Source organism: Epilithonimonas sp. KH_059 (assembly GCF_057838485.1).
The window spans coordinates 346,029-403,699 of record NZ_CM174468.1 but is presented as its reverse complement, the minus strand read 5'-3'; the positions used below and the strand labels follow the sequence as shown (position 1 = coordinate 403,699).

Here is a 57,671-nt window from a genome sequence, read left to right as displayed (position 1 = left end):
TGTCATCACAACCGTCCTATTTAAACGAAGTTGGGGAAAGCCGACTTATTGCGATAAGACTCAATACACGGACAAACCTGAGCGATTCTTAAGCGTTCTCATTTGATAATGTAAAAACAAGAAGAGATAATCGGAAATAAACCGATTATCTAATTGTATTTTAACAAGATTAGGACTATATACTGGTTTCATTTTTTTAATTAGCGCCCTTAACATGATTCGCTTTAAGTATCGGTCAGAATTGATTTTTTTTACTTCTTTTTTGATGAAGGAATCATCAATTAAACAGATCAACTGTCCAAAAATAGGGTTCTCCCTGCTTCATTCCTTCAACGCGTAATTTAACTATGTAGGAATTTCTAAAACTTGGAAAAAATCCTCTAACTTTATCGAATCCAATACTCAAGAAATACCTTGTATTTATGAATAACAATCCAATTTACGATGCCATTGTGGTAGGAGGCAGCAGCGCTGGACTCTCCGCTTCTTTAGCCTTAGGAAGAGCTCGCAGAAAAGTGCTCCTTATTGACAGCGGCATGCCTTGCAATCGCATGGCACCCCAATCTCATAATTTTTTCACGCGTGACGGTACTCCTCCTTTAGAGCTTCTCTCGATTGCTCGGGATCAATTGAAACTTTACAAAACCATAGAGTGTGTAGAGGATTTAGTGACCGGAGTCGAGAAGACAAAAGAGGGCTTTTTCGTCAAAGCGGAATCGGGTAAAACCTGGAGCGCAAAGAAAATGATCTTTGCTACTGGGATAAAGGATATTATGCCGCCCATTGTTGGATTTAAAGAGGCGTGGGGAGTTTCGATTATCCATTGTCCTTACTGCCACGGATACGAAAACCGGGATCAGAAAACGGGCATTCTTGCCACGGGCGAAAGCGCTTATGAAATGGGGAAATTAATTTCCAATTGGACCGGCGATCTTACGATTTACACCAATGGGGAAGAAAAGCTTTCAGAAGAGTACAGCAGTGCCCTAACGAAAAAAGGAATAAAGATTGTAGATCGCAAAATTAAAGAGCTGGTGCAAGAGAATGGAAAGCTTAAAGCGGTTTTGTTTGAGGACGACTCGAGTCAGCAGCTGAGCGTTATGTATGCGCATCCTGAATTTGAGCAGCATTGTAAGCTTCCCATAGACCTAGGCTGTGAACTCACGGAGCAGGGGCATATCAAGGTGGAGATTTCTATGAAAACATGCGTGGACGGCGTTTATGCGTGTGGCGACAATGCAAGCTTTGTACGTTCCATTGCGAACGCAGTCTACAACGGAAGCATGGCCGGAGGTGCACTCAACTCAGAATTAATTGAACAAGGTTTTAAGTAAGAAAGAAGCAGAAAGTGATTGAAAAAAACTAAGCCACTCATTTCTCGCAAACTGCGTTTCTTATCCTTATCTTTGTATAGAGTTGAATTTGAACAGGTTTTTTTAGTGAAAAGTTTACCCGATTTATTTGAGAAGGGAAGACCCCTTAAAAAAGAACGCAAATGAAATTCAAAAATTAATACAACCCGAAATCCTTTGCCGAGACTTAACTATGGACTATTCAGTACTCTTACAAAAGGCAGCTCAGTTTTCGCAAGACTTCTTAGAGCAATATGACCTAACAAAGCTTCGTTTTCATAACGAAATCCATCTAAAAGAGGTGGTGGAAGCCAGCCGAAAGATGGCAATGCATTATTCGCTGTCTGAAAGAGACACTGCGATTGTGGGGCTTGCCTCGTACTTTCATGACCTTGGCTATTGCCAAGTGGGCAAGCAAGGTCACGAGCTTCGAGGAACAGAGATCGCACAAAAATTTTTAGAAGGCGAATCCGCCGACCCAGAGTTTATTTCAGAGGTCAAGAATTGCATTCTTGCCACAAAAATGCCTCAAGAGCCTAAGAACCTTTTAGAAGAAATTGTATGCGATGCGGATCTATTCCACTTTGGTAAAGATTGGTTTGAATACAGAAACAAACTGCTTCAGCAAGAAGCAAAAGCCTGTGGGGCTGAGTTTTCCAAGGAAGACTGGCGCGCCTCAACCATTGCCCTAATGGAAAAACACCGTTACCATACAGACTACGCAAAACAAAACTTGGAACCTAAAAAGATGGAAAATCTTCAAATGCTAAAAGACAAGGAGAAAACCGATTTACAAGACAAAGAGAAAAAAGCCAAGAGACCGGATCGAGGCATTGAAACCATGTTTCGAATCACCTCGACAAACAATCAGCGTCTAAGTGACATGGCGGACAATAAGTCAAACATTTTGATTACCGTAAACTCGATCATCCTTTCGGTGGTCATTGCCATGCTTCTTCGAAAACTTGACAACAACGCGCACCTTATTATCCCTACAGTCATTTTACTAAGCATTAGTTTAGCTACCATGGTTCTAGCTATTTTAGCCACACGTCCTTCGATTCCAAAAGGCTATTTCACAAAAGAGGATTTGGCCGCTAAAAAAGTCAACTTGCTCTTTTTTGGAAATTTTCACCGAATGGATTTAGAAAGCTACAGCCAGGGAATGAATGAAGTGATGGAAGACAGGGACTTTTTATACAACACCCTAATTCGAGATGTGTATTCTCAAGGGGTTGTACTTGGACGAAAATTCAGACTTCTAAGACTTGCCTACAATGTGTTTATGTTTGGGCTTGTTCTCTCTGTACTGGTCTTTTTAATCGTTGTTATTATTAATCGATAATTTGAAATGAAATCCATGGCAGACCCAATTTCGCCTTACTTTATGGACCGCGATTTAAGTTGGCTCCATTTTAATGGAAGAATCTTAGAAGAAGCGAGCCTTGAGAGCGTCCCGCTCCTTGCTAAAATTAATTTTTTAGCCATATTCTCTTCCAATTTGGATGAGTTTTACCGCGTAAGAATGCCTGTTCTTTCGGCACTCAAAAAACTGATGAAAGTTCCAGATCCCCTTTTTGGAACCATTGAAACTGGGGTTTATGCGCAGGCCACAGCCCTTATTGAATCGCAACAGGAGAAGTATGGAGAAATCATTCGAACGCTTGTTTTACCTAAGTTAAGCGAAAATGGAATTGTCCTCTTATACAACCAGCCTTTCCCACAAGAAATTAAGCAGGAAGCGCGCGATTATTTCTATACAAGGATAGCAGCCTTTTTGCAGGTTAAATCCATGGAGCAATCTAGTCTCTATATTGAAAATAACAAACTCTATAGCGCAATTTCGTTTGAAAAAGACTCTGAAGTATTGATTGTAAACATCCCTTCGGATTCTTTAGATCGTTTTCATGTCATTGAAAAACCGGACTGTAAATACATTGTTTTCATAGACGACATACTAAGAGAGAATATCGCTGCCTTGTTTCCAGGCAAAACCCTCACAGGGTTCTATACCTTTAAAGTGACGCGAAATGCCGATTTAAATTTAGAAGATGAATTTGAAGGAGATCTTCGGGTTAAGATTGAAGAGCAGATTGCCAAAAGAGATTATGGCCTTGCCACAAGACTCTTGTATCAACCCGATATGCCTAAAGAAATTAGAGATTCACTCTTATCGCATTTGGGCCTCAGGAAGCGAAGCGCAATGAAGGGTGGGTTCAACCATAATCTCAAAGATTTTTTTCAGTTTCCCCTTTCGAATCCGGAGTGGAACTATACGTCCCAACCTCCCTTATCGCATCCGGAATTAAAAGAAGAGTCTGTCTTTGAAAGGCTAGAGAAAAAAGATTTGATGGTAAGTACTCCCTATCAGTCTTACGATCCCATTCTAAGATTCTTTAATGAAGCTTCATTAGATCCTAAGACGCAGGAAATATGGATTTCTATCTACCGCGTTGCAAAAAACTCTCAGATTTTAAATGCCCTCATTAGTGCAGCCAAGAACGGAAAAAAAGTAACGGTTTTTGTCGAGCTAAAAGCTCGCTTTGATGAAGGCAATAACATTCGATGGGCTAAAAAACTAAGGAAAGCAGGCGTAAATGTTCTTTATAGTTTACCTAACCTTAAAGTACATGCTAAAATTGCCCTGGTTCAACGAAAAACCGAAGGAAATGAGCCTACGTATTTAGGACTGCTCTCGACTGGAAATTTAAATGAAGTGACTGCGGGAGTCTATGCGGACCATATGATTCTAACGGCAAACCCTGAGCTTTTACTAGAACTAAGAGATGTCTTTGAAATGCTGTCTCAAAGAGACGAGCAGCAAAGAAAACCCTACGAGTTTAAACATCTGCTCGTGGCCCAATTTAATATGCTTGGAGAATTCACGAGCCTTATTGAGAAGGAAATTGAGGCGGCAAAACTGGGACAAGAGGCCAAGATTCTTATAAAACTTAACAACTTAGAAGACAAGGGCCTAATTCGTAAGCTCTATGAAGCGAGTGAAGCAGGCGTAAAAATTACATTAATCGTAAGAAGCATTTGTCGTTTGGTTCCAGGCGTTCCAGGGATGAGTTCTAATATCACCGTGAGACGTTTGGTGGATCGTTACCTAGAGCATAGTCGAGTCTTTGTCTTTCATCAAGGGGGAAAGGATCTCATGTATATGGGTTCGGCCGATTGGATGCGCCGAAACCTTTACAATCGAATTGAGGTTTGTTATCCGGTCCTAGATCCGGATCTAAAGAAGGAGATCTTTACCTTCCTCGATTATCAACTTCGAGACGATGAGTTCGCTGTAGAACTGGATGAAAATTTACACAACGTCCCTTTGCAAACTTCAGTAGGCGTTCGCGCTCAAAAGGCAATTTACGACTATTTAAATTCTAAAAGCACAGGTTTATGAAAAGCAAACTATTTACGCCTGTAAGGGCCCTTCTTTTCGCACTTATTTCGCTTAATGCCTGCGCGCAAGATAACACGACGAAATACCAAAGTCCAAAGAATTACGATTTAACCCAGCCAAAGGTAGAACCTTTATGGGATGCGCTCCATGAAATTTCAGCCATTGGATTTTGGGGAGACACTCTTGTGGCCGTAGAGGATGAAAATGGCATTCTTTATAAGTTTACACCCTTTTCAAAAACCCTTACTGAGACTTATTTTGGCGCTAGCGCAGATTACGAAGGTCTTGCCGTGGCAAAAGATTTTGTCGTGGTGCTTCGAAGTGACGGGACCCTTTTTTCGATCCCTAAAAAGGAACTTTCTAAAGACAAGACTTCCCTTGCGAGGGAGTGGAGTGGTCAGCTCCCAAAAGGAGAGTATGAGTCCCTTGCTTACAATGCAAAAGACTCCCTTCTTTATGCAGTTTGCAAATCCTGCTCCGTGGATAAGAAAAGCGATAAAACCTCAGGATATAGACTTTCACTTTCGAGTGAAGGCGAAATCAAGAAGCTCGATGAATTTAAAATTGAGCATACTTTGATTGATTCTCTCTCCTCCTTGAAAGGAAAGAAATTTAGACCCTCCGCCTTAGGACAAAACCCGAAAACGGGGGAGTGGTATTTACTTTCATCTGTGAACCAGATGCTCGTGGTTTTAGATGACAAAATGAGTCCAAAGGCAGCTTATTCTCTGGATCCAAAACTTTATAACCAGCCCGAAGGCCTTGCATTCGATAAAGATGGCGCCTTATTTATTAGTAACGAAGGGGGAAGCAAAACAAGTAGACCCAGTCTCTTAAAGTTTAATTTAATTCCTTAGCCATGCGACGTTATTTTACTCTTACCCTTTTGCCTTCTGTTTTTTGCGCGCTCTTTGCGCAAAGTGAAATCCAAAGTAGGGTCCTTCTCATTGGAGATGCGGGAGAACTGAATTATAAGCAGCAAACGGTGATTCCTAAAGCGGCTGAATTAATCTTAAAAGACAAAACCACGGTTTTCTTTTTAGGGGATAATATTTATCCTCGAGGCATGGGACTCGAGGGAACTGAGGACAAAAAAAGAGGAGAAGATATTCTTCGCTCTCAGTTTGGACCCATGCGCGCAAAAGGAGCGCCTGTGTATTTTGTACCCGGCAACCACGATTGGGACAAGATGGGAAAGCAGGGGCTTGCAAAAATCAAGGCGCAAGGCGAGTTCTTAGCCTCTCAAAACGATCCCAATCTAAAGTTAGTCCCTTCGAAGGGCTGTCCAGATCCGATTGAGATTCCGATTTCAGATCAGGTAGTAGTCATTGCTTACGATAGCGAATGGTGGCTTTTTCCCTTTTCCAAAGAGAATCCAGGAGCGGACTGTCTTTGCACCACAAAAGAGGAAGTGGTCGACCAATTAGAGAGCCTTCTGTATAAGAACAAAGACAAGACCATCCTTCTTACTTCCCACCATCCGTTTCTTTCGAACGGAGTTCACGGAGGGAACTTCGAGCTCAAAGACCACGTCTTTCCCTTGACGGCGATAAGCAAAAATTTATACATTCCACTACCCGTGGTGGGCTCCCTTTATCCTTTACTTCGACAATCCGCCTTTTTAAATGCGGAAGACTTAGCGCATCCCGATTATAAGAATTTAATTGAAAGTGTTAGTGGGGTGTTTCAAGGATTTTCAAATGTGATTTATGCGGCGGGACATGAGCATGGGCTGCAACTCATTAAGGATCCTAAACTCAATTATCAAATTGTGAGCGGATCAGGCTCAAAGAGTACCTTTATTAAAAAGAATCCAAATTCACTATTTGCCAGCAAAATGCAAGGTTTCGTGAGTGTGGATTTTATGGACGATCGATCCTCTGTCATCACCTATTATACCTATCACGAGGGAACCGTTGAAAAAGCCTTTTCCTATAGCGTTCCTTTTGTAGAAGAGAAACCCTATGAAATGGGCACCGCGGACCTCACATTTCAAAAAGACAGTGTGACTGTTAGTGCCAACGTAGAGTTTGAAAAAGTAGGAAAGTTTCACCGTAAGCTCTTCGGAGAAAACTACCGAAAAGAATGGGCAGCTCCAACGGAGCTTCCCGTGATTCGTGTCTCGGAAGTGGCGGGAGGACTTACGCCTTTAAAAAGAGGAGGGGGCATGCAAACGATTTCTCTTCGTTTAGAGGATCCAACAGGAAAACAGTGGGTTCTTCGAAGTGTCAATAAAAACTCAGAATCTTTAATTCCTTCCACACTTCACGATACGTTTGCAGAAGACCTTTTAGACGATGCCGTCAGTGCACAGCATCCTTATTCCGCGCTTATGATGCCGCCTTTGGCTAGCGCCCTTGGAGTACCTTCCACAAATCCAGTGATCGGAATTGTAGCGGAAGATTCTGCCCTAGGCGTTCACAATTTAGATTTTGCGGGAACCCTAGCGCTTTTAGAAGAGCGTGAGCCCCTGGGCAAATCAGACAATACGCCCAAAATGATTGAGAAAATCTACAACGATAACGACGATACGTTTGGTGCCAAAACCTTTGTTCGTTCTAGAATGCTTGATCTATTGGTAGGAGACTGGGATCGGCATGGAGACCAGTTTCGCTGGTTTGATCAGTTGCCTGGAAAAGACAAAGATTATGAGGTGGTTCCAAGAGACCGAGATCAAGTACTGCGTTTAATGGATGGGTTTTTCCCACGACTAGCCTCTCGTTCTTGGTTTGCGATGCCTGCCAACCGAGGCTTCGCCCCTGAGATTCGAGCGGTTAATTTTGCAATGCTCAAATCGGATTTCTTAAACGCTCACCCGAAAATGCAATTTACGGAGGCCGAGTGGAAAGAACTGAGTCGTGAATTTGTAGAAAAAATTTCCGATTCTGTTTTAGAGCAAAGTGTACGATCGCTCCCAAAATCTTCCTATGACATTCGAGGAAAAAGTCTTTTAGAAGATTTGAAAAAAAGAAGAGACCAAATACCTCAGAGTATGGAGACCTACTACCGTTTTATCAATTCCATTGTAGACATTCGTTTGACCAACAAAGACGAAAACGTGATTGTAAAAGAGAAAAGTGGGGGGCTTCAGGTGACCATCAACAAAATAAATAAAGAAGGTGAAATTAAAAAGGAGCTCATGAACAAATGGTACGATCCTTCTCTCACCCAAGAAATTCGTCTTTATTTAGAAGCAGGAGCGGATCGAGTCAAACTCGAGCCAAGAGATTCTAAAATAAAATTGCGCGTCATCTCAGGGAAAGACAAGAAAAACTTTGTCGTGACGGAATCTAAGCGATCCATTGATCTGTATGAGTACCAGTCCGAAGCGACGTATACGGATTTGCATTCAAAACTTTCTCATCACAAAGGAAAGGACAGCACGATGGTGGGTTTTGTTCCCGTAAATCTTCGCAATTCCACCATGCCACTTGTGAGCGCGGGATACAATTTAGACGATGGAATCATGCTTGGCGGAGGATTCAAATACACGCACCAGCGTGGATTTAGAAAAACGCCATATACCCATACGCAGCAAGTGCTCGTAAAAGCAGCCCTTGCCACAGGTTCCTTCAAGGTGGATTATAAAGGACGCTGGAAAGAGCTGATCGGCAAAGCCGATCTCAGAATTGATGCCAGCGCGTATGTACCCAACAACACGCAAAACTTTTTTGGCCTTGGAAATGAGTCGATCTATGACAAAGAAAACCACGAATTGCGCTACTACAGAGCTCGCTATAATCTCATAGAATTAAGTCCAAGCCTTTCTTGGGAAAAACCCAATTCTGAATTTAGAATAGGACCTGCCCTTGAATATTATAGTTTAAATAAAGAGGACAACGAAGATCGTTTCCTTTACAGTGGACTGGTCAATACCTATGACAAAAACACACTAGACCAAGACAAACTTTTTGTGGGTCTTATCGCACAATACGAAAGGGACTCACGAAACAGCAAAATTCTTCCTTCTGCTGGAGGCTATTTAAACTTGAAAGCACGAGGGTTTACAGGCCTAAATCAAGAGTCTCGATCGTTTGGACAACTGACGGGTGAATTTGCATTTTACAAGGCCGTAGCAAAAAATTCCATTATTTTTGCAAACCGAATTGGGGGAGGTCTTACCCTAGGCAGTCCTACCTTTTATCAGGCACTTTATTTAGGAGGCCACGACAATTTATGGGGCTATAGAAATTACAGGTTTGCGGGTGAGCACATGCTTTATAACAATTTAGAAGCCCGTATTAAACTCTTAGACATTGGAAGCTACTTGCTTCCAGGACAACTAGGACTCATCGGCTTTTATGACGTTGGAAAAATGTGGGCCAAAGGGTTTAACAGCTCAAGAATTCACCAAGGCGTGGGCGGAGGTCTCTACTACTCTCCGGCTCAACTTGTAGTCGTTCAATTCGTCGGGGGATACTCTAGAGAAGGGTGGAGTCCTTATATAACCCTAGGGCTAAGGTTTTAAATCCCACCAAGAGAAAAGAAACGTATATTTTAGAATCGAAAATTTAATGATAAAGCAGGATACGATTAAAATTGAGACATTTGACAAAGATCTTGAAGGGCTTCGAGTAGAACTCTCCTTTGAGCCTTTTTTAAAATATCTAACCGAGCGAGTCAAAACGGAATCTCCCACGAAAGCCGCTCAATTAAATCGACTTATCGAAAGCCTAGAAAAGGCATTGCGACTGAAAGGAACTCTTTCGGTCGAGAGTTTTCCTGATTTTGAAAAAGAATTTGAACTGATTCAGGAATTTTTAGTTCCCCCCATTGCAAATGAAGAAGAAATTCTTTTAGGCTTCGGAATCCCCGTAAAGCGTCAGTCCTTTTACGGAACGCCCGCTTTCTTCTCTATCATGCAGGGTGGACTGTGCACCACAGATTTAACTCAGGAATCACTCCTTACGGACCGAGACATAAGAAGAGTGCCGTACCTAACGCTCTTCAAAAAACATTACGGATTTAAATTCGTAAAGAAACAAACTTTTGTACGTTCGATTTTGGATCCAAAATCGGGACTGAGCCGGTATTATGAGATCTCCGTGGACGATCAATTTATTGAAGTTGAAAATCTTGGAGAAAAATTAGACCTTTCCAACCTGAATATAAGCCAGCTATCAGACACCTTAAATTACGAGGAATTAGAGGCCCTAATTCCACTCTCTAGTTTTAAGTTTAAGGGGTTTTCCATTATATCGGTCACAGACATTACCAGTGCCTATGCCATTGAGCGAATCAAAGAACTCATCATGGGCTCGCAAGTTAGTTTTCAAGACGAGCGACTTATTAAGTCTTTAAAAACCATTGTAGGGGACAAGGACATTGAATTTGAACTCATTCCTTATCTAAAACTAAATAAGAAACTGGTCTTAAATCTATCTCAACAGCGATACGAAAGTCCGATTTTAGAGATGTTTAGAAGGCGAAAAATCAGTTTTGATACGCTAGGGGAAAAGATTGAAAAACTTGTAAAGAATCGAGTTCGTATTTTGGTAAACACGGGGGTCTTATCTACGGAGGAGGAATTTGGGTTCATTACCCGAGGACTTAAGGCCCTCAAAGTTCATTCTTATGCCCTTACTCCAATCTACCATCATACCAAGCTAGTGGGCGTATTTGAAATCTATACGAAAAAGAAAAATCACTTTTTAGACGAAAACGTGCTTCCGAAACTCGACGGTGTGAGTCCCTTATTAGCGCAGATTCTAGAAAATGCGACGGTGGACTTTGAACTCAGCATTGATCAAATTATTAAAGATAAGTTTACGTCCCTTCAACCGGCCGTGCAATGGAAATTTAATGAAAAGGCGCTGGAATACTTACAAAGTATAGAAGCGGACAAACCCGCTCCCGCCATTGGAAGTATTAGTTTCGAAGAGGTCTATCCGCTCTACGGAGCCATTGATATCAAAAATTCAACCTTGGAGAGAAACCGCGCCTTTGCTACGGATACGGAGTTCCAATTAGAGTATCTCAAGACGGTGCTTCAAAAGTTAAGTGAAAAGCTGGGTATCGGGATCCTCGAGGAAATGATCTTTACGTGCAACAAGCTAATTGAGCGCTTGAAACTAGAGTCCATGGACAGAATTCAATCGCGTGTAATGGATTTTCTAGAAAGAGAAGTAAACGATGTTTTAGCGCATTTCAAAGAACTAAGTCCAGAGGCTTTTAAACTCATTTCAGAGTATGAAGCAGCGGTGGATCCTCACACGGGAAAAGCCTTTATGAACCGCAGAGAATTGGAACAGTCCATTCAGCTGATTAATTCTTCAATTAATGGGTACTTGGAATTTTTCAATCTAGAGATTCAGAATTCGTATCCGAGTTATTTTGAGAAATTTAGAACCGACGGAGTCGAGTACGACATCTATATTGGACAGTCCATAGCGCCGCACAAACCCTTTAATCCTCTTTACTTAAAGAACATTCGTTTGTGGCAACTTACCTCCATGGCTGCCATTGCGGGCATTACCAAGAATCTATTGCCGCAGATGAAAGTTCCCCTTGAGACTACGCAACTCATCTTCGTGAATGGGAATACCATTGACATAAGCTTTAGAACGGACGAAAGACGTTTTGATGTCGAAGGAAGTTATAACATCCGCTATGAGATTATTAAAAAACGGATTGACAAAATAACCCTTAAAAACAGCCTAGAAAGACTCACTCAACCTGGGAAGATTGCTTTTGTTTTTATGGGCACGAAAGAAATGGAAGAGTACAAAGGGTATATCCAATTCCTTCAAAACAAAGGACTCTTACTAGACGATTTAGAAGTATTAGAGCTTGAAGAACTACATGATGTCAATGGACTTAAAGGCCTTCGTGTAGGGGTTAATTTCGATCAAATGACGGATTTTAGCCTTTCTCTTTAAACCTAAAGTAGTACAAAGCAAAGAGTCAGATTCTTTACCCAATGGCCATCTTTGCAGAGGCGGTCCATAAAAACTCAGGTATTGGTTTTTGCAATTCCCAGGTAATGGACATGGGGTATGAACCTTCGTGCTTCAAGAAATCTCCAAGACCTACGAAAACGTATCCGCTCGTGAGCCCAAACTCATCTTTATTCGATTCTCTTATAAAGAGAAGAATTTTTTTATCTAGTTCTTGTTGGTTTATGTAAGATTGCCCTTTGGGAGTGGATTCTGACACTGTATTTTGAGATTGCCAGTGGAACTTCGTTTCATTGATCGCATAATCCTCATACATAGTTGTAGGGGAGAAGTCTCTTTCCGACTTCTGTAAATTAATGAAAAGGACCTCGGTGTTAAGGGCTTTGTTAAGGGCTACTCCTTCACGATTCGAACTTCTCTTCTCTACATTGCTTATTCTAAAAGCGGCAAGAATTTGATCTCTTGTATAGCGGGCATGGAGCTCGAGAGGAAGCTCGTAATTTAAGTTTTCACAAGGGTACTCCTCAAAATCGATAAGAGATATCCTTAGCTCTAAGTAGGCTTTCATTTCCTCAACGTAGTCTTTGTTTTGTCCTATAACCTTCAAAGAATCGGCTAGATTTGTGGGCGCTTTATCCGCTTCCCAAAAATCAAAATGCAGCATGGTTAATCTTAATCGATCCAGCTCACTGAGCTGTGTTTCGTCGATTTCAAAGTTCTTTTGAACTAAATCTAAAAGGAATCGGAAATAAGAAATTGAATTAGTTGCTGCCCATTTTTTACCGAGCAGACGTACATAATTATTTTCAAAACTAGGGTCGTACTCTTTTTTGATGCCAGCGGCCGCTTGTAGAGCGGTCCAGGAGAATCGTAGATAGAGCCTTTGAAAAGGGAGATGGTATAGGGTTAAAAAGTTGGATAGGGTTAAGGGAAGGTTCGTTTGATTTACGTACTGTTCCAGTCTTCGAACAAGGTCTTTTTTTCTAAGGGAAGTGGCTTTTTTAATATTGGCTAAGATGACTTCTTTTGCTTTTTTCTCTAGAACAATTGAGCAGCCTAAAGGGAGGTGCATAAAATCGTTTTCAATCTCTTTTTGGACTGAGGTAGTCGTTTTGCCAATCAGCGCTCGGAATTTGGATTCAAAATCGTAGTTCTCGTTCGCGTTGCCTACGAAATCAAGGACTGTGAGAGATTCTTTTCCGTCGTAGAGTCTGAGTCCTCTTCCTAATTGTTGAAGGAAGATCGTTAAACTTTCTGTAGGTCTTAAAAAGAGAACGGTATCCACCTGTGGAATATCCACGCCTTCGTTAAACATATCGACCACGAAGAGATAGTTGATTTCTTTGGTTTTGAACGCATTAAGAATTTCGATTCGGTCCTGTGAATTGCTAGAGGTGAGAACCCCTGCCTTCAGTCCCGCAATCTCAAATTTTTGCTGCATGAATTTGGCATGTTCTACACTAATACAAAAGCCTAGAGCCGTTAAATCTTGTAGATCCTTACAATACTTGTTAAGGTTGTCAATGATGTCTCGAACCCTTTGGTCGTTTGAGGTATAGATTTTCGTTAACTCTACAGGATCGTATTTTCCTCGTACCCATTTAATATGCTCAAGATCGACAGAATCGGAAAGTGCAAAATATTGAAATGGGGTTAGAAGCTTGTTGTTAAGCGCATCAGGCAATCGAATTTCTGCGGCAATTTGATTGTCAAAATTGGATAAGATGCTTTTTCCGTCAGCCCGCTCTGGCGTGGCGGTAAGACCTAAAAGGATTGTTGGTTGCATCCATTGCATGACTCTTTGATAGGTCGAGGCCTCCGCATGATGCACTTCATCAAACACGATGTAATCGTAATACGTCGAGGAGAGCTCATTGTGTTTGATTTTGTTGGTGAGTGATTGAATGGTTGCAAACACATTTTCATTGTAGATAGGCTGGTAGCCGTCTCCTAAAAGTTCTCCAAAATTCTGATCTTTCAAAATATTGCGAAACGTGTGCAGAGCTTGTCTTAAGATTTCGATTCGGTGGGCTATAAACAAAAGCCGAGCGTTTGGGTTTTCCGATTTGAAGCGTTTGAAATCAAAAGCAGAAATCATTGTTTTTCCGGTGCCTGTAGCTGCGACCACAAGATTGCGATATCTGCCATGAGTTTGCCTTTCAACTTGCAGTTTGCTTAGTATTTCTTTCTGATAGTGATACGGCTTTAGATCAAAAAAATTAAGAACTTGAGAATCGATTCGTCCGATTTTGTTATGACTTAGTGTCTCGGATAGTTTTTCAAAATGCTTAGTAGGATCATAGGTTTCAAATTCAGGATTCTGCCAGTAGGTTTCAAAGGTTTTTTGAAACTTATCGATAATGTGTGGGATTTCCTTTGTGGTAATCTTTACATTCCACTCAAGACCGTCGGTCAAGGCCGATCTGGAGAAATTGGAAGAACCAATGTACCCTGTATGGAAACCAGAGTCTCGATGAAATAAATAGGCTTTTGCATGGAGCCTTTCGTTTTGTGTATTGTACGAAACTTTGATTTCTGTATTAGGAAGTTGCGCAAGTTCTTGGATGGCTTTAGAATCCGTAGCGCCCATGTAGGTGGTCGTAATGACCCGTAGTTTGCCTCCGTTGGATGTGAATTCCTTGAAGGCCTCTTTCAAGATCACAATCGCTTTCCATTTAATGAATGAGACCAAAAGATCAACTCGATTCGAGGAGCGGATTTCTTTTTTTAGTTCCGTGTCTAAAGAGAGACCCGAGTTTCCGCCGGTAAAGAGTTCACTTTGGGTAAGTCGGGTCGTTGGGGTGATTTCTTTAAGGCGCAGATCTAGATTCGAATAATGAAAATCCATTTTATGGAAGACGGCCATTAGAATGCGTCCGTTCCCGTCAATTAAATCGGGCTCAAAATTGTATTGAGAAATCTCACAATTAAGAAACTGGATTAATCGGTTGCTTATCTCAATCTGCTTTTCTAAAATGAGGTCCTTTTTGGCTACCTGCTGAAAAGCTCTCGAAATCACTTCTTGCAAATGGAAAGAGAGAGTCCGGATGGCTTCTTCTTTGTCAAGTTGCACTTCATTGAGATAGTACGTATCCTTTTGCAGAGAGTTTAATTTTTCGCGTAATGAGGCTGTAATTAGCGCTTCGTAGATTCCAGTGTTCATAAGGAGATTAGTTTTTTTACAATCGGTATATCCGCTTCTGCCCAGTCATAGCGTTCAAGTGTCTCTAAGCTTACCCATTCTACTTGGGCGTGCTCTAAAGGCTCTAAAGCTCCCGATTTTAGTGAGCACAGAAAGGGATAAAGGGTAATTTCAAAAGTGGGATAACGATGCTCTACGCTCGGTAGGGCTTGACCCACTTCTATAGTAAGACCTAATTCCTCTTGAATCTCTCTTTTTAGACATTCTTGTTTCGATTCGCCCTGTTCAATCTTGCCTCCCGGAAATTCCCATTTTAAAGGCAAAGTCATTGTGGAGGATCGTTGACAGATAAGGATTTTGTGATCGTGCTGTATTATGGCACAAGTAACGTGAATCATTAGGAGGCTTGGTATTCGTTTTTAAATCGGAAAGCTAAATATAATGAATTGTTTGGAATGGAACTCTCTGAAGTTTAAAAAATAGGATTCATTCGCATCTCGATGGGAAGGGCTTACGAACTTGGAGCTATAAGTAGGTTCATTTTATATTCCAATTTTCTGCGGTTGGTAATTGATTTTCATCAAATGCCATATTTGTAGAGAAAACATAGAGTGGGAAGACAGGAATTTATTACTTTTAGAAATCTTTTGTTCAATACCTAAGGAACTATGAAAAAACTACTTTTACTTCTAGCGCTCAATCTCTTTAGTATGGCGATATGCCAAACCCATAGATTCCTGTATGAGCTGAATATCAAAAAAAATGGCTTCGAAGAAAAGACAAACATGGCCCTAGATATTGACAAGGATTTCGTAAAATTTTTCGATTATGAATTTGTGCTAAGGGATTCTATAAACAAGGCAACAGGAGAGAATACCGAGGCTTACTCTGAAATCGATCAACGTTTGTATCGAAAAGCCGGCAGCTTTGAAAATAGGAATATGTTTCGCCAAGGCTACGATTATTACTCGATTTCCTCAAAGGATAAAATGGATTGGAAGATAGAAAACGAGCATAAAAAAGTGGACAACTTTGAGCTTCAGAAAGCTACTCTTACTTTTGGAGAAAGACAGTGGACGGCTTGGTTCTCTCCTGAAATTCCTTTTCAGGAAGGCCCCTATAAATTTCGGGGACTTCCAGGACTCATCTTTGAGGTTTACGATTCTGAGGACATTTTCCACTATTCGATGGTGAAGAGTGAAAATCTTGAGCAGTCCTACGACACCCATAATTTCCTAGAAACGCACTATGGAAAGAAACCCATCTCAATCACTCAAAAACAGTGGCATACCTTGAAGCTAGATCATTTCAATAACATTGTGGAAGTGCTTAATCGACTCCGAGAAAACGGTGTTTCCATTGCTACGAAAGAAGAGCTTGCGACCAAAGAAGAGATAAATAAGAAAAGAAAATCCCTTCAGGATAATATCAAATCCTATTACCTGCCGATAGAAAAAGACAGGGCGATTCCTTACCCTAGGAAAGCCGGCCCCTAGGGGCTAAGACTTTTTCTCTTTCTTAAGTTCTGCGATTTCTTTCTTCAAACTGAAAAACATTTCTTTAATGGAGCTTGCATCCAAAGACGAAGAGCCTAGCTCTTCCGTGTTGATGCTAGCGGCATATTGCCAAATTTCTAAAATCTCGGAGTTTTTAATCTGATAGGGTTCGTAGAACTCATTGTCTGCCGCTACGCTAATGCCATTCGAGTCTCTTCCTTGATAACGCTTGTAGGTAATCCCCTCATTTCTTGTAATGAAAATATAGGTTTTCCCTTTCGTTAATTCTTTAATCGATTCCACGTATTGCCCCACGATGTAGGTTCCCTCATTAAAGGGAGGCATTGAATCTCCCTCAACAGGGAAGGCTCGAAAGTTTCCGTTTCTTAAGAAGGGGAGTGAGATGGTTTGCAAACTCTCAATGTACTCAGGATCGGAGTATCCATTTAAATAGCCCATCGAGGCTCGATGAGGAATGATTTCAATCTGCTTGTCTCCTCCGGAGTTAACCCGAATCGGAAGTACGATTCGGTTGTCCGGAAGAGAAAGAATCTTGTCAATGGGATATTTCTTCAAATCCACAGAAAGCAGCAAATCAATACTGATCTTATAGAATCGAGAGATCCGGATTAACAGTTCTAAAGGCGGTTCGGAGGCCGCATCCTCGTATTTGGCGTAACGTCCTCTTGTAATAAGAAGTTCGTCTGCGATGTTCTGCTGAGAGCGACTGAGTTGCCCTCTGAGATACCTGATGTTATCGGCAAAAATTGACATTGATATAAATTATATCAACAAATATACGAAAAATTGTTACAAATCGTGATAATTTTGACCCCATGAATCGAGCAATTGTACACATGGATTTGGACACGTTTTTCGTGTCCTGTGAAAGGCTTTCCAATTCAAAGCTTAACGGGGTTCCCGTTATTATTGGAGGGGGAGATCGGGGGGTCGTAGCTTCTTGTAGTTACGAGGCTCGGTACTTTGGGGTGCGCTCTGCTATGCCTATGAAAATGGCCTTGCGCCTTTGCCCAGAGGCAAAGGTGATAAAAGGCGATATGGAGTATTACTCTAAACTCTCGCACGAGGTTACGCAGGTGGTTCAAGAGAAGGTTCCTTTGATGGAAAAAGCCAGCATAGATGAATTTTACCTGGATCTCACGGGAATGGATCAGTTTTTTGGCTGTTACAAATGGTCACAACAGATTGCTCAATCTGTGACCCACGAGACAGGACTTCCTATTTCCTTTGCGCTCTCTACTAATAAGACCGTTTCTAAGATTGGGACAGGAGAGTCCAAACCTCTAGGCTGTTTGGAGATTCAGGAGCCTAGCATTCGCCCTTTTTTAAATCCACTTTCCGTACGAAAAATCCCCATGGTGGGAGACGTGACCTTTCAGCTTTTGTCTCGAATTGGCATTCGAACCATTCAAACGCTCTCAGAGATGCCCGTCAGAGTACTTCAGCAAATGATTGGAAAAAACGGGATTGAACTCTGGAAAAAAGCAAACGGAATCGATCTCTCTCCCGTGGTTCCTTACGCTGAGAGAAAATCCATCTCGAAGGAGCATACCTTCACGAGCGATACCATTGATTTAATAGAAATTCGGCGACTGATCTCGGCCATGGCAGAGTCGCTTAGCTACCAATTGCGAAAAGAAAAATGGCTTACCTCTACGGTCGTGGTGAAGATTCGGTATTCCAATTTTGACACGCAGACGCGTCAGGTCAAAATTCCTTATACCTCGCTTGACCATTCCATTAATCGGGTGGCTTTAGAGCTCTTTGAGAAGCTCTACACCCGACGTATGCGTTTACGCCTTATAGGACTTCGTTTAACCGATTTGGTGCACGGGACTTACCAAATGAATCTTTTTGAGGATTCAGAAGAGCTCATTAATCTCTACCAATCCATGGATGGGATTAAAAACCGCTTTGGAAAATCGGCCGTAGGAAGAGCCTCTGGATTCAAACTTAAATCCTAAATCGAAGGAGTATGTTTTTAAACTGTCATTCTTACCATAGCCTTCGCTACGGTACGCTTTCCATAGACCAGATTGTAGAAGAGGCCTTCTCGAAAGGTGTCTCTACCTTGGTTTTGACAGATATTAACACCGTCACAGGCATTTATGATTTCTACAAAGCTTGCAAGTCAAAAGGCATAAAGCCTCTAGCAGGAGTAGAGGTTCGAGAAAAAGACGATCTGTATTATCTTGTCATCGCAAAGCGTTTTGAAGGTCTTTCGGAGATAAATGAACTTCTCACTCGCCACCACTGTGAAAACGAGCCCCTGAGCCCCTGGGCTCCTGAGTTTAAGGATTTGTATGTCGTGTATCCCTTAGCGCATTTTCCAAAGACCTTAAGGCCTAATGAGTTTATAGGGGTAAACCCCTCTGAGATTAACTTTTTACTCCGTCCTGATCTACGCGCGTTTTTAGAGCGTATGGTGGTCCTTCATCCGGTCACGTTTCGCACGAAAAAAGAGTACAATCTTCACCGGATTCTTCGAGCCATTGAGCACAATGTGCTGCTTTCCAAATTAGAACCCCACCAGTTTTGTCAGCCGACAGACTGTTTTGTTTCGCCCCAAGAGTTAGAAGCTCAGTTTAGCCGTTATCCCCAAATCATAGAGAACACAAAACGAATTTTAACCCAGGCGAAATTTGAATTTGAATTCTCTCTGCCGAGAAATAAAAAATTCTTCACCCGCAGTCGAGAAAGCGACCAAACGCTTTTAACTCGACTCGCTTACCTAGGGTTCAAAAGGCGGTATGGAGTAAATCATCAGGAGGCAAAAGCGAGAATTGAGAGGGAACTCAAAGTCATTCACGAACTTAATTTTAGTGGCTATTTTTTAATCACTTGGGACATTATTCGCTACAGCAACTCCAAAGGCTTTATGCACGTAGGAAGAGGCTCGGGAGCGAACTCTATTGTGGCGTACTGCCTAGGCATTACAGACATTTGTCCCCTGGAGCTCAATTTGTATTTTGAACGGTTCTTGAACGAAAACCGCAAAAGTCCGCCTGATTTTGATATCGATTGGTCTTGGCAGGATCGAGATACAATCTTAGAGTATATTTTCCAGCGATACGGCAAAAACCATGTGGCTTTCTGTGGAACCAATGTGGAATTTAAATACCGCTCCATTTTTAGAGAAGTCGGAAAGGTTTTTGGTCTTCCCAAGGACGATTTGGATTTACTGGCCAAAAACCCCATGCTGACCCACGAGAAAAGTAAGGTGGTTAGCACGGTGCAAAAATACGGAATGCTCCTAGAGAAATTCCCCAACCAGCGCAGCATGCACAGTTGTGGAATTTTAATCTCAGAGGAGCCCTTAACCAATTACACCGCGCTTGAAATGCCTCCCAAAGGATTTCCAATTATTCAGTTTGACATGCATGTGGCAGAGGAAATTGGGTTTGAGAAATTCGATATTCTTTCTCAAAGAGGCCTTGGAACCATCCATGACACGGTGCAGATGGTAGAGAAGAACCAAGGAATTAGGGTGGACATTAAAGACACTCGACTCTCTAAGGACACTCCACAAACCAATGCTTTTTTAAGTCTCGGAAAAACCATTGGCTGCTTTTACATTGAGAGCCCTGCGATGCGGGGGCTTCTTCGAAGGCTTAAATGCGACAACTACAAAACGCTTGTAGCGGCTTCCTCAATTATTCGACCTGGAGTGGCTAAAAGTGGCATGATGCGAGAGTTTATCTTTCGCCATAACCATCCCGATCGCTTTGAATACTTTCACAAAGTCTTTGAAGAGCAGCTGGGAGACACCTACGGGATTATGGTCTATCAGGAAGACGTGATTAAAATTGCTCTTCATTTTGGCGGGCTCAGTGCTGCGGATGGCGACATCTTGCGCCGGGCGATGAGCGGCAAGGGCCGCTCTTTAGCGGCATTAAAGAAAGTGAAAGATCATTTCTTTGAGTCCTGCAAGAAAAAAGGACATCCCGAGCCGCTCTCGCAAGAGGTCTACCGCCAGATTGAATCCTTTGCGGGGTATAGCTTTTGCAAGGCGCACTCGGCTTCCTACGCAGTAGAGAGCTATCAGAGTCTCTATCTGAAAGTACATTACCCGATTGAGTTTATGGTCTGCGCCATTAACAACCAGGGAGGATTTTACCGAACGGAAGTCTATGTTCACGAATGCCGAATGGCCGGAGCTCACATTCACAATCCCTGCGTGAACAAAAGCCTCTATAAGACCACCCTTTATGGAAAAGAGGTCTACCTAGGCTTTATGCATCTTCAGAAACTAGAGGTGAAACTAGCGAGTCTTCTGATTTTAGAGAGGGAGAAGAACGGAGACTATCTTTCCTTAGAAGATTTTGTAAGACGGGTTCCCGTAGGAATTGAAACCTTGCAGATTCTTATTTTCATTGGCGCCTTTCGCTTTACAGGGAAGGCGAAAAATGAACTTTTGATTGAAGCTAGACTTTTGCTGATTCACTTTAAACCCGAATACAGAGGGCCGAGTCTTTTAGAAGAGCCGATAGAGCCTTACACGCTTCCTTCGTTAGAGAGAACGGATTTTGAAGATGCGTTTGATGAGATTGAACTCCTGGATTTCCCAGTGTCTTGTAGTATTTTTGATTTGCTTCAAAGCTCTTACCGTGGAAAAGTAAAAGCCAAGGATCTTTTGGATCACCACAAAACGGAGGTAAAGATGCTCGCGTATCTTATTTCCAGAAAGCATGTACCCACTAAGAAAGGCACGATGTATTTCGGTACCTGGATTGACTCGAACGGGGATTATTTTGATACGGCGCATTTTCCGGATACCCTGAGTCAATATCCCTTTTTAGGAGGTGGGGTCTATCTTCTACTGGGGCGAGTCGAGGTAGAGTATCACTTTCCCACCGTAACGGTTTTCAAGATGGCCAAGATGCCTTTTATTGCAGACCCTCGGTATGCGTACGACAAAGAAAAGTCGAGAGAGACCGAAAAACAATTGAAAGAAGATGTAAGTCCCACGTGGAGAAAACCTTATCCGAGTGAAAAAGACATTGGACTGCCTCGAACTCAAATGAAAAGCGAGTAGGGGCAAAGGCGAGTTAATCCCCATCTCAAAATCAAATATTTCTCTGAAACCAAGCCATGTAGCGAAAGTGTCGTTAATTTTTTGTACCTTTGCAGATAAATTACAAAGCGACGGTTACTTTATGCTTTTACCGAGGAGTAAATCTTAATAGCCACTTTTCAGTTTTCAAATTTTTAGCTGCAACTTTTTAATTTAAACTTTAAGAGAACTTAAAGTACAGTTTGTGCAAATGTGCAAACTATAAACAGCTCTCTACTTCAATGAAACAAAATACAATATAATATATGTCAGATTCTTTCTCTAAAAAGGAAAATTTAAAAAAGAAATTACAGAAACAAAAAGAAAAAGCACTCAAGCGTGAGGAGCGTAAAACTCAAAACAACAAAGGAAAAGAGCTTGACGACATGCTTCTTTATGTCGATGAGTTTGGTCAATTAACCTCTACACCGCCGAGCCAGCAAGAAAAAATCGAAGTATCTCTAGAGGATATTCAACTAGGAGCGGCTCCAATTGAAGCGGAAGATCCAATCAAAACAGGAATTGTTACTTTCTTAAGTGACAAGGGTTATGGTTTTATCACGGAAAATGATACGAAAGAAAACATTTTCTTCCACTTGAACAACGTGGAAGGAGAGCTTAAAAAAGGAAACAAAGTACGCTTTGAAAAAGAACGTTCACCAAAAGGATATTCTGCCTTAAACATCACGATTGTTAAGCAATAATTAAAAGGGTAGGGATCTACCGCTTTATAAAACTATATAAGCCTCATTCGAGGCTTTTTTTAGCTCCCTACTTGAAAAAAATCATCCATCCACCAGCAGAGCCTTCGAACCCCGTACTCTAAAACTAGCTTTTAGTTCACTTCTTGCTCCTTAATGTTTTCAGGTAAAATTGAATTTTCAAATTTTGGGTTCTCAAATTTGTAAATGCTTATTTCGCCTGATTCTTCATAGTAGGCATATTTGATTTCGGATAAGTACTCAATTCCCTGCTGCCGAAGAAGCATGTAGACTTCGTTTTCATCAATGTCGTCTAGCTTAAAATTCTCTTTCAAGAGCTGACCGTTTTCTACCAATTTGGTCACTTTGGGGTGAGTGAATTTTCTGACCGGTTCGTATTTGATTTCAATCGAAACGTAAATTTTTTGAAAAAGCGCAATGAGCGTAATGACCGAAAGGGAGACCGCTAAAGGAATGGAAGGATAAAAGGTGGCATCCCCCACAGAACTTCCCATTGCGACAATGAGTAGGATATCCGTACTCCCAATACCACCCACCACACGCTTTCCAATCCATCGAATCATTAAAATGGTATAGGTCATAATGACAAACACTCTCAAAATGATTTCGAGATAAATCTGGATTCCAAAATCTCCAAAAAACATTTTTTGAAGATCAAAAGTGTATTCGCTAGCTTCTATCATACTTTGTGTTTTTATTTAATTCAACGGGTAATTCTAACCCTTTGGGCTTAGGTTTTCTAAGGCATCCAATAGATCGATTCCTTCTCCGAGTACAGGTTTAAACAGATCTCCCTTCTTTTTAATTCTCTCAAGTGCGCTGTGAATCGTAAAATCGGTAGGGCTTAATCCTGATTTTACTTCGTTCCAATTGAGGGGCATAGACACAGGCGCATGGGGTTTAGGACGAACACTATAGACGCTAGCCAAAGTCTGTCCGAATCGGTTCTGCAAGTAGTCTAAATAGATTTTTTCTTTGCCTCGTTTTTTCAAATTTCTTTCTAGTGTGGTGAGCTCGGGGAGGAGCTGATTTACTTTCTGCATCAGGATATGGGCGAAGTTTTTCACTTGTTCAAACGAGTACTTTGCTTCCATGGGCAAATAGATGTGAATGCCCGAACTTCCTGAGGTTTTAGCGTAGCCTTTCACCTTCGAAAGATCAAGCACTTCTTTTACCGCCATGGCGGTTTCAATCACATGCTCGAACGTATTGTTCTCGGAGGGATCTAGATCCAGTGCTAACCACGTAGGGGTATGCAAATGATCCACAGTCGAATTCCAAGGATTTAAATCAATGCATCCTAAATTGTTTAGATAGGCTAAGTCTTCTTTTGTGTTGCCTATCAGATACAGATTGTCCTTATCGTTAGACTCAGATAAAATAGAGACCTTGTCCATCCATGTGGGCGCCTCCTTTCCCGCATCTTTATGGTAAAAGTTTAATTCTTCGATGCCATTTGGAAATCGGTTGAGCGATTGAGGCCTTTGGCTCAAATGGGGCAAAATATACTCCGCCACCGATTGGTAATACGAAATCAAATCTCCTTTGGTAATGCCACTTTCTGGAAAGTATATTTTCTTCTGATTGGTAAGTTTTACCTCGCGCTTTGCTTTCGTTCCTTTTAAAAGTTCACTTTCGTTAGCGCCAGAATCCTCAGATTCTTCTAAATCCTCAAGATCCTTGTCTGCTCGAATGCCTAAGAAAACCGGATGGCGGAAGATTCCCTTCTTCGTTTTTTCTGTGAATTTAATCTCGCAAATAAGTTCGGGGCGAAGCCAAGTAGGTTTGCCATTGGTTTTCGGTACTTCTTCAAAAGGACACTCGTCCGTTTCAAGCGGTCTAAATACTTCCCTTAAATTCTTTAACGTGTCGTCTTTAAACCCCGTACCTACGTGACCACAAAAGCAAAGCGTTCCCTTCTCATAAATCCCCATTATCAAGGAACCAAAATAGGAGCGTCCTGCTTTAGGCTCTGTATAGCCACAAAGGAGGACTTCCTGTGTTTTATGAAATTTGATTTTAAGCCAGTCTTCTGTACGAATGCCTTCTAGATACGGGCTGTCCATTTTCTTGGCCATCATTCCTTCGAGTCCCAGGGTCTCCACTTGCTTAAAAAAATCTTTGCCTTTTTCTTCTACATGATCGCAGTATTTAACCACCTCATTTTCAATCAGGGCTTCTTTTAAAAGTTCCTTTCTCTCGATAAGAGAAAGCTTCTGCGTAGAATGTCCGTTGAGCCAAAGCAAATCAAATACTTGATAGCTAAGGGCTAGGTTCGAGGTCTCAAATTTGTTTTGAAGCAGTTGAAACTCCGGTTTGCCCTCCGCATTGAAAGCTACAATCTCCCCGTCCAAAACCATAGGGAATTTTTGATCTTCTAAGGCCTTGACTATTTTTTCAAAAGACTCTGCGTAGGAGATTCCATTGCGCGAATAGAGTTTTATTTTGTCTTCTCGTAAATCGGCAATCCCACGGTATCCATCCCATTTGATTTCAAAAAGCCATTTTTTATCATCGAAGGCACGCTCACCTGTTTCTGCAAGCATGGGGGAAATATAACTAGAGAATCTTTCGCTAGCGGTAAAAACAGAACTAAAGTTCTTAACGGGCGTTTTTTTTTCAACGCTGCTCGATTTTCCTTTGCTCGCTCGATTCGCTTCTCGCTCGCTCACTTTCGAGTCCTTCGCTGTAAAATCTTCTGCATTATACCCCTCATTTGCAAACGTATCGTTATGCTTAATTAGGAGCCAAGCATTTCCTTCTTTTGAATTTTTAATTTTCACGAGGGCAAATTCGCCTTTCAATTTCTTTCCGTGCAAAACAACCTTTAAGGATCCGGATTGCAGTTCTTTAAGTAGAGAGGCCTCATTGGTTTTCCCTTTCTCCGCATGTAAAGGCTCATAGGTTCCAGAGTCCCAAATTTCTACTTCTCCCGCACCGTAGTTTCCTTTCGGAATTGATCCTTCGAAATCTTTGTAACTGTAAGGATGGTCTTCCGTTTGCATTGCTAGCCTTTTGTCCTGTGGATCTAAGGAAGGGCCTTTAGGTATGGCCCAACTCTTTAGAACGCCCTGCATTTCTAAGCGAAAATCATAATGTAAGCGCGAGGCAGAATGCCTTTGGACGACAAAAATAAGTGAGTCGTCCTTCTTTCCCTTGCCCCCTTTAGGTTCGGAGGTCTGAGAGAAATTTCGCTTTTTATGATATTCTTCTAAAGGCATTTTCTAGGAGGCTTTGCTGTCTTTGGATCCTTTCAAACTGGCTTTTAATTGCGCCATTAAATCCACCACTTTTCCGGTTTCTTCTTTCTTCTCGGTTACTACTTTCGCCGATTTTCCTTTTGCTTTCTTCTTGATGATTTTCATCAAATCCAAAGAGTAATTGTCCTTGAATTCAGAGGGGTCAAATTTAGCTGAAGTTTGTTTGATTAAAGAAATGGCCATCTTTAATTCGGCGGCTTTTGGAGCTTTGTCTTTTGGGATTTTGAGTTCTTTGTAGTCTCTTATTTCCTGAGCGAATCGAAGACGATTTACGATTAGTATATTGCCTTCATACACTCGGATCATACCAAAGATTTCCTTCTCCCGCATCACGAACGTTCCAACTCCCGCCATTTTGGTTTTTAAGAGGGCCTGGACCAAAAGGTTATAAACGTTCTCGGCATTTTTTTGAGGCTCCAAAAAATAGGGGACTTCAAAGAGTACAGAATCGATTTCCTGCTCTTTCACAAATTTTTCAATGGCAAACGTTTTTGTCTTCTCTGGATTTGCAGCTGCAAAATCTTCATCGTCTAAAACAACATAGGAATCCTTAATCAAAAATCCTTTTGTGATGTCTTTCCATTTTACTTCTTTTCCCGTCTTTTCGTTGATCCGCTTGAATTTAATGTTTGAATGATCCGTTTTGTCGAGCATATCTAAATCCAGCGTGCTGTCTTCTACTGCAGAATACATTTTTACGGGAATGTTTACAAGGCCAAATCCAATGGCTCCGTTCCAAATTGATTTCATACGTTGTGCTTTTTGTAAAGTTAATAAAATGCTTTGATACAGAATCCTGCGCTTAAAAAATGTAACTTTAAGAGGTCCTTTCTATCCGCATAAACCTTCTTATTCTCTATTTAAGTTCAACCCTTTTTGTTTTATCTACTTAAAATCCCCACCCTGAAAGGGATCCAAGTTTCTTTTTGCCGTTTCATTTCTTGCATTTAAATCGTAAAAAGGGTAGAGCTTTGTCTCTTCCTTAATACTTCCTACAATAAACGGGCCTTTTGATTTGTGAAAAATACCTATTTGTAGGTATTTTATTGAGAATGCGAAAACGATACATTTGAATGTTTTTAAAAGGCAGGGCTTTTCTTATTTCCTGACGTCAGGAAAGCGAAGTCCACATTTCTAATAAATTAAAATTTACACTATGTTAAAGATGCTATTTAATTTTGCATTGGCTTTCGTTGTATTGCAAAGTGCAGAACGTTGTGATTTTGCCGACTGGTTCGGGGAAGATTTTGCCGAGGGTGTGGAACAAGAAAAAGTGGACAACTCCACGTACACCTACAAATACAAGTGCGCAGTTGGAAGTCAAAATTCAGTTGAAATTCCAAACCGTCTTTCTGCCACTTGCAAGAAGAACTGGGAATTTTTTGCGAGAACCTACGGCTGTAATGAAGCCGATGATTTTGCAAAAGCCAACTCTCTAAAAGCCCAGTGTCCATGAGAAATTTAACGATTTTGATCTTCTCTTTCCTACTAGGAATGGGTCAAATCCAAGCGCAAGCCAGTCTATCCAAAGGAACTTTTTCTTTAGAGGGAGGAAATTACGTGCTCGATGCGGAATTGAAAGGCGGTAAACTTATTGTGTACGAACCGAATCGAACGACTCCTTATACGCTACTCGCGGGGAATAAATACCAGTACTACCACGAAAAATTCCAAAAGACCTATTACGTGGAGATCGTCGATCCAAATACTTTGCATTTCAGCTCTTCTAATACCCAGGACACCTCCGTATTAAAACGGATGAATGCAACCGCTATAGTCACTTCAGGTGATGAGCATGATAAGTACATGGCGATCGCAGATAAGTACCAAGCTTTGGCTGCAAATAAATCGGACGACGATCCCGAAGTGCAGGCTTATACATTTTGTGCAGCAAGCGCACTAAGCGGAGCGATGAAAACTGAAAAAGAATACCATGAATACGCACGACAGGCATCTGTCGCCCTAAAACAAATCCTAGTCAATCCAAATAAGAACCCTTGTTCGGATGCGATTCCCGATTTGGTATGGAAAAAAGCTGCCCTGTAGTGCAGTGAAAAAGAACTTAGTTTTTCAAACTAAATTTGGTGGTTTTGAAGCAGTCTGTGGTGGACTGCTTCTTTTTGTATAGAAGAGGATTCGCTATAAATTCGTAGCACTTTTCAAAGGCCGTCCGTCATTCTTTTTTCAGAAGGAGTAGGGTAATACTTTTCTTAAGCCATAGACAACTCCAGATGGGAGTTCGGTCATTAATTTGTTTATTTTACTTGAAGTAAAGGTATTCATAGTCCTAATTTATTAAACAAAACAAACCATTCGATGGTTTATTTTAAACGACACAGAGGTGTTAAAAATACCGTAAATGGAATAATAATAAACCTCTATTTTTTTTCTATCAGGTTCTTTCGCCCTGCATTACTAACAATGCTTGGTTTTCCGATACTTTTTTTTATAAAGTTCGTTTTCGGCCTGCTGCTTTCTTTAATTGATGATTCCATCATCAAAAAAAGAAGTAAAAAAATGCAATTCCGACCGCTACACTAAGCGATTTAAACCAAAGACCATCTGATAAGTACTTTCTGGAAATCTTGAATTAAATGTTTATCGAACGACAATGAATTTGAATAAATGATGTTTCATATCGGGATTGTCAGTTTCAACCTGACAATCCCGATATGAAACATCTAAAAATTGTCATAATTTATAATGCTATTTAGTATCATTGCAGTCAGGTTTTAACCTCCAAAAGAGGTAGAGTAATACTTTTTCTTAAGCCATAGGCTTACTCTCACGAGGGCGATTAGTACAGGAACTTCTACCAAGGGTCCAATGACTCCTACAAAAGCTTGCGGAGAATGAATTCCGAAGACGGCGATTGCGACTGCAATGGCTAATTCGAAATTGTTTCCCGTAGCCGTAAAGGCAATCGAGGCATTTTTATCATAGGGTAGTCCAAAGGATTTATTAATCCAAAAACTTAGGAAGAACATGAGTATAAAATAGAGAATTAAGGGGGTGGCTATCTTAAGTACGTCCATTGGCAATTCTACTATTTTGTCTCCTTTGAGGCTAAACATTAGCACGATGGTAAAAAGCAGTGCATACAAGGTTATGGGTGATATTTTTGGGATAAATTTCCGTTTGTACCATTCGATTCCTTTTGTCTTGACTAGGAGATAGCGGCTTACAAACCCTGCCACAAAAGGGATCCCTAGATAAATGAGTACACTTTCTGTCACCTCTCTCATCGAAACGCTCACCTCGAAAGTACCTAGGCCTAGTTTGCCGGGTAGGATATTAATAAACAACCAAACGAGGAAGCTGTAGGTGAATACTTGAAAAATACTGTTTAAGGCTATTAAAAGCGCCGCATATTCTCGATTGCCCTTTGCTAAATCATTCCAAACAATCACCATCGCAATGCATCTTGCAAGTCCAATGAGGATAAGACCAATCATATAGTCCGGTTCGTCTCTTAAAAAAAGGACTGCTAGGGCAAACATCAAAATAGGTCCCACAATCCAGTTAAGAAGTAGGGAAATGCTAATCGTTCTTTTATCCTTTAGTGCCATGGGCAAAAGAGAATAATCCACTTTAGCTAGGGGTGGATACATCATGAGGATTAATCCTAGGGCTAGGGGAAGGTTGGTGGTCCCGACCGATAATGAATCTGTGATTTCAGAAACGGCAGGAAAGAAGTGACCGATTCCAATCCCGACTCCCATGGCTAGAAAGATCCAGAGTGTAAGATAGCGGTCTAGAAATTTTAATTTGGGTTGCATTCGCTATTTGATTTTTGAAAAGACATAAAACATTTCAGTCGCGATCTGCAAACTTCTATCTGCGTAGACTTGCGATTGCTCTGGAGTTGAATCCGAAATTTTAGGATCTTCAAAGGGAATCCCAATCCTTTTCTCGGCGCCCGCAATAAAGGGACATGCTTCTTCTGCTTGTGAGCAGGTAAGGATCGCTGCGAAGGAGGAAGCAGGATTGAAAGCACTGTCGTACTTTTTAGAAAATCCAAGGATAGGCAAGGCATTCGCCTCGTATTTTATGGCGTAAACAGGGTTATCACCTTCCCCAATTTTAAAAGCATCGAAGCCTTGGTTTAAAAGGGTTTCTGCTACTTTCGGATAAAGGGCCGTTTCTTCTGTACCTCCGGAATAGCAGGCTACTTTTTCAATTTTGAAGTGTGCGGCCGCGGCTTGGGCCCAAACCTGCGCCAAATGGCTTCTTCGGGAATTGTGAGTGCAAATAAAATTTAAGTTTATTTGCAGTTTTGCATTTGTTTTTTCCTGAATAAAATCAATCAAAGGTTGCAATTTAGTTCTGCGCTCCGCGCTTCCGAGCTGCTCAAATTGCAGCTGCTGGATTGTCTTTTTTAAGTTTGTGTTCATAAGAATAGGGTGGATTAACAGCAGCCTGAATTAGGTGAGCAACTGGAGGCTGTATTTACAGTAAGTTCGGATAAATTTTTGCGTTCTTTTTCAGTCGGAATGCCACAGGCCTCCTCTGCAAGGCAAGCGGTTAATTTATTTTTTAAAATGAACGTATTGCCATCGAAATCCAAATCGTATTTTCCGATCGTCCCGTCTTGATATTCGACTTCAATCTCGGAATCTTCAATGCCTAGTTTTTCTTCAGACAAATTAATTATGCTTAGTAGCTTTCCCGGCTTCAAACGATGCTCAAAATCGTCTGCATTCCACAGCTGAAAGTTGACGGTCTTCTCGTTTCGAATGACTCCACCACAGTCAATGAAGTTTTTATGGATCTGACCTACTTCCGTCACATGAAAATGCTCAGGAACAAAGGTTCCGTTTTCTAATTTGAACTGCACGTTTTCTAAAGAGGGTAAAATTGATTTGATTTCAGATAGTTTCATAATAATTTAAATTTCTGTTTGAATAGGAGTGGAGATAATCGTAGGTTTCGTTTTTTAGTTTAAGGTAGATAAGGAGATGGATTTAATGCTAACAACACGCATCCACATCAACGTTTTGGTCGAAGAATCCATTAATTTGTGCCTGAAATTGTTCCCACGCTTTATTATCGATACAATAGCAGATTGATTTTCCCTCTACAGAACCTTTTATAATTCCTAGGGTTTTTAATTCTTTTAAATGCTGTGAGATAGTAGCCTGCGCTAAGCCCAGTTCATCAACCAAGTCATTGCAGATACAAGCTTTTTGATTGATGATATATTGTAGGATAGCGATCCTTCCTGGATGAGCCAAGACCTTGAGTAGAGTAGCGAGCTTGTTTTGTTCCTCTGTATAAAGATCTGTTTTTGTAATTCCCATATGTTGTATTTTGATATTGCAATATTACGATAATAAATTTAAGTACAATTATAAAAAGTAAGATTATTTCGTGTAGTGTCTAGATATTGCTCGATGATGTTAAGAATTTCCATCAAGCGAACATTGGAAGCAGCAGTGTCTTGGAACTAGTATCTGATAGGGATTTAAGTAGGGGGCCTTACGACCTTAAAATCTTTGACATTGCCTTCCCTTTAGCCAATTCATCGATTAACTTATCCAAATAGCGAATTTCTCTGGTTAGCTTTTCTTCTATTTCCTCCACGCGGTATCCACAAATCATCCCTGTGATTTTCGAGGCATTGGGATGTATTTTCGCCTGAGAAAAAAAATCTTCAAAATTGGTTTTATTCACAAGATGATTTTGAAGCGTTTTCTCATCAAAGCCTGTGAGCCAAAAGATAATCTCATTCACCTCGTCCTTGGTACGTCCTTTCTTCTCTGCTTTCAGTAAATAATGCGGATAGACCTCCGCAAAAGGCATTTTGTAAATCCTCTGTTTGTTTTTTTCGTGCATAAAACGCTATGTTAGTTGGTATATGTATTCTTCAATCTCCTTTTGTCTTGCGCTGGCGAACCCTTTGTCTTTACCTATCTGCACAAAGCCCGCTTTCTCTAGCACCCTTCGAGAACCTAGATTGTCAAAAGCAACCCTTCCAAATAGGGGTCTTTCTTTTTCAATAGTAAGAAAGATTTCTAAGGCTGTACTTGCTATTTTTTGTCCCCAAAATTCCCGGTCAATCTATAGGTGATTTCTCTCTCTCCTTCGATAGAAAAGGAGGCCATGCTTCCTACAATACTCTTATTGAGAAGGAGGGTTTGATTGTTTACACTAGGATCATTTAATAGCTTCATGTACTTCGTTAGGTAGGCCGCTTTATCGGATGCGTTCTCTGGCATAAATGCGGCCATATGGCCTCCCTCCTTATCCAATTGAAATTGAAATAAAGTTTCTAAATCGGATATTTTGGTAGCTCTGAGCTCGATCAAAGAATTTGTATTCATTCTGCTTTCCTAGCTTAATTTGCGCCTAAAAGTCCTTTGCTCTCCTACAAAATGCAACCTCTTATTGGTCGTAATGAGTAGAGTAGTAGACGGAGTTTAATGAATAAATTTACAGAATTTTAAAGAGAAGGAAGCAAAAACGAATAGCTTCTTTTTCTTTGCAGGTGCAAAAGTACGCTTTGCTAGTTCTAAAAGACAAATCCCATGGCTCGAACGTCTTGGTTCTTTCTTAGGGCAGCAAAATACAGGGTCTGCTCTGCACCTTGCTCAGTTGAGGGAATATTTTCCAAAGCAAAACGAGAGGGTTTTTCTTCAAAAGCAAAATTATAGACTTTGAGCTTCGTCTGATAGGTTTCAAAATTCGCAGTGATGGCGATAAGTTCAAGGCTATCGTATTTTGAAAGAGAGGGGAGAAGAAGGGAGGTTTCAAAAAGATCTTTTGAAATCTTTACAGATCCCTTAGGTCGAGGCATTTCTCCAAACTCAAATTCTTTTAGCCTTTTCTTACCTAACTCGGTTTGAAGACCTCGGTAAACGCGCCGATCTCCTTTCGCAGCGAGAGCATCTAGATCTTTGATAAGGGTCATTACCTTCGCAAATTTTTGATAAAGATATTTGTCCTGTGCAAGGACCATATAGTTCTTAAGCGCTTCTCTTAGCATTTTTCCAGACTTGGAACAATGACCAAATTCAGAACTGTTCTGGCGAACTGCTGCATAGCTTTCTTTCTCTTCGTAGGAGGTTTTATTGAAACCGCTTTTACGACGAACCACATTTACGCCATTGAGTTGGTAGTAAACCAAATCCCCAATCGCGCCCTGGATTTCAATAGAACTTTTGTATTTCGCCATAAATGAATTTGCAAAAGAATTCAAATGTATCAATATTTTTAATCCTGACCTAATTATAGTATAGTTAAATTATAGTTGTAGTATAACATACATATCAATATATTTTCTATATTTGTAGAGCAAAGAGACTCGAATTTTGCGGTTTCTTTTGTAATTAAAACCTTTCTGTGATGAATACACTCTTGCAAGCTCCAAAAGAAAACCTACTTAAATCCTTTGTTGGACTAACCCTTGTCGCTTCCGTGGCCATTTCGTGTGGTACCTCTTCTCGCGCCGTGAATCATAAGCCGGTAGAGCGTGAGATCCCTACGAAAACGGTAGAAAGGTCAAGTGGTCTAAGGCATTTAGAATCAAAATACGCCGGAAAGAATTCTTCTCAGGTAGAGGACCTTCTTAAAGATGCGCATAAATACCTGGGAGCTCCTTACAAATACGGAGGGGATACGTCCTCAGGCTTTGATTGTTCGGGATTCACTCTCGTCGTCTTTGAACAGAATGAATACAAATTGCCGAGACGCTCTTCGGATCAGGCTCTCACAGGAGATCCCATTGAGATCACGCAGGTGAAACCTGGCGATCTTTTGTTTTTTGCGACAGGTGGAGGCTCAAGAGTTTCCCACGTAGGCATCGTGCACGACATTGGTGGAGATGGAGAGGTGAAGTTTATCCATGCCTCTACTTCAAAAGGAGTTATTATTTCCTCTCTAAACGAGACGTATTGGAACAAAGCCTATTTGCATGCCCAAAAAGTGCTTTAGAAATCTAACCTTTTAAATACTTCCTACTTATTTCCATTGAAATTCGTTCTTTTTTCAAGAATTGAGGAGGCTGGGTTTTTTAATCACAGCTTCTTTCCCTATTTTTGTTCTCAATTAATTACTTAGTTTAAAATGAGTTTACAAGAAAGAATCGAATCGATCTGGGATAACCGCGATCTGTTGCAACAAGAAGAGAGTAAAACGCTAATTAGAGAAGTGATTTCTTTATTAGACAAAGGCGAACTTCGCGTCGCAGAACCTACGGAAAAAGGATGGCAGGTGAATGAATGGGTGAAAAAAGCAGTCGTAATGTATTTCCCGATTCAAACCATGGAAACAATTGAAGTAGGACCTTTTGAATTCCACGATAAAATTCCACTCAAAAAAAATTACGCAGAAAAAGGGGTAAGAGTCGTTCCTCATGCAATTGCTAGAGAAGGAGCTTATGTAGCTCCAGGAGTAATTATGATGCCTTCTTATATCAACATTGGAGCGTATGTAGATTCCGGAACCATGGTCGATACCTGGGCAACCGTAGGAAGCTGCGCACAGATTGGTAAAAACGTACACCTAAGTGGAGGCGTTGGAATTGGAGGCGTTCTTGAACCGCTTCAAGCGGCGCCTGTAATCATTGAAGACGATTGTTTCATTGGATCTCGCTGCATCGTAGTCGAAGGAGTTCACGTAGAGAGAGAAGCCGTTCTAGGAGCGAATGTCGTTCTGACTGCCTCTACCAAAATTATCGACGTAACCGACGACGATCCTGTTGAGTATAAAGGACGAATTCCTGCACGTTCGGTTGTAATTCCAGGGAGTTACACGAAAACATTTGAAGCGGGAGATTACCACGTGCCTTGCGCGCTTATTATTGGCCAGAGAAAAGAATCGACCGATAAGAAGACTTCGCTTAATGACGCATTAAGAGAAAATAACGTGTCTGTCTAACAGACCTAGGCTTATAGAGTAAAGTGGGTACTTTTCTTGAAAGTATCCACTTTTTTTTACGTTATTTGTGGACTAATTCTATTTTGTTCGAAAGAAAATGAAAATTGCCTACGACGCGAAACGATTTTTTCATAACGCTTCCGGTCTTGGAAACTATTCTCGAGATCTCATCCGAATTCTTGCCAGTACGCCCAAGGAAAATCGCTATCTCTTGTATGGAAAATCCATTTCTACGCGGGGAGCCGAAATTCTCAAAAATCCCAAAGTAGAATTTAGGTCCATCGGAAATGGAAAGCTCGCAAGACTATTTCTGATGGGCAAATTAGCCCAGAGAGAAAAAGCGGATCTCTTCCATGGACTTTCTGGAGAACTCCCGATTCGATGGGAGAAGGAGCCCATCAAAAAGGTGGTGACCATACACGATCTTATCTTTCTAAAATTCCCTAAGTATTATTCCTTCTTCGATCGAAAAATTCATTATTGGAAATTTAAAAAAGCAGCAGAGCAGGCCGATTTAATCATTGCGATCTCCAACCAAACCAAAACGGATATTCTTTCTTATCTACCGGTGGATTCCCAAAAAGTACGGGTGGTCTATCAAGGATGCCACAAGGCATTCAAATGTGATATCCCACTACAGATTCTAGATAGCATTCAAGAAAAATACAAGCTACCTAGAGAGTTTCTACTGAGCGTAGGAACGATTGAAGAGCGAAAGAACCTTTTAGGTGTCATCGAGGCCCTTAAAGAACTTAAAGAAATCGAGATACCGCTTATCGTGGTAGGAAAACCCACTGCGTACCAAAAAAAGGTTCAAAAAGCGATAAAGCGTTATGGACTAGAAGACAGGGTTCATTTTCTAACGGGCGTAACCATGGAGGATTTAGCCTGTATTTATCGTCTCGCAAGCGTGTTTGTGTATCCAAGTTTTTATGAAGGGTTTGGCATTCCTGTCATCGAAGCCCTATATAGCGGAACCCCCGTGATCACAAGCAACAACAGTTGCCTACAAGAGGCCGGAGGTCCTCATTCTCTTTATGTAGACCCGTACAGCAGCAAAGACATTGCAGCCAAGCTTCGGTATTTGTGGAGTCTGGAATCGGAAAGGAAATTGCGAGCAGAAAAAGGATTTGAATATGTTCAAAAGTTCTGTGATGAGACCATTGCTTCTCAAATGTTTGAAGTCTATCAGGAAGTTCTTGAGTCCTAATTAAGGTCTTATTCTTTGCTCTTAGCATTCGCTAAAATAGACTTCGCGACGCGAGCCCCTGAACTGAAACAACCCTGCAATAAATAGCCCCCGGTGGGCGCTTCCCAATCTAGCATTTCTCCTGCGCAGTACACAGAAGGAAACTCATTCAATTCTAAGGTAGGAGCGAGCGAAGAAAAGGCCACGCCTCCTGAAGTGGAAATCACTTCGTCTATCGGTCGATAGTCCAAAACCTCGATTGGAAAACTTTTTATGTGCTTTGTAAGAATTACGGGATCTAGATAGCTTGTTTTATCAAGTGTCTTTAATAGATTAAGAGCGGTTGTGGATAGTTTCAATTCTCGCTTAAGAACGGGACTCATCTTGGGCGCATCCTTTAGTAGGGATAAGATTTCGGATTCGGATGCACTCGGCTTTAAATCAAGAGAAAGAACCAGTGGAAACTCTCTATGCCTTGTAAAGCGATTCATATAGTAGACGCAGCTTCCTTCAATCCCATACTTCGTAAATACAAGTTCTCCAATTTTGGACGTAGATTCAAAAGAAACCTTCGTGTTCTTCAAATACTGACCTTGCAGGGAATGAAACGTATCTTTCGTTTCATATCCGGAATTCGCAGACTCGAGTGGGGTGATTTCAATCTCTTTTTCCTGTAGGAAAGAAATCCACTGTGCGTCGGAACCGGTCTTCTTCCAAGAGCCGCCTCCTAGGGCTAAAACAAGATGGCTACACTCTACTATAGTTTGCTTCCCTTGGTACTCTAAATATACTTCAGAGTTCTTAAAACCAGCGAAACGATGCTCATAATGAATTTGGACTCCAAGAGAATCGAGCTTCTCTAACCAAGCGTTTAGAACCTCAATGGGTTTAAAGTTCTGGGTGGGAAATATCTTTCCGGAACTCCCTACATAAGTGGAGATGCCAATGTCGTCAAGCCATGCAATGACTTTGTCATTGTCAAAGTCTTTCACGATCTTTTGCATTTCAAGACGATCGTATTTGGTTACAAAAGAATCTATCGGTTCAATATGAGTCAAATTGAAGCCTCCTTTTCCTGCCACAAGAAACTTGCGGGCCGCGGCCTTGTTTTGCTCATATACATGAACTTTTTTACCCTGAAGGGCAAGTTGGTAAGCGGCCATAAGTCCTGCAGGCCCGGCGCCAATGATCACAATCTGTTTTTCGTTCATGCTAGTGCAAAAGTAAGCATTTCTAAGAGAGCTTCAAGAGCTTTGTGCGAGTAGAGTAGTTGGAGTAGTAGGTGGAGGCACTACAGAAGTTCAAGCCCACTAGTTGGAAGTCCAAAACTTTTGGAAATGAATAAAACACGTTTAACTTGCGAATTTATTCTGCAGGTTTATTGAGGTTTCAAAAGATTTGGATTGAGTCAGAATAAATTATTTTCTATAATACAAACGAGCGGAAATAGATATGTTTCTCTTTTTCCGCTCGTTATCTTTTAAAATTTATTTTTTACGATTCTGTCATTAACGATTTTGGATTTATTACTGGGAGAAAGGCATTATGCAAGTAAGTTCCACGAAATTGGCTAAAAATGACGCCTCGTAAAGTAGAAATAGAAACGGAATTTATTGCCGTTATGAAATCAGAGGGAAGCTCCATTTTCTTGTTATTCTTGTTTTCAAAGTTTTTAAGGTTTTCAACTTTAAAAAAAACACTGATCTCTATTTCTGCTAATTTTACATTGGTGTGAAAAGAAATTTGAGCATTGGCATTCACGGCAATCATTTCTTCTTCTAGATTAAAACGGTGCTCCACTCTAATGTTGAAATGAAAGTTGTCAGGGGTGAATTCCGCAGGCTGTTCAGAAATATGTATTTTATTGTTTTCAATATTGTCTAATCGAAAAATTACAACCGTATTATCCATTTTTTTAGTGTGCAAATGTGAATTGAACGTTATGTTTATAACCTGAAATATTCTGTGATTTGAAAATTCTCTTTAGCGGGATTTGAGATTTTTTTAGGATTTTTTTGTCTAATACCACAGTTTCGGCATTATAGTCCGATAAGAGGTTGATCCCCAAAACCTTTCCAATTAATTCTAATGTATCAGTTGTAAAATTTTGGGTACCGCTTAACCATTTGGTAATGACACTATTTCTTTGGTTAGTAAGTTTTGCAAGCTCAGATTTTGAAATATTATGAGCCTTCATCACATCATCAATCTGCGCTGCTAACTTCATCCGGGCAGTGGTTTCATTTTGTTCTTCTTCAGAAATTCCGGCAAGGAAATCGTCTAAAAAATCAGTAGTGTGTAGTTTTGCTTTATTTGGTTTTTTCATAAGTTTAGAGATTAAATATTAGATCTCCATTAATATCTGAAAAGTCTTTGGAAAATTCAATATCACCATTTCGTTTTCTTAGCTCTATTTCGGCAGATAAATCTCGCATCAATTGGTTTTCCTTTTTGAGTTTATCAGTTTCCTGAAGTGTTCTTGTATTTTTGGGTTTATGGCCTCCGTCTCCTAATATCACTAATACAGTGCCATACCTGATACAATACAGGCGAAGATTGGATTTATTTTTGTCATAGAGTGCGCAAACGCCGTCTCCTGGATTTCCTTCATGAGTTTTAAAAAAGATTTCGCGTGCTCCAACTTCCTTAAACGAAGTAATTCTCGTTGCAATATCTTTAACTTCATTAGGATAATCGGTTATATTTTCCTCAATAAAATTCTGGAATACTGAAATGCTTGTACCCGTATTTTCCAATGTATAGACCGATACATTGTCATTACTAAATTTCGGCAGTTTTACGAGTTCGTATTCCATTTTTGATTTTGCAAATATAGAACAAATTTTACTTATAAGTGAAATAATTTAAAAATACTTGAATCGGGGTTTGCCCAATTTCATTTCCTTCCATCCTGATACTGGTGAAGAAATAGCAGGTTATGATTGCGCAATTTTTTTGCTGAATTAGTGCTTTGATCTATATTTAAAACTTCCAGTATTTCATGTTCGCAGAATCGAGCGTACTTCAAGGTTTCTAAAGTAAACGTATACCGAGTTACAATAAGACGAAAGAGGCCAAAAAAAATCCTGAACTAAAAGTTCAGGATTCTCTATTGATAACAAAATTTTACATTTATTTTACTTGATCTACAACAGCTTTGAACGCTTCAGGGTGGTTCATTGCTAAATCAGCAAGAACTTTTCTGTTTAGTTCGATGTTGTTCTTTTTAAGAGCTCCCATAAATTGAGAGTATGACATTCCGTGCTCTCTTGCTCCAGCGTTAATTCTAGTAATCCAAAGGGCTCTGAAATTTCTTTTCTTCTCTTTTCTACCACGGTAAGCGTATTGCATCGCTTTTTCCACGGCGTTTTTAGCGACTGTCCAAACGTTTTTTCTTCTACCGAAAAAACCTTTAGCCATTTTCATCACTTTTTTTCTGCGGGCTCTAGAAGCCACGGCGTTTACTGATCTTGGCATAATTAAATTGTTGTTTTTTTGAAAAGGGCGGCAAACTATTTCATTGCGCTTATTTGCTCCGTTTCAGGGTTAAAATTTTGAATTGGTTAATTCTTATAAACCTAAAAAGGGTTATATAAAAACTACTTAATGGCTAATTGACGTTTCACGCTTTTCTCATCCACAGACGCAACATAAGACGTTTGCGTAAGATTTCTCTTTTGCTTCGTTTCTTTCTTTGTTAAGATGTGGCTTTTGTAAGCATTCTTTCTTTTGATCTTTCCGGTTCCGGTAAGAGCAAAACGCTTCTTAGCACCTGATTTCGTTTTTAATTTTGGCATTTGCTTAGTATTTGTTGTTATCAATATTGAGTTTGCAAAATTACGAAATATTTTGATACCACTGGCGATACCATGGGAAAAAGAGACTTCGAATCGAAATCTCTTTTTTTACCCTTTCGTAATTAAGATGATTTATTTGGCAGGTTTCTTCGGACTCATCATCATGATCATCCGTTTTCCCTCTAATTTAGGCATCTGGTCAACTTTTCCCACGTGCTCTAAATCTTGGGCCAAACGAAGAAGAAGGATCTCTCCTTGGTCTTTGTGAATGATGGAACGTCCTTTGAAAAATACGTAGGTTTTTAATTTAGAACCTTCTTCTAAAAACTTCTCCGCATGTTTCTTTTTAAACTCGTAATCGTGCTCGTCGGTTTGAGGTCCAAAACGGACTTCTTTCACGGTCACTTTTACCTGCTTCGCTTTTAGTTCTTTTTGTTTCTTTTTTTGTTCGTAGAGAAACTTTTTGTATTCTAATATTCGGGCAATGAACGGTTCTTGTTTGTCGGAGATGACCACCAAGTCGAGTTCGAGCTCTCTAGCCATGGCCTGAGCCTTCGCTAGAGGATATACTCCCGGTTCTACGTTTTCGCCCACTAAACGAACTTCCCTTGCGCGGATCTTGTCGTTAATCTGGTGAGCGTCCTCTTGGGGACGTCTCTGTGGGCCTCTACCTCTGTAATGAAATTTCTGTGCTATTGTAGTAAATTTTAAGTTATATTCTATTTTTGTGAACAAAAGCCCTTAGGCTTTTTGTCCAAATTCAGCATTAAATTCTGCTGCTTTTTTAAAGTAATTGATGAACTCTTCCACCGTCATAGTGCCAAGGTCTCCTTCGCCACGACGACGAACAGAAACGGTTCCTGCTTCGGCTTCACTTTCCCCTACGACGAGCATAAAAGGTTGCTTAGCGAGTTCCGCATCGCGAATCTTTTTGCCTGTCTTTTCGTTTCGTTTGTCAATTAGGCCGCTAATATCGTGATTTTCTAGTAATTGTGAAACTTTTTCTGCATATTCCACGTATTTTTCTGAGATGGGAAGCAGAATGAATTGGTCGGGAGAAAGCCACAGTGGGAAGTCTCCTGCCGTATTTTCGAGTAGAATGGCGATGAATCTTTCCATGGATCCGAAAGGAGCCCGGTGAATCATAACCGGTCTGTGTTTCTCCCCGTCGTTTCCTATGTAAGTTAGATCAAATCGTTCCGGAAGGTTGTAATCCACCTGGATGGTTCCTAACTGCCAGCGTCTGCCTAGAGCATCCTTTACCATGAAGTCAAGCTTCGGTCCGTAAAAGGCAGCTTCTCCGTATTCCACTACAGTGGTCAAGTTTTTATTCTTCGCCGCAGTGATAATCGCGGTTTCTGCTTTTTCCCAGTTTTCATCAGATCCGATATACTTTTCTTTGTTCTCAGGATCGCGAAGCGAGACCTGAGTTACAAAATCTTCAAATCCTAAGTTTTTAAACACGTACATCACAAGATCAATCACGCCTTCAAATTCAGTGAGAAGTTGATCCGGTGTACAGAATAAGTGAGCATCGTCCTGAGTAAATCCTCTTACTCTTGTAAGACCATGAAGCTCGCCACTTTGTTCGTAACGGTACACGGTTCCAAACTCTGCAAAACGTTTGGGTAAATCTCTGTACGACCATTGGCCTACCTTGTAGATTTCACAGTGGTGAGGGCAGTTCATAGGCTTGAGCATGAACTCTTCTCCCTCGTTTGGAGTCTTAATGGTTTGGAAACTGTCCGCCCCGTATTTCTGGTAGTGACCCGAGGTTTTGTATAGTTCTACATTCCCAATGTGCGGCGTCATGACAAACTCATAGCCTGCCTTTTTCTGAGCCTCAGAAAGGAAGTTTTCTAATTTTTTACGAAGTGCGGCTCCTTTAGGTAACCATAGGGGAAGACCTGCACCTACTTTTTCTGAGAAGGCAAAGATGCCTAGCTCTTTCCCAAGTTTTCTGTGGTCTCTTCTTTTGGCTTCCTCTAAACGCTCAAGATACTCGGTAAGTTCTTTCTGTTTCGGGAAGGAAATCCCATAGACGCGGGTAAGTTGAGGATTCTTTTCGTCTCCTCTCCAATAGGCTCCCGCTGCATTGAGAACCTTCACCGCTTTCACAATGCCTGTGGAAGGAATGTGTCCCCCACGACAAAGGTCTGTGAAATCCGCATGGGTTACAAAGGTAATTTCTCCGTCGTTTAGATTGGAGATTAATTCGGTTTTGAAAGGGTTGTCTGCGTAGGCTTCTAAAGCTTCTGCCTTAGAAACTGCGTAAAGATTGAAAGTCGAATTCTGCTTGGCATTTTCAAGCATTTTCTTTTCAATTTTTTCAAAGTCTTTTTCGCTTAAAACTTCTTCTCCAAAGTCTACGTCGTAATAGAATCCATTCTCGATCGCAGGTCCAATGGTAAGTTTCGCTTCCGGATAAAAAGCAAGAATGGCCTGCGCCAATAGGTGGGCGGAAGAATGCCAAAAGGCTTTCTTTCCCATGGGATCATTCCAGGTTAAAAGCTGAACCGTAGAATCCGTCGTGATTGGGGTAGAGACTTCTACCTGCTGATCGTTAACGATCGCAGAAATAGTGTTTCTAGCCAGTCCTTCGCTGATGGACTTTGCAATCTCGAGGGGAGTAACTTTACTCTCAAATTCTTTAAGGCTTCCGTCTGGAAGTGTGATTTTAACCATGTTCTCGCTTGAAATTAAATTATAAGCTGCAAAAATACGGATTTTCTGCTAATTCTTTCGAATTAGAACCGTGAATTCTAAAGGATCGAGGACCCACTCGGATCCTTTAAGTTCTGCCGCTCGAGCGGATAGAGTTTGAAAATGCAATTCAAACGTATAATCCGCTAAGATAAAGGCGGTACTTATGGGACCCGAGGAGATAGTTCCCCACTGATTTTTATAGGGCTCAATCCTAGTTTGTAGGGTAGGAAGAAGATCCTTAGTAACCGTTTGTCCGTTTTCTAACTTCAGAGTGAATAAAAGTGAGGGACTGTTTGCATACGGGCTGTAGGAAATATCCAATTGATCCCTGTTTAAAGGAAGACTTACGTTTGTGGGCACTTTGAAAGAATAGACGTAATCAAATCCGCTCGTCTTTACAAGCTGCGGCTCAATCTCGAGAGTAAAGTTGTTTTCTAGATAATTAGGCTTTTTATTTGCAACGTTCGTGAACTCAGATTTTAGCTTTGATTTCAATTGCCAATAGTCTCTTTTGGCTACATGAGGACTTAAATCTGCAAGCTGTTTCTTGGGAATCCATTTTGAGAGGGACTCCCACTCACCCCGCTCTGCTAAGAAATGAAATTTATCTACGATGCTTTCCCTGTGCGCATCCGAAATTTTGTGATCGAACTCAATCTTTCCCTCTTTTAAGACCTTCGCTTCAGACAATTCCTTTGCAAGTTCTACTTTTTGGCTTCGTTTCGCACTTGAAAAAGCATTAAGATAGGGCATAAATAGGGCAAAAGCTCCAAAGGCAAATAGGGAGAGTGGAATGAATTTAATTGAGGCATTTTGCCTCATGCAAAAATATCCAACTACGCAGGTGAGCCAAAGGGAGAGAATCAAAAGGAAATACCTTGGTTCTGTGTATCCGTATTCAAGAATTCTCGTAAAGAGGGCTATGAAAAGAAGAACTAAGAGTGGAATTAACGAGAAGTAAAAGATACGACTGAAAATCTTCACCCACGACCTCGATTGGTCGTTCTTTAAGGGATGCACGAGGAGCAAAGCGAGTTGTCCTACACAAGCATAAATTAAGATGAGATACGATACCCATCCTCTAGGAAGTTCCCACTGAATTAAAATTTTTGAGGCGTAGAGATATAGAATCACCACATAGATTAAGAGAAGAGGAATTAATATAAGTTGAGTAAAGAATTTTAGAGCGGCGGGGTAAGGGGTTGGTTTTTCCAGCTCCTGTATTCCCCCAGAGCCAAAGAGCAAAAAGATAAAAGTGCTTCCTGTAATAGAAAGAAAAAGAAAAATTTCAGGGTAGAGCGAGTCCTTAAAGTTCAGCTCGAAGAGTTTGTCAACAGACAAAATCGCGAGCATAACCCCACCGACCAAAACAAAAGTAAATACCCCCGTTAAAAAGACGTTTAAAAACAGTTGTTTGTTGTAAAACCAAAACGACTTAGGCTCCTTCTCACGAAGGTAAGCCCCAAACGATACAAGCAAATGAGAAAGCAGAAAAAGTCCGGCTAAAAAATACGCATTGGGAGGGCCAAATTCCTTTTCTGTTTTCGGAAGTATAAGATAGAGTCCTACGAGCAGTAAAAAGCCAATGCTATAGAGAAGTGCTTTCTTAGAGTAGCGTTCTGCTGCCATTTTTAAAGCAAAAAACAGGGAGATCCCAAGGCACGCCACAAAAGCGAGTACGGTAATGGAAAAAGCCCACGGCTCTTTTTCATTCTCAATTGCAACGATAGAGCTTATCCCTGCAATCAGGGCCATTAATAAAACAAAAGGGCTGTTTCGAACTAGATCTTTTGCCTGAAGAAGCAGCATTTGAAATTTCGTGTTCATCTTTTTCTTGAATTTAAGGGTGAAGGGGACTTACGTAAGAGTACATATTCTTTAAAGAAAGCGGCTCGAAAATTTAAAAGCTAGAGACTCTATTTTTCTTTAGAGCCTTTTTCTTTCTTCTCTTTTTTGTCTTTCTTTTTTGAACTCTTTGAATCGCTTTTTTTGCTCTTGCTCTTTTTTTCCTTTTTCTTGTTGACCTTCTCTAGACCAGAGACAAAAGCTGCGATTTGCGCCTCGTATTTTTTGCGTGGCGTTTTTTTAACCGGTGCTTTTTTAGTCTCTTTCGTTTCCTCTAACTTGGGCTCTGTACTAGGAGTAGAAGTAGAAGAAGGAGTAGCAGCAGAAGCGGCTTTCTCTGTAGGTTTTTGAAGTGAAGAATCTGTCGTTTGTTCTAAAGAAGGGAAACTCTGACCCATAAAGGAGCTGAGCGCCTCTAGAGAGCCTTCAAAGAATTCCTTAGCGAGATTCTTTACTTTCTCCTTTACGTAGGTTTCCTTGTCCACGCGAGCGATATAGCGAAAGATTCTACCTTCCTTCTCGGTTCTTAAGTAATCCTTTTCAATTAAAATCTTAAGATAGGTCGAGACGGTGTTTTGATGAGACTTGGGCTCGGGAAGAGCCTGCATAATATCACGGAGATAAGGCCTCTCAAGAGGCCAAATTACTTGCATGAGCTGCTCTTCCGCAGTGGTAAGTGGACTTAATTTCATAGGGGCAAAACGGAATTAGTTTGAATGTGAAAATAAAGGTAGCAAATACTAACCACAAGAGCAATGCCTGCGCCAAAGAGCACTTCTTTTACGCTATGTCGTTTTAAAACGACCCGGCTAACCCCAACGAGGGCCGCCAAGCCTAACCAGAATAGTCCCACTACAGGATTTATAGTAAAAAACAAAGCAGCGGCAAAAACATTTAAGGCCGTATGCATTGAGCTCTTGATCCAAAAATTACTTAGTTGCATGAATAGAATCAAAGCAAGAAGAAAAACCATAACCAAATCAAGAGATTCAAAAAGGAAATACGTGACCACTATATAAGTGAGTATCGCAAGGAAGAGAAAAACGTAAAGGCTTTTTCTTTGCTTTCGATTCGAGACGTCCATATTGGAGTAGCGACCCGTTTTTACGTTCCATACAATCCAAAGCGTCACAGGAAGAATCAAAAGACATAGAATCGGGGAGAACTGCTTAAGGGCCTCTTCCCAAGTTAAAAACTGCGTCGCGTAATAAATAAAATACAGCACTAAGGAGGTTAGAGGATTGAATAGATTGGAAATCCATTTCGAGGCAAGGATAAGCCAAGGCTCCGTTTTTTTAGGGGAAGAAGTCATTCTGATATTTGTAAAATCAAATTTAAACTATTTTCTTTAGAATGAAAATGTCTTTTTTAAGTTCTCTCCTTACAAAGACCAAGTATTTTTCTTATTTTTGCCTCATATTTTCTATTACAATGAACGAATTTTCTAAAGAAGTTTACCTTAAATGGTACTCCGATATGACGATGTGGAGACGGTTTGAAGACAAATGCCGCTCTTTATACTTAAAGCAAAAAATCAGAGGATTTTTACATTTGTACAACGGACAGGAAGCGATTCCTGCAGGTTTCACCCATGCCATGGACTTAACGAAGGACAGCATGATTACCGCCTACCGTTGTCACGTTCACCCTATGGCCATGGGCGTAGATCCAAAAAGAATCCTTGCGGAACTTTGTGGAAAAGCGACGGGGACTTCAGGAGGAATGGGTGGATCTATGCACATCTTTAGCAAAGAGCACCGTTTTTACGGAGGACACGGGATTGTAGGGGGCCAGATTCCTTTAGGAGCTGGTATTGCATTTGCAGACAAATACTTTGACCGTAAGGCCGTAAACATTTGTTTCTTTGGAGACGGAGCTTCTAGACAAGGATCTCTTCATGAAACGTTCAACATGGCGATGAACTGGAAACTTCCGGTGGTATTCGTGGTGGAAAACAACCAATATGCAATGGGAACTTCTGTGAAACGTACCGCGAATCATGAAGACATCTTTAAATTAGGACTAGGGTACGAAATGCCTTGTTTAGCGGTCGATGCAATGGACCCAGAAAAAGTAGCGGAAGCGGCCTACGAAGCGATTGAAAGAGCGAGAAGAGGAGACGGACCTACTTTTATTGAAGCAAGAACCTACCGTTATAGAGGACACTCTATGTCGGATGCAGAACCTTACAGAACGAAAGAAGAAGTGGCTATGGCCAAAGAGGACGATCCTATCGAACTTATCAAACAAAGAATTCTTTCAAATGGATGGGCTAGTGAAGAGGAACTGGAAGTGAAAGACAACGAAGCGCGCGCTTTTGTAGAAGAGTGCATCGAATTCATGGAAAACTCTCCGTATCCAGATCCAAGCAAAGTATACGAGTACGTATACGCGCAGGAGGATTACCCGTTCATTGATAAAATTGAAAATAACTAGAAATTAAGCGGATCTAAGAGTTTCAAAAGACCGCAAGCCTTTTCTTAAAAGGCCAGCGCTTTTAAAAACTCTTTAATCTTAAACAATACAAAGACTATGGCTGAAGTAATTACAATGCCGCGACTTTCGGATACAATGGCGGAGGGTACGGTTGCAAAATGGCACAAGAAGGTAGGAGATGCTGTAAAGGAAGGAGATATTTTAGCAGAAATTGAAACCGACAAAGCGGTGCAAGATTTTGAAGCAGAAATGGACGGAACCTTACTTTATGTAGGAGTTGCAGAGGGCGATGCGGCCCCTGTGGATGCTGTACTTGCCATTGTGGGAAAAGAGGGAGAAGACATTTCTTCTTTGAAAGGAGGCGCAGGCGAAGCTTCTTCTAGTGAGGCCCCAAAAGAGGAATCGAAAGAAGCGGAAACGACTCAAGATTCAAAAACTGAGGAGCCAAAAAGTGAAGAGACGAAAGCCTCTGCACCTGCAGAGCTTCCAAAGGGAGTAGAAATCATCACCATGCCGAGACTCTCTGATACGATGTCAGAAGGAACGGTGGCAAAATGGAATAAAAACGTAGGCGATGCGGTAAAAGAAGGAGATCTTCTTGCCGAAATTGAAACCGACAAAGCGGTTCAAGATTTTGAATCTGAATTTGACGGAGCCTTATTATACCAAGGAGTTGCCGAGGGAGAAGCTTCTCCTGTGGATAGCATCCTTGCCATCATTGGCCCAGCAGGAACGGACGTTTCAGGTGTAGTGGCTTCTGGAGGTGTGAAAAGTGAACCTGCAAAAGAAGAGAAGCCTCAGGCTTCAACAGAAGCAAAAGAAGAACCTGCGAAAGCAGAAACTTCAAGTAGCGAAACCACTGCGAATAGTTCTACCGATCGAATCGCTGTGTCTCCACTGGCTAAGAAAATGGCTAAGGACAAAGGCATTTCTCTATCCGAAGTAAAAGGAAGCGGAGAAAACGGTCGCATTGTGAAGAAAGACATCGAAGAATTTGTTCCTTCAACCTCAAAAGCAGAAAGTGCAGCGGCGCCACAAGCGGCAGCAGCAGTTCCTGCCATGCAGTTTACCCAAGGGGAAACCACCGAGACTAAAAATTCACCGGTTCGTACCATTATTGCGAAGCGACTTGCGGAAAGCAAATACACGGCTCCTCATTACTATCTAATCGTAGATATTAATATGGACAAAGCGATTGCAGCTCGTAAAGAAATCAACTCATTGCCGGATACGAAAGTTTCTTTCAACGATATGATTATTAAAGCCACTGCAATGGCTCTAAGAAAACATCCTCAAGTAAATTCAACTTGGGCGACGGATAAAATCGTACACCACGGAAATATTAACGTGGGAGTTGCCGTAGCCGTTCCAGACGGACTGGTAGTACCGGTTCTTAAGAACGCGGACCAAATGAACTACACGCAGATTTCATCTTCTGTGAAAGACATGGCAGGTCGCGCTAGAAACAAAGGACTTAAAGCAAACGAAATGGAAGGTTCGACCTTCTCCATCTCTAACTTAGGCATGTTTGGAATTGATACCTTTACTTCAATTATCAACCAACCGAATTCTGCGATTCTATCTGTAGGAGCGATTGTTGAGAAACCGATTGTAAAAGACGGACAAATCGTCGTGGGGAACATGATGAAACTATCCCTTGCTTGCGACCATAGAGTGGTCGATGGAGCGACGGGAGCTGAGTTCCTTCAAACCCTAAGACAGTATTTAGAACAACCGATGTCCATCTTACTCTAAGGTAAGATTCGACAAGGAGAAAATAGAAAACCCTTTTAGAGCACAGATTCTAAAAGGGTTTTTTCTTTAATTGAAAAATTAGTGATATTTTTGACCCATGATCAAAGCTAGAAACATTCACAAATCCTACGGGGATTTAGAGGTCCTAAAAGGAGTGGACCTGCACATCAAAAAAGCAGAAGTCGTTTCCATTGTAGGGGAGTCTGGCGCCGGAAAATCTACCTTGCTGCAAATTTTAGGGACTCTGGATGCTTCGACCAATCCCAAAGGCTTTGATACAGAAATCACGATTGACGGGCAGTCGTTCATTTCCATGAACGACCGAGAGCTCAGTCGATTTCGAAACGAGAACATTGGGTTCGTGTTTCAATACCATCAGTTACTTCCTGAATTTAGCGCATTAGAGAATGTTCTCTTGCCTACCCGTATCTGTGGGAAAAACGAAAAGGAAAGTCTTCAAAAAGCCTATCAGCTTTTCGAGGAGCTCAATATTATTGACCGAATTCACCACAAGCCGAACCAAATGTCCGGAGGGGAGGCGCAAAGAGCCGCCGTCGCAAGAGCCCTTATAAATTCTCCTAAGATCATCTATGCCGATGAGCCCACCGGAAATTTAGATTCTAAAAACGCAGACGATTTGCATCAACTCTTTTTCGATTTAAGAGACCGTTACAAGCAAACCTTTGTCATTGTCACGCACAATCCCAATTTAGCGGACATTACAGACCGTAAACTCGTCATGAAAGACGGGATGATTCTTTAGCCTCCGAAGTCTTTGGTAAAATCAGAGTTTTATTACGATATTATTCGTAATTTTGCACCGTTAAATTTTCGCTCCAAACAAAAGCCTGTTTTGCAGGTTTTTTGTCGCTTTGCCTAAGGCAAAGGAAGTTGAAAATGTAAGAGAACTTAAGTTATTCAAGATTTAAATAACAGATTAAACATGATTCCAAATTTTAAGGCGCATCCATGGCACGGAATTTCCGCAGGAGAGAACTCTCCGAATGTTGTGAATGTTTTCATTGAAATTGTGCCTAGTGACACAATTAAGTACGAGATTGACAAACAAAGCGGATTTTTAAAGGTAGACCGACCGCAACAATTTTCAAATATTATTCCAGCTCTATACGGTTTCATTCCTAGGACTTACTGTCACGACGAAGTGAAAAACCTAGCGATTGCCAATGGATCGATTGACGTAGCGGCAGGAGATTTAGATCCCCTAGATATCTGCGTTCTTTCTTCCCACAACATTTTGTCAGGAGGACTTTTAATGGAAGCGATTCCAATCGGAGGATTTAAAATGATTGACAAAGGAGAAGCAGACGATAAAATTGTAGCCGTTATGGTAGGCGACCACGCTTTTGGGCATTTCAGAGACATCTCTGAGCTTCCCCAAGCGGAAGTAAGAAGATTAAAGCATTATTTTCTTACCTACAAAAACCTTCCGGATGAACCTGCAAAATGTAGAATCGATGATGTCTACGGAGCAGAGCATGCAAAGGAAGTGATAGAAGCTTCTAAAAGAGATTACGCCAGTAAATTTGGAGGGTAATTCTAAGGCCTAGAAAGAGGCAATGAAATAAAGAATAAGAGCAGGATTCCATGGGAATTCTGCTTTTTTTGTAAGTATTTAGGATGGGAGTGATACAGCGGCTGAGATTTTTCCTATATTTAACTCTTATTAACAAAATATTTATCTATGGATTTATTCATTTTAGTTCCCTTATTAGGACTCGTTGCGCTGGTGTATACCTTCTTGCAGAGTCGATGGGTGAGTAAGCAAGACGCCGGTAATGAGAGGATGCGTCTAATCAGTGGCCACATTGCCGATGGGGCCATGGCCTTTTTAAAGGCAGAATACCGTGTTATGGGGTATTTTGTGATCATTGTTGCCGTTCTTTTGGCCCTTATGGGTCTTAGCGACGAAAAATCGCATTGGAGCATTGGACTTTCCTTTGTGGCAGGGGCTATTTTTAGTGCCGCTGCTGGATTCATCGGAATGAAAATCGCGACCAAAGCCAATGTTCGAACGGCCGAGGCTGCAAAAACGTCCCTTTCCAAAGCCCTTAAGGTTTCCTTCGCGGGAGGCTCAGTGATGGGAATGGGAGTGGCAGGACTTGCTGTTTTAGGACTAGGCGCCCTTTATTTAATTATCAAACAAATTTTTGCTCCTGGAGCTGCGACCGACTCAGTCGAGATGGAGCGCACCCTAGAGATCCTGATGGGATTCTCACTTGGAGCGGAATCCATTGCCCTGTTCGCAAGAGTAGGAGGTGGAATCTATACCAAGGCAGCCGACGTAGGTGCTGACCTTGTGGGGAAAGTAGAAGCAGGGATTCCAGAGGATGACCCTAGAAACCCAGCCACCATTGCGGATAACGTTGGAGACAACGTTGGAGACGTAGCCGGTATGGGTGCGGATTTATTCGGGTCTTACGTAGCTACTGTGCTCGCCACCATGGTTCTTGGTAGAGAAACTATTTCGAATGACAATTTTGGAGGATTTGCTCCGATCTTACTTCCAATGATGATCGCAGGCATCGGAATCGTGTTCTCCATCGTGGGAACGCTGTTTGTGAAAATCAATGACGACGGAGAAGAAACGACGAGCAAAGTTCAAAATGCACTTAATTTTGGAAACTGGGGAAGTATCGTTTTAACCGCCATAGTGACTTATTTCTTAACCCAATACCTTCTTCCGGACACAATGGAGCTTAGAGGCTTTGTCTTTACCAAAATGGGTGTCTTTGGAGCTGTAATGGTAGGGTTAATCGTAGGGACTCTAATGAGTATCATTACAGAGTACTACACCGCCATGGGCAAAAGACCTGTCAAAAGCATTGTGAAACAATCTTCGACAGGACACGCCACCAACATTATTGGAGGTCTCGCCATCGGAATGGAATCTACGCTACTTCCTATCTTAGTGTTAGCCGGAGGAATCTGGGGCTCTTACCTATGCGCAGGACTCTATGGAGTTGCCATTGCAGCCGCAGGGATGATGGCCACTACGGCCATGCAACTTGCAATTGATGCCTTTGGACCGATTGCAGACAACGCAGGAGGAATTGCAGAAATGAGTGAACTTCCAAAAGAAGTGAGACAAAGAACCGACATATTAGATGCGGTCGGAAACACCACGGCTGCAAGCGGAAAAGGATTTGCGATTGCATCGGCTGCTTTAACCGCGCTTGCCCTCTTTGCTGCCTTTGTCGGAATTGCAGGAATTGATGGAATTAACATCTACAAAGCAGACGTCCTTGCAGGACTCTTAATTGGAGCGATGATTCCGTTTATTTTCTCTTCTCTTGCCATTACTGCGGTAGGGCAAGCGGCCATGGCTATGGTAGAAGAAGTAAGAAGACAGTTCCGTGAAATTCCTGGAATTTTAGAAGGAACCGCAGAACCTGAATATGAAAAATGCGTTGCGATTTCTACGGACGCTTCTATTCGTAAAATGCTTTTACCTGGAGCGGTGGCGCTTATTTCGCCAATCTTGGTTGGGTTTATTTTTGGCCCTGAAGTATTAGGAGGATTCTTAGCAGGAGCCACAGTAAGTGGAGTTCTTATGGGAATGTTCCAAAACAACGCAGGGGGTGCTTGGGACAACGCTAAAAAATCCTTTGAATCTGGAGTAGACATCAACGGAGAAATGCATTACAAAGGATCCGAACCTCACAAAGCCTCTGTAACAGGAGATACTGTAGGGGATCCTTTCAAAGATACCTCGGGACCTTCTATGAACATCCTTATTAAACTTATGAGTATTGTTTCTTTAGTAATTGCTCCTACACTTTCTTCGGTTCACCAAGAGAAAATTGAAAAAGAAAGAATGGAAAGTTTAAATCGTCTCACGCTTGCGAGCGGAGCGGTTTTACCTTCAGATCTCGCATTTGGAGCCGCGGAAGCGGAGGCTCCTCAGAGTTTAGGAGAGCTAAACGCAGAAGGAGAATTTGTCTATGATCTCGGAGAGATGAAAGAAATTACACTTTCAAACGGAGAAAGAGTTCTTCTAGGAACGCATAGTCAAATGAACTACCTGTACCAGCGTCATGCTAAGAAAGACAAAACTCTATTAAACGAGAACGAATGGTTCACTGTAGAGAACTTGCATTTTGCTTCAGGAAGCAGTGATCTTTTACCAGGAGCGCAGGATAACCTTACGGCTTTAGCAAGCATCATGAAGGCAAATCCTTCTATGGTCGTTAAAATTGGAGGGTACACGGACAATACCGGGAACGAAACCAATAACAAAAACCTATCGGAACTTCGTGCGCAGAACGTAAAACTAAAGTTATTAGAACTTGGAATTCCGGCTGCAAACTTAGAAGCAGAAGGATACGGATCCTTGCATCCAATGTGTCCTGAAAACGATACAGACGAATGTAGAGCGTTAAACCGCCGTATTGATGTAAGAGTCTTGGAACTCTAACGAAAAGCATTCAAACGAATAAACAATTGGAAAGCCGTCCCTTAAACTTGGGACGGCTTTTCTATTGTAGGGGAATGCTCTATTAATTGATTGAATGACTCTATAGCAAAAGAAACGATTCCAAAAGTGAGTAAGTTGAATAGCAGTAAGCCTGCGATTCATTTAAGCCTTCATGAACGTCTTAATCGTTTTGTTTTTCGTTTTCTTCGTTTTGTCCTTCTCGATATTCTTCTTCTACATCTTCATCGTCTTCACCATCTTTATTTTTCTCATAATCCTCTAGGAGAAGAAGCGCCCTTTCTAAATCCTCGCTTCTAATTTTAAGCTCCGTACCGCCAATGGTATTGTTGAAGACGGGATAAACGGTGGAGATGAAATTATTGTTGATAAAGCAAGGGACCTGATGAAATTCAAGGAAAGAAGCCACAAGCCAGGCTTCGCTTTCTGTATTGTATGTTTTTAAGGTGAGTAGCTCCATATCTTTTTTTCTTAAAAATACTCTATTTCTAACAAATAGAAAAAAAAGGATCCTTCAAATAGAAAAGAAGGAACCTTCAGACAGCAAAAAAAGGAACTTTGGAATACCAAAGAGTCTTAAAAAAACTCAAAGATTCTTTAAGATTCTCCGACCAACAAAAGAGTGAATCGGGAAAAAGCTTATTGCTAAAGACAGAACGATTCATAAAAAACGTACTTCAGTTTCAATAAATTCAAGTAGAGCCTTCTACCCAAAAAGAGAGGAGACTCTAGGGAAGAATTCACCCTGTAGAAAGTTCGGAATAACTTTGACAAAGTTTGTTTTATTGATAGAAAATTCTCTATTTTTGAAGAATGGAAAATTTCATCGTATCCGCCCGTAAATACCGTCCACTAGAGTTTGATACTGTAGTCGGACAGTCGCACGTGACCGATACTTTGGAGCACGCCGTGGAGACCAATCAAATGCCTCAGGCACTGCTTTTCTGCGGACCTAGAGGAGTTGGTAAGACCACGTGCGCAAGAATCCTAGCGCGAAAAATCAATGAAAAGGACGGCTCGGTCTCCCAAGACGGATTTGCCTACAACATTCATGAATTGGACGCTGCTTCTAATAACTCAGTAGACGGTATTCGAGAACTCACAGATCAGGTACGCTACGCTCCCCAAGTAGGGAAGTACAAAGTGTATATTATTGATGAGGTGCATATGCTTTCGCAAGCAGCGTTCAATGCGTTTTTGAAAACGCTTGAAGAACCGCCTGCGCACGCCATTTTCATTTTAGCTACCACAGAAAAACATAAGATCATCCCTACGATCTTATCCCGATGCCAGATTTACGATTTCAAGAGAATCACGATTGAAGACATTCAATTGCATTTAAAAGGCATTGCAGCGAAAGAAAACGTTTCTTACGAAGAAGACGCACTTTATTTAATCGCTCAAAAAGCAGACGGCGCCTTAAGAGATGCCCTTTCTATTTTTGATAGACTAACGACGTTTTCTCAAGGAAACATTACCCTCGAGAAAGCCGCTGAAATTCTAAACATATTAGACTACGATCAATATTTGAAAATAGCCGAACTCGCCCATAGCGGAGACATCCCAGGGGTACTAGGACGCTTTGATCAGATTGTGAAAAAAGGATTTGATCCGCATATTTTCATTGCAGGTCTGGGAAGTCATTTCCGGGATCTTATGATGTCGCAGTCTGAGAGTACTTTAAATTTGATTGAACTAGGAGAGGCCACCAAGGCAAAATATGCGAAACAAAGCAAAGATTGGAGCGCTTCTGAGCTTATAGATGGTATTGAAATCTGCAACCATGCCGATCTCAATTATAAGAACTCCAAGAACCCACGACTCACCGTGGAAATAGCCCTCATGCAGCTTTGCTCTTTGCAAGGTGCCGAGGCTCTTAAAAAAAAAAATTCCTAATTCTTCCCCCGCTTCTCTTTAAAGAAGGGGAGACTCAGAATTCAGATTCACAAAAAGACAACACCGAGAAGAAGCAGTCTCTAGAGACGCCTAACGTACAGGTGCCTGAAAAGGCCTCTGCTGTGGAGCCTATCTCAACTCAGACTATAGAGAAGAAGCCTGAGGCGAGCACCGAAATTCCTGAAACAAGCGTTAAGACTTCTGAACCTGCAGTCAAAATGCCTGCAACCCCCAAACCTTTATTGCAAGGCAAGAAATTAGCTTCTCGATTTAGCATTGAAGAAGCGCTAGATCCTAAGCAGGAAGTAAAGCAGAGCGAAGCGCTCGTGATAGAAGAGGAGCTCCCAACCAATCATTTTTCTCAAAGTGACGTGGACACCCACTGGACTGCATTCTTACTTCAACTTAAGAAGAAAGACAATCTTATATACAATGCGATTGCAGGATTTCGTTTGGTGAAAACGGGGGAGGATACGATCATCGTGCACCATGCATCGCAAACGGCAAGAGCTGAATTTGAGCGCATTCAAGGCGACTTTTTTGGGCCTTTCAAAAAGCAAGTGCATCACCATAAAATAAAGGTGGAGTATCAACGAGATAAGAAACTAAAGAAAGAAATCGTGACTAAACGGACGCTTTTTGAAAAGATGGCCACGGAAAATCCAGTATTAAAAGAAATGGATGCCTATTTTAAATTCGATCTTTCTTAAATTTGAGGTTTCAAATCTCAAAAGAATCAAGCAAACATTCAAACTATTTACAAATAAAAAGGGGAGATCCCCCATGAGGAAAGGACGATTATGGAGTTACAAAATTTAAAAAACGAGTGGATCTCAGAGTTTAATTCACCACTTATTATTGCAGGGCCTTGTAGCGCGGAGAGCGAATCTCAAATGCTAGAAGCAGCCGAAAGAATCAAAAAAGCAACGAACCAAGTTCCTGTCTTTAGAGCCGGAATCTGGAAACCAAGAACCAAACCAAATGGATTTGAGGGAGTCGGTGTGATTGGACTGAACTGGCTTAAAAAAGTAAAAGAAGAGTTTGGATTTAAAACCGCTACGGAAGTAGCGAATGCGGGTCACGTTCGTGCCGCATTAGAAGCGGATGTAGACATCCTTTGGATTGGAGCAAGATCTACTGTTAATCCTTTTACGGTGCAGGAAATTGCAGAAGCTTTAAAGGATACAAAAAAGCCAGTACTCGTTAAAAATCCAGTTAACCCGGACCTCGCCCTTTGGATAGGAGCAATGGAAAGACTTTTAGGACAAGGCATTGAAAACTTAGGCGCTATTCACAGAGGCTTTTCTACTTACCAGAAAACAAAATACCGCAATGTGCCGAACTGGCAGATTGCTCTTGATTTCAAAAATCAATTCCCAAACATTCCATTGATCGTGGACCCTTCCCATATTTGTGGAAACCGTACTGGACTTTCTTCCATTGCCCAAGAAGCACTGAACGTAGGGTACGCAGGAGCAATGATTGAAACGCACCCGTCTCCAGACGAAGCCTGGAGTGATGCTGCGCAGCAAATCACGCCAGAAGTCTTAGCTGAGCTAATCTCCGGACTTGAATTAAGAAAAGCAGGGATTTCTGGGTATGAGGATGAATTAGGTTCTCACAGAACTCTTATATCAGATATAGATTTTCAATTGATTGAACTTCTTTCTCAGAGAATGAAAATTTCAGAGAAAATTGGTACGGTCAAAAAAGAAAACAATTTGGCTGTCTTCCAACCGGAACGTTGGAAAGTAATTACCGATTACGCAGGACAAAAAGCTCAGGAAACCGGAATGAGTAAAGAATTTATTGAAAAGCTATTTAAAGCCATTCACGAAGAATCCGTGGAAGTGCAAAATAGTGTGATGACCACAAAACCGTAAACGACCACTTTTGAAAGGACTCATAATAAAATCCACAGGCAGTTGGTACCAAGTTTTGGACAAAGAAACCGGTATTATCTACGAGGCTAGAATTCGTGGAAAATTCAAGCTGATTAAATCTCGACTTACCAATCCCCTCGCCGTAGGGGATCGAGTCGAGTTTCAATTGGAAGTCGATGACATTGCCTGGATTACGCACATTGAGCCTCGAAAGAACTACCTTATTCGTAAATCCGTAAACCTATCGAAAGAGGCCCATATTATTGCCTCCAATATTGATATTGCTTGTTTTCTATTCACGGTAAAACATCCTGAGACTTCTCTTGGATTTTTAGATCGTTTTCTTGCTTGCTGTGAAGCCTATTCCATCGAGCCTCTGATTTTATTCAATAAAATGGACGTGCTCTCTGAGCAGGAAAAAGAAATTACAGAAGAGATTAGTTTTATGTATCAGAAGATCGGATACAAAACGTTAAGCATTTCTTCCTACTCCAAATTGAACTTAGAGGACTTAATGGAGGAGCTAAAAGACAAAACGTCTGTCTTTTTTGGCCATAGCGGCAGCGGAAAATCCACTCTTGTCAATGCAATGCAGCCCGATCTGAATATAAAAACTTCAGAAATATCGTTGGTGCACTTAAAAGGGAAGCATACCACCACGTTTGCCCAAATGCATTTTTGGTCTTTTGGAGGACAGGTAATCGATACGCCAGGAGTCAGAGAGTTTGGAATGATAAACGTGGAGAAAGAAGAACTTCAACATTATTTCCCTGAGATATTCAAAACGGGAAGACAGTGCAAATTCCATAACTGCCTACACCTCAATGAACCCAAATGCAAAGTGCTCGAAGCCATTGAAGAGGGAGAGATTGAGGAGTCTCGATACATCACGTATTTAAAGCTGATGGAGGAGGCTGATGAAGAGGGTTATTAAACAAAAAAACCCAGCCGAAGCTGGGTAAAAACTAATAACCATGAAAACTCAAATTAAACATGAGAATCACGATTAGTATGATTCAATATCTGTGCCAAAAATGGTTCGAAAGAGTAGAAATAAAAGTTAAATTTTCTTAAGATTGTATTTCGTCAAATTTCGTACTTTTGCAGCATCAAAAAACCTATATATGTCAAACATCACTTTTACAATGATTAAGCCGGACGCAGTTGCCGACGGACACATTGGAGCTATCCTTGGGAAAATCGCAGGCGCCGGATTTAAAATCAAAGCCATGAAACTTACCCAACTTACAGTAGCGGACGCTAAGAAGTTCTACGAAGTTCACGCAGAAAGACCTTTCTACGGTGAATTGGTAGAGTTCATGTCTTCAGGACCTATCGTTGCGGCTATTCTTGAAAAAGACAACGCAGTAGAAGACTTTAGAACTTTAATCGGAGCTACAAATCCAGCGGAAGCAGCAGACGGAACCATCAGAAAAGAGTTCGCTAGAAGCATCGGAGAAAATGCCGTTCACGGTTCGGATTCAGATGA

Annotated in this window: 51 protein-coding genes (1 of these 51 only partly in view); 25 read left to right on the top strand and 26 right to left on the bottom strand. The window is 41.2% G+C overall.

The window, feature by feature from the left end; genetic code table 11:
* Positions 1 to 422: 422 nt before the first annotated feature.
* The 6 genes from AC3IRX_RS01835 (at position 423) to AC3IRX_RS01810 (ending at position 11,633) form a co-directional block, all read left to right on the top strand.
* Entirely contained in the window at positions 423 to 1,334 is a 912-nt protein-coding gene (locus AC3IRX_RS01835; protein WP_489210800.1) for an NAD(P)/FAD-dependent oxidoreductase, read from the top strand.
* A gap of 211 nt (positions 1,335 to 1,545) precedes the next feature.
* The gene (locus AC3IRX_RS01830) at positions 1,546 to 2,697 is read left to right on the top strand and encodes a Pycsar system effector family protein (RefSeq protein WP_489210799.1); all 1,152 of its coding nucleotides are present in this window, start codon (positions 1,546 to 1,548) and stop codon (positions 2,695 to 2,697) included.
* Between the two features lie 15 nt (positions 2,698 to 2,712).
* On the top strand, positions 2,713 to 4,755 hold the full coding sequence (ppk1, locus tag AC3IRX_RS01825) for a polyphosphate kinase 1 (protein ID WP_489210798.1): 2,043 nt from the start codon (positions 2,713 to 2,715) through the stop codon (positions 4,753 to 4,755).
* Entirely contained in the window at positions 4,752 to 5,612 is an 861-nt protein-coding gene (locus tag AC3IRX_RS01820) for an SdiA-regulated domain-containing protein (protein ID WP_489210797.1), read from the top strand. Before ppk1 ends, AC3IRX_RS01820 begins: the two co-directional genes overlap by 4 nt.
* Positions 5,613 to 5,614: 2 nt before the next feature.
* Positions 5,615 to 9,223 (top strand): BamA/TamA family outer membrane protein, encoded by a 3,609-nt coding sequence (locus tag AC3IRX_RS01815; protein WP_489210796.1) that lies wholly within the window; start codon positions 5,615 to 5,617, stop codon positions 9,221 to 9,223.
* Positions 9,224 to 9,269: 46 nt separating this feature from the next.
* On the top strand, positions 9,270 to 11,633 hold the full coding sequence (locus AC3IRX_RS01810) for a hypothetical protein (RefSeq protein WP_489210795.1): 2,364 nt from the start codon (positions 9,270 to 9,272) through the stop codon (positions 11,631 to 11,633).
* A 34-nt stretch (positions 11,634 to 11,667) separates the two neighbouring features.
* On the opposite strand, the gene AC3IRX_RS01805 is transcribed toward AC3IRX_RS01810, so the two are convergent.
* Both AC3IRX_RS01805 and AC3IRX_RS01800 read right to left on the bottom strand, forming a co-directional pair.
* Positions 11,668 to 14,814, bottom strand: coding sequence for a DEAD/DEAH box helicase (locus tag AC3IRX_RS01805; RefSeq protein ID WP_489210794.1), 3,147 nt, complete (start codon positions 14,812 to 14,814; stop codon positions 11,668 to 11,670).
* The gene (locus AC3IRX_RS01800) at positions 14,811 to 15,191 is read right to left on the bottom strand and encodes a (deoxy)nucleoside triphosphate pyrophosphohydrolase (protein ID WP_489210793.1); all 381 of its coding nucleotides are present in this window, start codon (positions 15,189 to 15,191) and stop codon (positions 14,811 to 14,813) included. Before AC3IRX_RS01800 ends, AC3IRX_RS01805 begins: the two co-directional genes overlap by 4 nt.
* Positions 15,192 to 15,461: 270 nt before the next feature.
* Between AC3IRX_RS01800 and AC3IRX_RS01795 the strand changes: the two genes are divergently transcribed.
* On the top strand, positions 15,462 to 16,289 hold the full coding sequence (locus AC3IRX_RS01795) for a GLPGLI family protein (RefSeq protein ID WP_489210792.1): 828 nt from the start codon (positions 15,462 to 15,464) through the stop codon (positions 16,287 to 16,289).
* A 3-nt stretch (positions 16,290 to 16,292) separates the two neighbouring features.
* Here AC3IRX_RS01795 and AC3IRX_RS01790 read toward each other — a convergent pair whose 3' ends face one another.
* Positions 16,293 to 17,063 (bottom strand): XRE family transcriptional regulator, encoded by a 771-nt coding sequence (locus AC3IRX_RS01790; protein ID WP_459083953.1) that lies wholly within the window; start codon positions 17,061 to 17,063, stop codon positions 16,293 to 16,295.
* Between the two features lie 62 nt (positions 17,064 to 17,125).
* Between AC3IRX_RS01790 and dinB the strand changes: the two genes are divergently transcribed.
* The 3 genes from dinB (at position 17,126) to AC3IRX_RS01775 (ending at position 22,067) form a co-directional block, all read left to right on the top strand.
* A complete protein-coding gene (gene dinB, locus AC3IRX_RS01785) occupies positions 17,126 to 18,274 on the top strand; it encodes a DNA polymerase IV (RefSeq protein WP_489210791.1) in 1,149 nt (382 codons plus the stop codon).
* An 11-nt stretch (positions 18,275 to 18,285) separates the two neighbouring features.
* The gene (locus tag AC3IRX_RS01780; RefSeq protein ID WP_489210790.1) at positions 18,286 to 21,345 is read left to right on the top strand and encodes a DNA polymerase III subunit alpha; all 3,060 of its coding nucleotides are present in this window, start codon (positions 18,286 to 18,288) and stop codon (positions 21,343 to 21,345) included.
* A gap of 284 nt (positions 21,346 to 21,629) precedes the next feature.
* A complete protein-coding gene (locus AC3IRX_RS01775; RefSeq protein WP_459083956.1) occupies positions 21,630 to 22,067 on the top strand; it encodes a cold shock domain-containing protein in 438 nt (145 codons plus the stop codon).
* A 131-nt stretch (positions 22,068 to 22,198) separates the two neighbouring features.
* Here the strand turns inward: AC3IRX_RS01775 and AC3IRX_RS01770 are convergent, their stop codons facing one another.
* From AC3IRX_RS01770 to ku, 3 genes are read right to left on the bottom strand one after another with little or no spacing between them, the layout of a single operon-like run.
* Entirely contained in the window at positions 22,199 to 22,768 is a 570-nt protein-coding gene (locus tag AC3IRX_RS01770; protein ID WP_459083957.1) for a DUF421 domain-containing protein, read from the bottom strand.
* A gap of 33 nt (positions 22,769 to 22,801) precedes the next feature.
* Positions 22,802 to 25,306, bottom strand: coding sequence for a DNA ligase D (gene ligD, locus AC3IRX_RS01765; protein WP_489210789.1), 2,505 nt, complete (start codon positions 25,304 to 25,306; stop codon positions 22,802 to 22,804).
* A 3-nt stretch (positions 25,307 to 25,309) separates the two neighbouring features.
* Positions 25,310 to 26,095 (bottom strand): non-homologous end joining protein Ku, encoded by a 786-nt coding sequence (gene ku / locus AC3IRX_RS01760; RefSeq protein WP_489210788.1) that lies wholly within the window; start codon positions 26,093 to 26,095, stop codon positions 25,310 to 25,312.
* A 406-nt stretch (positions 26,096 to 26,501) separates the two neighbouring features.
* Between ku and AC3IRX_RS01755 the strand changes: the two genes are divergently transcribed.
* Together AC3IRX_RS01755 and AC3IRX_RS01750 are read left to right on the top strand one after the other, a co-directional pair.
* Entirely contained in the window at positions 26,502 to 26,801 is a 300-nt protein-coding gene (locus AC3IRX_RS01755; RefSeq protein WP_489210787.1) for a hypothetical protein, read from the top strand.
* Positions 26,798 to 27,391, top strand: a complete 594-nt coding sequence (locus AC3IRX_RS01750; RefSeq protein WP_489210786.1) for a hypothetical protein — start codon at positions 26,798 to 26,800, stop codon at positions 27,389 to 27,391. The genes AC3IRX_RS01755 and AC3IRX_RS01750 overlap by 4 nt, the downstream gene beginning before the upstream one ends.
* A 686-nt stretch (positions 27,392 to 28,077) precedes the next feature.
* Here AC3IRX_RS01750 and arsB read toward each other — a convergent pair.
* The 8 genes from arsB to AC3IRX_RS01710 form a co-directional block, all read right to left on the bottom strand.
* Entirely contained in the window at positions 28,078 to 29,124 is a 1,047-nt protein-coding gene (gene arsB / locus AC3IRX_RS01745; RefSeq protein WP_489210785.1) for an ACR3 family arsenite efflux transporter, read from the bottom strand.
* A 3-nt stretch (positions 29,125 to 29,127) separates the two neighbouring features.
* Positions 29,128 to 29,739: a low molecular weight phosphatase family protein gene (locus AC3IRX_RS01740; protein ID WP_489210784.1), complete on the bottom strand. Its 612-nt coding sequence runs from the start codon at positions 29,737 to 29,739 to the stop codon at positions 29,128 to 29,130.
* A 14-nt stretch (positions 29,740 to 29,753) separates the two neighbouring features.
* Entirely contained in the window at positions 29,754 to 30,227 is a 474-nt protein-coding gene (locus AC3IRX_RS01735; protein WP_489210783.1) for a DUF6428 family protein, read from the bottom strand.
* A gap of 88 nt (positions 30,228 to 30,315) precedes the next feature.
* Positions 30,316 to 30,645 (bottom strand): ArsR/SmtB family transcription factor, encoded by a 330-nt coding sequence (locus AC3IRX_RS01730; protein ID WP_489210782.1) that lies wholly within the window; start codon positions 30,643 to 30,645, stop codon positions 30,316 to 30,318.
* 178 nt (positions 30,646 to 30,823) lie between these two features.
* Entirely contained in the window at positions 30,824 to 31,180 is a 357-nt protein-coding gene (locus AC3IRX_RS01725) for a DUF2200 domain-containing protein (protein ID WP_489210781.1), read from the bottom strand.
* A gap of 6 nt (positions 31,181 to 31,186) precedes the next feature.
* Positions 31,187 to 31,345, bottom strand: coding sequence for a GNAT family N-acetyltransferase (locus AC3IRX_RS01720; protein WP_489211498.1), 159 nt, complete (start codon positions 31,343 to 31,345; stop codon positions 31,187 to 31,189).
* 29 nt (positions 31,346 to 31,374) lie between these two features.
* Positions 31,375 to 31,668 (bottom strand): hypothetical protein, encoded by a 294-nt coding sequence (locus tag AC3IRX_RS01715; protein WP_489210780.1) that lies wholly within the window; start codon positions 31,666 to 31,668, stop codon positions 31,375 to 31,377.
* A gap of 188 nt (positions 31,669 to 31,856) precedes the next feature.
* Positions 31,857 to 32,519: a hypothetical protein gene (locus AC3IRX_RS01710; RefSeq protein WP_489210779.1), complete on the bottom strand. Its 663-nt coding sequence runs from the start codon at positions 32,517 to 32,519 to the stop codon at positions 31,857 to 31,859.
* 170 nt (positions 32,520 to 32,689) lie between these two features.
* On the opposite strand from AC3IRX_RS01710, the gene AC3IRX_RS01705 reads away from it, so the two are divergent.
* The 3 genes from AC3IRX_RS01705 (at position 32,690) to AC3IRX_RS01695 (ending at position 35,432) form a co-directional block, all read left to right on the top strand.
* Positions 32,690 to 33,277 carry a C40 family peptidase gene (locus tag AC3IRX_RS01705; protein WP_489210778.1) on the top strand — a complete coding sequence of 196 codons (588 nt, stop codon included), beginning with the start codon at positions 32,690 to 32,692 and terminating at the stop codon, positions 33,275 to 33,277.
* Positions 33,278 to 33,409: 132 nt separating this feature from the next.
* Entirely contained in the window at positions 33,410 to 34,222 is an 813-nt protein-coding gene (locus tag AC3IRX_RS01700; protein WP_489210777.1) for a 2,3,4,5-tetrahydropyridine-2,6-dicarboxylate N-succinyltransferase, read from the top strand.
* A 97-nt stretch (positions 34,223 to 34,319) separates the two neighbouring features.
* The gene (locus AC3IRX_RS01695; protein WP_489210776.1) at positions 34,320 to 35,432 is read left to right on the top strand and encodes a glycosyltransferase family 4 protein; all 1,113 of its coding nucleotides are present in this window, start codon (positions 34,320 to 34,322) and stop codon (positions 35,430 to 35,432) included.
* A gap of 8 nt (positions 35,433 to 35,440) precedes the next feature.
* On the opposite strand, the gene AC3IRX_RS01690 is transcribed toward AC3IRX_RS01695, so the two are convergent.
* From AC3IRX_RS01690 to AC3IRX_RS01640, 11 genes are all read right to left on the bottom strand, one after another.
* The gene (locus tag AC3IRX_RS01690) at positions 35,441 to 36,622 is read right to left on the bottom strand and encodes a BaiN/RdsA family NAD(P)/FAD-dependent oxidoreductase (RefSeq protein WP_489210775.1); all 1,182 of its coding nucleotides are present in this window, start codon (positions 36,620 to 36,622) and stop codon (positions 35,441 to 35,443) included.
* A gap of 283 nt (positions 36,623 to 36,905) precedes the next feature.
* Complete coding sequence (locus tag AC3IRX_RS01685; protein ID WP_489210774.1) at positions 36,906 to 37,322, bottom strand: hypothetical protein; 417 nt, start codon at positions 37,320 to 37,322, stop codon at positions 36,906 to 36,908.
* Between the two features lie 4 nt (positions 37,323 to 37,326).
* On the bottom strand, positions 37,327 to 37,737 hold the full coding sequence (locus AC3IRX_RS01680; protein ID WP_489210773.1) for a helix-turn-helix domain-containing protein: 411 nt from the start codon (positions 37,735 to 37,737) through the stop codon (positions 37,327 to 37,329).
* Between the two features lie 4 nt (positions 37,738 to 37,741).
* Complete coding sequence (locus tag AC3IRX_RS01675) at positions 37,742 to 38,227, bottom strand: hypothetical protein (RefSeq protein ID WP_489210772.1); 486 nt, start codon at positions 38,225 to 38,227, stop codon at positions 37,742 to 37,744.
* Positions 38,228 to 38,543: 316 nt separating this feature from the next.
* Positions 38,544 to 38,888 (bottom strand): 50S ribosomal protein L20, encoded by a 345-nt coding sequence (gene rplT / locus AC3IRX_RS01670; protein ID WP_489210771.1) that lies wholly within the window; start codon positions 38,886 to 38,888, stop codon positions 38,544 to 38,546.
* Between the two features lie 122 nt (positions 38,889 to 39,010).
* Positions 39,011 to 39,208: a 50S ribosomal protein L35 gene (gene rpmI / locus AC3IRX_RS01665; protein ID WP_459083978.1), complete on the bottom strand. Its 198-nt coding sequence runs from the start codon at positions 39,206 to 39,208 to the stop codon at positions 39,011 to 39,013.
* 132 nt (positions 39,209 to 39,340) lie between these two features.
* The gene (infC, locus tag AC3IRX_RS01660) at positions 39,341 to 39,904 is read right to left on the bottom strand and encodes a translation initiation factor IF-3 (RefSeq protein WP_459084016.1); all 564 of its coding nucleotides are present in this window, start codon (positions 39,902 to 39,904) and stop codon (positions 39,341 to 39,343) included.
* Between the two features lie 45 nt (positions 39,905 to 39,949).
* Positions 39,950 to 41,893, bottom strand: a complete 1,944-nt coding sequence (thrS, locus tag AC3IRX_RS01655; protein ID WP_489210770.1) for a threonine--tRNA ligase — start codon at positions 41,891 to 41,893, stop codon at positions 39,950 to 39,952.
* Positions 41,894 to 41,941: 48 nt separating this feature from the next.
* On the bottom strand, positions 41,942 to 43,741 hold the full coding sequence (locus AC3IRX_RS01650; protein ID WP_489210769.1) for a DUF4153 domain-containing protein: 1,800 nt from the start codon (positions 43,739 to 43,741) through the stop codon (positions 41,942 to 41,944).
* A gap of 89 nt (positions 43,742 to 43,830) precedes the next feature.
* Positions 43,831 to 44,451, bottom strand: coding sequence for a BlaI/MecI/CopY family transcriptional regulator (locus AC3IRX_RS01645; RefSeq protein ID WP_489210768.1), 621 nt, complete (start codon positions 44,449 to 44,451; stop codon positions 43,831 to 43,833).
* Entirely contained in the window at positions 44,448 to 45,071 is a 624-nt protein-coding gene (locus AC3IRX_RS01640) for a phosphatase PAP2 family protein (RefSeq protein WP_489210767.1), read from the bottom strand. The genes AC3IRX_RS01645 and AC3IRX_RS01640 overlap by 4 nt, the downstream gene beginning before the upstream one ends.
* 119 nt (positions 45,072 to 45,190) lie before the next feature.
* Here AC3IRX_RS01640 and pdhA point away from each other — a divergent pair, with 119 nt between their 5' ends.
* The 5 genes from pdhA (at position 45,191) to AC3IRX_RS01615 (ending at position 52,385) form a co-directional block, all read left to right on the top strand.
* Positions 45,191 to 46,195: a pyruvate dehydrogenase (acetyl-transferring) E1 component subunit alpha gene (gene pdhA / locus AC3IRX_RS01635; RefSeq protein ID WP_489210766.1), complete on the top strand. Its 1,005-nt coding sequence runs from the start codon at positions 45,191 to 45,193 to the stop codon at positions 46,193 to 46,195.
* A gap of 96 nt (positions 46,196 to 46,291) precedes the next feature.
* Positions 46,292 to 47,950 (top strand): dihydrolipoamide acetyltransferase family protein, encoded by a 1,659-nt coding sequence (locus AC3IRX_RS01630; protein WP_489210765.1) that lies wholly within the window; start codon positions 46,292 to 46,294, stop codon positions 47,948 to 47,950.
* Positions 47,951 to 48,047: 97 nt separating this feature from the next.
* Complete coding sequence (locus AC3IRX_RS01625; RefSeq protein ID WP_489210764.1) at positions 48,048 to 48,713, top strand: ABC transporter ATP-binding protein; 666 nt, start codon at positions 48,048 to 48,050, stop codon at positions 48,711 to 48,713.
* A 180-nt stretch (positions 48,714 to 48,893) separates the two neighbouring features.
* The gene (locus tag AC3IRX_RS01620) at positions 48,894 to 49,505 is read left to right on the top strand and encodes an inorganic pyrophosphatase (protein ID WP_489210763.1); all 612 of its coding nucleotides are present in this window, start codon (positions 48,894 to 48,896) and stop codon (positions 49,503 to 49,505) included.
* Between the two features lie 147 nt (positions 49,506 to 49,652).
* Positions 49,653 to 52,385, top strand: a complete 2,733-nt coding sequence (locus AC3IRX_RS01615; RefSeq protein ID WP_489210762.1) for a sodium-translocating pyrophosphatase — start codon at positions 49,653 to 49,655, stop codon at positions 52,383 to 52,385.
* 181 nt (positions 52,386 to 52,566) lie between these two features.
* Here AC3IRX_RS01615 and AC3IRX_RS01610 read toward each other — a convergent pair whose 3' ends face one another.
* Positions 52,567 to 52,863 (bottom strand): hypothetical protein, encoded by a 297-nt coding sequence (locus AC3IRX_RS01610; protein ID WP_489210761.1) that lies wholly within the window; start codon positions 52,861 to 52,863, stop codon positions 52,567 to 52,569.
* A 353-nt stretch (positions 52,864 to 53,216) separates the two neighbouring features.
* Between AC3IRX_RS01610 and dnaX the strand changes: the two genes are divergently transcribed.
* The 5 genes from dnaX to AC3IRX_RS01585 all read left to right on the top strand — a co-directional run.
* Complete coding sequence (dnaX, locus tag AC3IRX_RS01605; protein WP_489210760.1) at positions 53,217 to 54,299, top strand: DNA polymerase III subunit gamma/tau; 1,083 nt, start codon at positions 53,217 to 53,219, stop codon at positions 54,297 to 54,299.
* A gap of 122 nt (positions 54,300 to 54,421) precedes the next feature.
* The gene (locus AC3IRX_RS01600) at positions 54,422 to 55,009 is read left to right on the top strand and encodes a hypothetical protein (protein ID WP_489210759.1); all 588 of its coding nucleotides are present in this window, start codon (positions 54,422 to 54,424) and stop codon (positions 55,007 to 55,009) included.
* 90 nt (positions 55,010 to 55,099) lie between these two features.
* The gene (locus tag AC3IRX_RS01595) at positions 55,100 to 56,182 is read left to right on the top strand and encodes a chorismate mutase (RefSeq protein ID WP_489210758.1); all 1,083 of its coding nucleotides are present in this window, start codon (positions 55,100 to 55,102) and stop codon (positions 56,180 to 56,182) included.
* A gap of 10 nt (positions 56,183 to 56,192) precedes the next feature.
* Positions 56,193 to 57,116, top strand: coding sequence for a ribosome small subunit-dependent GTPase A (rsgA, locus tag AC3IRX_RS01590; RefSeq protein WP_489210757.1), 924 nt, complete (start codon positions 56,193 to 56,195; stop codon positions 57,114 to 57,116).
* A gap of 190 nt (positions 57,117 to 57,306) precedes the next feature.
* Positions 57,307 to 57,671 carry the 5' portion of a nucleoside-diphosphate kinase gene (locus AC3IRX_RS01585; RefSeq protein ID WP_489210756.1) on the top strand. Its footprint extends 52 nt past the window's final position, so 365 of the gene's 417 nt are visible here — the first part of the coding sequence; the start codon lies at positions 57,307 to 57,309; its stop codon lies beyond the right edge, outside the window.

What these genes read in the sequence shown, in the direction of transcription:
- ppk1 (WP_489210798.1), top strand. Translation starts at nt 2,713, where the DNA reads ATGGCAGACCCAATTTCGCCTTACTTTATGGACCGCGATTTAAGTTGG.
- AC3IRX_RS01595 (WP_489210758.1), top strand. Translation starts at nt 55,100, where the DNA reads ATGGAGTTACAAAATTTAAAAAACGAGTGGATCTCAGAGTTTAATTCA.
- AC3IRX_RS01625 (WP_489210764.1), top strand. Translation starts at nt 48,048, where the DNA reads ATGATCAAAGCTAGAAACATTCACAAATCCTACGGGGATTTAGAGGTC.
- dinB (WP_489210791.1), top strand. Translation starts at nt 17,126, where the DNA reads ATGAATCGAGCAATTGTACACATGGATTTGGACACGTTTTTCGTGTCC.
- AC3IRX_RS01650 (WP_489210769.1), bottom strand. Translation starts at nt 43,741, where the DNA reads ATGAACACGAAATTTCAAATGCTGCTTCTTCAGGCAAAAGATCTAGTT.
- AC3IRX_RS01770 (WP_459083957.1), bottom strand. Translation starts at nt 22,768, where the DNA reads ATGATAGAAGCTAGCGAATACACTTTTGATCTTCAAAAAATGTTTTTT.
- arsB (WP_489210785.1), bottom strand. Translation starts at nt 29,124, where the DNA reads ATGCAACCCAAATTAAAATTTCTAGACCGCTATCTTACACTCTGGATC.
- AC3IRX_RS01830 (WP_489210799.1), top strand. Translation starts at nt 1,546, where the DNA reads ATGGACTATTCAGTACTCTTACAAAAGGCAGCTCAGTTTTCGCAAGAC.
- AC3IRX_RS01800 (WP_489210793.1), bottom strand. Translation starts at nt 15,191, where the DNA reads ATGATTCACGTTACTTGTGCCATAATACAGCACGATCACAAAATCCTT.
- AC3IRX_RS01680 (WP_489210773.1), bottom strand. Translation starts at nt 37,737, where the DNA reads ATGAAAAAACCAAATAAAGCAAAACTACACACTACTGATTTTTTAGAC.
- AC3IRX_RS01610 (WP_489210761.1), bottom strand. Translation starts at nt 52,863, where the DNA reads ATGGAGCTACTCACCTTAAAAACATACAATACAGAAAGCGAAGCCTGG.
- dnaX (WP_489210760.1), top strand. Translation starts at nt 53,217, where the DNA reads ATGGAAAATTTCATCGTATCCGCCCGTAAATACCGTCCACTAGAGTTT.
- AC3IRX_RS01775 (WP_459083956.1), top strand. Translation starts at nt 21,630, where the DNA reads ATGTCAGATTCTTTCTCTAAAAAGGAAAATTTAAAAAAGAAATTACAG.
- rplT (WP_489210771.1), bottom strand. Translation starts at nt 38,888, where the DNA reads ATGCCAAGATCAGTAAACGCCGTGGCTTCTAGAGCCCGCAGAAAAAAA.
- AC3IRX_RS01780 (WP_489210790.1), top strand. Translation starts at nt 18,286, where the DNA reads ATGTTTTTAAACTGTCATTCTTACCATAGCCTTCGCTACGGTACGCTT.
- AC3IRX_RS01790 (WP_459083953.1), bottom strand. Translation starts at nt 17,063, where the DNA reads ATGTCAATTTTTGCCGATAACATCAGGTATCTCAGAGGGCAACTCAGT.
- AC3IRX_RS01715 (WP_489210780.1), bottom strand. Translation starts at nt 31,668, where the DNA reads ATGAATACAAATTCTTTGATCGAGCTCAGAGCTACCAAAATATCCGAT.
- AC3IRX_RS01630 (WP_489210765.1), top strand. Translation starts at nt 46,292, where the DNA reads ATGGCTGAAGTAATTACAATGCCGCGACTTTCGGATACAATGGCGGAG.
- AC3IRX_RS01810 (WP_489210795.1), top strand. Translation starts at nt 9,270, where the DNA reads ATGATAAAGCAGGATACGATTAAAATTGAGACATTTGACAAAGATCTT.
- ligD (WP_489210789.1), bottom strand. Translation starts at nt 25,306, where the DNA reads ATGCCTTTAGAAGAATATCATAAAAAGCGAAATTTCTCTCAGACCTCC.
- AC3IRX_RS01705 (WP_489210778.1), top strand. Translation starts at nt 32,690, where the DNA reads ATGAATACACTCTTGCAAGCTCCAAAAGAAAACCTACTTAAATCCTTT.
- AC3IRX_RS01755 (WP_489210787.1), top strand. Translation starts at nt 26,502, where the DNA reads ATGTTAAAGATGCTATTTAATTTTGCATTGGCTTTCGTTGTATTGCAA.
- AC3IRX_RS01805 (WP_489210794.1), bottom strand. Translation starts at nt 14,814, where the DNA reads ATGAACACTGGAATCTACGAAGCGCTAATTACAGCCTCATTACGCGAA.
- AC3IRX_RS01730 (WP_489210782.1), bottom strand. Translation starts at nt 30,645, where the DNA reads ATGGGAATTACAAAAACAGATCTTTATACAGAGGAACAAAACAAGCTC.
- AC3IRX_RS01735 (WP_489210783.1), bottom strand. Translation starts at nt 30,227, where the DNA reads ATGAAACTATCTGAAATCAAATCAATTTTACCCTCTTTAGAAAACGTG.
- AC3IRX_RS01695 (WP_489210776.1), top strand. Translation starts at nt 34,320, where the DNA reads ATGAAAATTGCCTACGACGCGAAACGATTTTTTCATAACGCTTCCGGT.
- AC3IRX_RS01820 (WP_489210797.1), top strand. Translation starts at nt 4,752, where the DNA reads ATGAAAAGCAAACTATTTACGCCTGTAAGGGCCCTTCTTTTCGCACTT.
- AC3IRX_RS01690 (WP_489210775.1), bottom strand. Translation starts at nt 36,622, where the DNA reads ATGAACGAAAAACAGATTGTGATCATTGGCGCCGGGCCTGCAGGACTT.
- AC3IRX_RS01750 (WP_489210786.1), top strand. Translation starts at nt 26,798, where the DNA reads ATGAGAAATTTAACGATTTTGATCTTCTCTTTCCTACTAGGAATGGGT.
- pdhA (WP_489210766.1), top strand. Translation starts at nt 45,191, where the DNA reads ATGAACGAATTTTCTAAAGAAGTTTACCTTAAATGGTACTCCGATATG.
- AC3IRX_RS01815 (WP_489210796.1), top strand. Translation starts at nt 5,615, where the DNA reads ATGCGACGTTATTTTACTCTTACCCTTTTGCCTTCTGTTTTTTGCGCG.
- AC3IRX_RS01685 (WP_489210774.1), bottom strand. Translation starts at nt 37,322, where the DNA reads ATGGATAATACGGTTGTAATTTTTCGATTAGACAATATTGAAAACAAT.
- rpmI (WP_459083978.1), bottom strand. Translation starts at nt 39,208, where the DNA reads ATGCCAAAATTAAAAACGAAATCAGGTGCTAAGAAGCGTTTTGCTCTT.
- AC3IRX_RS01640 (WP_489210767.1), bottom strand. Translation starts at nt 45,071, where the DNA reads ATGACTTCTTCCCCTAAAAAAACGGAGCCTTGGCTTATCCTTGCCTCG.
- thrS (WP_489210770.1), bottom strand. Translation starts at nt 41,893, where the DNA reads ATGGTTAAAATCACACTTCCAGACGGAAGCCTTAAAGAATTTGAGAGT.
- AC3IRX_RS01700 (WP_489210777.1), top strand. Translation starts at nt 33,410, where the DNA reads ATGAGTTTACAAGAAAGAATCGAATCGATCTGGGATAACCGCGATCTG.
- AC3IRX_RS01710 (WP_489210779.1), bottom strand. Translation starts at nt 32,519, where the DNA reads ATGGCGAAATACAAAAGTTCTATTGAAATCCAGGGCGCGATTGGGGAT.
- AC3IRX_RS01795 (WP_489210792.1), top strand. Translation starts at nt 15,462, where the DNA reads ATGAAAAAACTACTTTTACTTCTAGCGCTCAATCTCTTTAGTATGGCG.
- AC3IRX_RS01645 (WP_489210768.1), bottom strand. Translation starts at nt 44,451, where the DNA reads ATGAAATTAAGTCCACTTACCACTGCGGAAGAGCAGCTCATGCAAGTA.
- AC3IRX_RS01835 (WP_489210800.1), top strand. Translation starts at nt 423, where the DNA reads ATGAATAACAATCCAATTTACGATGCCATTGTGGTAGGAGGCAGCAGC.
- AC3IRX_RS01675 (WP_489210772.1), bottom strand. Translation starts at nt 38,227, where the DNA reads ATGGAATACGAACTCGTAAAACTGCCGAAATTTAGTAATGACAATGTA.
- AC3IRX_RS01620 (WP_489210763.1), top strand. Translation starts at nt 48,894, where the DNA reads ATGATTCCAAATTTTAAGGCGCATCCATGGCACGGAATTTCCGCAGGA.
- AC3IRX_RS01740 (WP_489210784.1), bottom strand. Translation starts at nt 29,739, where the DNA reads ATGAACACAAACTTAAAAAAGACAATCCAGCAGCTGCAATTTGAGCAG.
- AC3IRX_RS01615 (WP_489210762.1), top strand. Translation starts at nt 49,653, where the DNA reads ATGGATTTATTCATTTTAGTTCCCTTATTAGGACTCGTTGCGCTGGTG.
- AC3IRX_RS01725 (WP_489210781.1), bottom strand. Translation starts at nt 31,180, where the DNA reads ATGCACGAAAAAAACAAACAGAGGATTTACAAAATGCCTTTTGCGGAG.
- ku (WP_489210788.1), bottom strand. Translation starts at nt 26,095, where the DNA reads ATGAAATCAATTTGGAACGGAGCCATTGGATTTGGCCTTGTAAACATT.